General features: G+C 33.5%; 37 protein-coding genes and 3 tRNA genes (1 of these 40 running past the window's edge). 23 read left to right on the top strand and 17 right to left on the bottom strand.

Translation table 11 applies throughout. The features are described 5' to 3' along the window. From AC4FRF_RS15225 to AC4FRF_RS15245, 5 genes are all read right to left on the bottom strand, one after another. On the bottom strand, positions 1-162 hold the beginning of the coding sequence (locus AC4FRF_RS15225) for an acyl-CoA dehydrogenase FadE (RefSeq protein WP_491160728.1). 1644 nt of this gene lie to the left of the window's left edge; 162 of the gene's 1806 nt are visible here — the first part of the coding sequence; its start codon is at positions 160-162; its stop codon lies off the left edge, out of view. Positions 163-300: 138 nt separating this feature from the next. Continuing rightward, positions 301-1482 (bottom strand): acetyl-CoA C-acyltransferase, encoded by a 1182-nt coding sequence (locus AC4FRF_RS15230; protein ID WP_491160730.1) that lies wholly within the window; start codon positions 1480-1482, stop codon positions 301-303. A gap of 92 nt (positions 1483-1574) precedes the next feature. Next, positions 1575-3965: a 3-hydroxyacyl-CoA dehydrogenase/enoyl-CoA hydratase family protein gene (locus AC4FRF_RS15235; protein WP_491160732.1), complete on the bottom strand. Its 2391-nt coding sequence runs from the start codon at positions 3963-3965 to the stop codon at positions 1575-1577. A 41-nt stretch (positions 3966-4006) separates the two neighbouring features. Then, positions 4007-4459 (bottom strand): MarR family winged helix-turn-helix transcriptional regulator, encoded by a 453-nt coding sequence (locus tag AC4FRF_RS15240; protein ID WP_491160734.1) that lies wholly within the window; start codon positions 4457-4459, stop codon positions 4007-4009. Positions 4460-4702: 243 nt separating this feature from the next. Continuing rightward, positions 4703-6481: an AMP-dependent synthetase/ligase gene (locus AC4FRF_RS15245; RefSeq protein WP_491160736.1), complete on the bottom strand. Its 1779-nt coding sequence runs from the start codon at positions 6479-6481 to the stop codon at positions 4703-4705. A gap of 414 nt (positions 6482-6895) precedes the next feature. Between AC4FRF_RS15245 and katG the strand changes: the two genes are divergently transcribed. Beyond that, positions 6896-9112: a catalase/peroxidase HPI gene (gene katG, locus AC4FRF_RS15250; RefSeq protein WP_491160738.1), complete on the top strand. Its 2217-nt coding sequence runs from the start codon at positions 6896-6898 to the stop codon at positions 9110-9112. A 184-nt stretch (positions 9113-9296) separates the two neighbouring features. Further along, entirely contained in the window at positions 9297-9638 is a 342-nt protein-coding gene (locus AC4FRF_RS15255; RefSeq protein WP_491160740.1) for a hypothetical protein, read from the top strand. Between the two features lie 75 nt (positions 9639-9713). Here the strand turns inward: AC4FRF_RS15255 and AC4FRF_RS15260 are convergent, their stop codons facing one another. After that, positions 9714-10340, bottom strand: coding sequence for a carbonic anhydrase (locus AC4FRF_RS15260; RefSeq protein WP_491160742.1), 627 nt, complete (start codon positions 10338-10340; stop codon positions 9714-9716). 230 nt (positions 10341-10570) lie between these two features. On the opposite strand from AC4FRF_RS15260, the gene AC4FRF_RS15265 reads away from it, so the two are divergent. After that, positions 10571-10798, top strand: a complete 228-nt coding sequence (locus AC4FRF_RS15265) for a CDGSH iron-sulfur domain-containing protein (RefSeq protein ID WP_491160744.1) — start codon at positions 10571-10573, stop codon at positions 10796-10798. Positions 10799-10862: 64 nt separating this feature from the next. Here the strand turns inward: AC4FRF_RS15265 and AC4FRF_RS15270 are convergent, their stop codons facing one another. Together AC4FRF_RS15270 and AC4FRF_RS15275 are read right to left on the bottom strand one after the other, a co-directional pair. Next, positions 10863-12725: an ABC-F family ATP-binding cassette domain-containing protein gene (locus AC4FRF_RS15270; protein WP_491160747.1), complete on the bottom strand. Its 1863-nt coding sequence runs from the start codon at positions 12723-12725 to the stop codon at positions 10863-10865. A gap of 58 nt (positions 12726-12783) precedes the next feature. Then, on the bottom strand, positions 12784-13806 hold the full coding sequence (locus tag AC4FRF_RS15275; RefSeq protein WP_491160749.1) for a T9SS C-terminal target domain-containing protein: 1023 nt from the start codon (positions 13804-13806) through the stop codon (positions 12784-12786). Between the two features lie 361 nt (positions 13807-14167). Between AC4FRF_RS15275 and AC4FRF_RS15280 the strand changes: the two genes are divergently transcribed. The 10 genes from AC4FRF_RS15280 to AC4FRF_RS15325 all read left to right on the top strand — a co-directional run bounded on the left by AC4FRF_RS15280 (position 14168) and on the right by AC4FRF_RS15325 (position 21199). Next, a complete protein-coding gene (locus AC4FRF_RS15280) occupies positions 14168-15460 on the top strand; it encodes a dihydrolipoamide acetyltransferase family protein (RefSeq protein WP_491160752.1) in 1293 nt (430 codons plus the stop codon). 116 nt (positions 15461-15576) lie between these two features. Further along, complete coding sequence (locus AC4FRF_RS15285) at positions 15577-16347, top strand: exonuclease domain-containing protein (RefSeq protein WP_491160754.1); 771 nt, start codon at positions 15577-15579, stop codon at positions 16345-16347. Positions 16348-16437: 90 nt separating this feature from the next. Beyond that, entirely contained in the window at positions 16438-17049 is a 612-nt protein-coding gene (locus AC4FRF_RS15290; protein ID WP_491160756.1) for a fumarylacetoacetate hydrolase family protein, read from the top strand. Further along, positions 17049-17393: an Hpt domain-containing protein gene (locus AC4FRF_RS15295; protein WP_491160758.1), complete on the top strand. Its 345-nt coding sequence runs from the start codon at positions 17049-17051 to the stop codon at positions 17391-17393. Before AC4FRF_RS15290 ends, AC4FRF_RS15295 begins: the two co-directional genes overlap by 1 nt. A gap of 97 nt (positions 17394-17490) precedes the next feature. Continuing rightward, positions 17491-18744, top strand: coding sequence for a CinA family nicotinamide mononucleotide deamidase-related protein (locus AC4FRF_RS15300; RefSeq protein ID WP_491160760.1), 1254 nt, complete (start codon positions 17491-17493; stop codon positions 18742-18744). A 72-nt stretch (positions 18745-18816) separates the two neighbouring features. Then, positions 18817-19053: a 50S ribosomal protein L28 gene (gene rpmB / locus AC4FRF_RS15305; RefSeq protein WP_035660225.1), complete on the top strand. Its 237-nt coding sequence runs from the start codon at positions 18817-18819 to the stop codon at positions 19051-19053. Positions 19054-19083: 30 nt separating this feature from the next. Further along, entirely contained in the window at positions 19084-19266 is a 183-nt protein-coding gene (gene rpmG, locus AC4FRF_RS15310; protein ID WP_011963553.1) for a 50S ribosomal protein L33, read from the top strand. A 71-nt stretch (positions 19267-19337) separates the two neighbouring features. Next, entirely contained in the window at positions 19338-19490 is a 153-nt protein-coding gene (locus AC4FRF_RS15315) for a DUF4295 domain-containing protein (protein WP_081810544.1), read from the top strand. Between the two features lie 127 nt (positions 19491-19617). Next, positions 19618-20571 (top strand): signal recognition particle-docking protein FtsY, encoded by a 954-nt coding sequence (gene ftsY, locus AC4FRF_RS15320; RefSeq protein ID WP_491160767.1) that lies wholly within the window; start codon positions 19618-19620, stop codon positions 20569-20571. A 211-nt stretch (positions 20572-20782) separates the two neighbouring features. Then, on the top strand, positions 20783-21199 hold the full coding sequence (locus AC4FRF_RS15325) for a hypothetical protein (protein WP_491160769.1): 417 nt from the start codon (positions 20783-20785) through the stop codon (positions 21197-21199). A gap of 1 nt (position 21200) precedes the next feature. On the opposite strand, the gene AC4FRF_RS15330 is transcribed toward AC4FRF_RS15325, so the two are convergent. Next, complete coding sequence (locus AC4FRF_RS15330; RefSeq protein ID WP_491160771.1) at positions 21201-22271, bottom strand: serine hydrolase domain-containing protein; 1071 nt, start codon at positions 22269-22271, stop codon at positions 21201-21203. Positions 22272-22499: 228 nt separating this feature from the next. On the opposite strand from AC4FRF_RS15330, the gene AC4FRF_RS15335 reads away from it, so the two are divergent. Both AC4FRF_RS15335 and AC4FRF_RS15340 read left to right on the top strand, forming a co-directional pair. Continuing rightward, positions 22500-22943 (top strand): hypothetical protein, encoded by a 444-nt coding sequence (locus AC4FRF_RS15335; protein ID WP_491160773.1) that lies wholly within the window; start codon positions 22500-22502, stop codon positions 22941-22943. Then, complete coding sequence (locus AC4FRF_RS15340) at positions 22924-23220, top strand: DciA family protein (protein ID WP_491160775.1); 297 nt, start codon at positions 22924-22926, stop codon at positions 23218-23220. The genes AC4FRF_RS15335 and AC4FRF_RS15340 overlap by 20 nt, the downstream gene beginning before the upstream one ends. A 146-nt stretch (positions 23221-23366) precedes the next feature. Here the strand turns inward: AC4FRF_RS15340 and AC4FRF_RS15345 are convergent, their stop codons facing one another. Both AC4FRF_RS15345 and bshC read right to left on the bottom strand, forming a co-directional pair. After that, positions 23367-23786: a nucleoside-diphosphate kinase gene (locus tag AC4FRF_RS15345; protein WP_491160777.1), complete on the bottom strand. Its 420-nt coding sequence runs from the start codon at positions 23784-23786 to the stop codon at positions 23367-23369. 98 nt (positions 23787-23884) lie between these two features. Then, entirely contained in the window at positions 23885-25474 is a 1590-nt protein-coding gene (gene bshC / locus AC4FRF_RS15350) for a bacillithiol biosynthesis cysteine-adding enzyme BshC (RefSeq protein ID WP_491160779.1), read from the bottom strand. Between the two features lie 105 nt (positions 25475-25579). Between bshC and AC4FRF_RS15355 the strand changes: the two genes are divergently transcribed. Beyond that, positions 25580-26860: an MFS transporter gene (locus tag AC4FRF_RS15355; protein WP_491160781.1), complete on the top strand. Its 1281-nt coding sequence runs from the start codon at positions 25580-25582 to the stop codon at positions 26858-26860. Positions 26861-26936: 76 nt separating this feature from the next. Here AC4FRF_RS15355 and AC4FRF_RS15360 read toward each other — a convergent pair whose 3' ends face one another. After that, positions 26937-31004, bottom strand: a complete 4068-nt coding sequence (locus AC4FRF_RS15360) for a DUF7948 domain-containing protein (protein WP_491160783.1) — start codon at positions 31002-31004, stop codon at positions 26937-26939. A gap of 148 nt (positions 31005-31152) precedes the next feature. On the opposite strand from AC4FRF_RS15360, the gene AC4FRF_RS15365 reads away from it, so the two are divergent. Together AC4FRF_RS15365 and AC4FRF_RS15370 are read left to right on the top strand one after the other, a co-directional pair. Continuing rightward, the gene (locus AC4FRF_RS15365) at positions 31153-33351 is read left to right on the top strand and encodes a B12-binding domain-containing radical SAM protein (RefSeq protein ID WP_491160785.1); all 2199 of its coding nucleotides are present in this window, start codon (positions 31153-31155) and stop codon (positions 33349-33351) included. 542 nt (positions 33352-33893) lie between these two features. Beyond that, complete coding sequence (locus tag AC4FRF_RS15370; protein WP_491160787.1) at positions 33894-34907, top strand: outer membrane beta-barrel protein; 1014 nt, start codon at positions 33894-33896, stop codon at positions 34905-34907. A gap of 175 nt (positions 34908-35082) precedes the next feature. Here AC4FRF_RS15370 and AC4FRF_RS15375 read toward each other — a convergent pair whose 3' ends face one another. The 5 genes from AC4FRF_RS15375 to AC4FRF_RS15395 all read right to left on the bottom strand — a co-directional run bounded on the left by AC4FRF_RS15375 (position 35083) and on the right by AC4FRF_RS15395 (position 40555). Further along, positions 35083-35985 carry an N-acetylmuramoyl-L-alanine amidase gene (locus AC4FRF_RS15375; protein WP_491160789.1) on the bottom strand — a complete coding sequence of 301 codons (903 nt, stop codon included), beginning with the start codon at positions 35983-35985 and terminating at the stop codon, positions 35083-35085. Positions 35986-36011: 26 nt separating this feature from the next. Further along, positions 36012-36488, bottom strand: coding sequence for a hypothetical protein (locus tag AC4FRF_RS15380; protein WP_491160791.1), 477 nt, complete (start codon positions 36486-36488; stop codon positions 36012-36014). Between the two features lie 35 nt (positions 36489-36523). After that, the gene (rimO, locus tag AC4FRF_RS15385; protein WP_491160793.1) at positions 36524-37837 is read right to left on the bottom strand and encodes a 30S ribosomal protein S12 methylthiotransferase RimO; all 1314 of its coding nucleotides are present in this window, start codon (positions 37835-37837) and stop codon (positions 36524-36526) included. A gap of 235 nt (positions 37838-38072) precedes the next feature. Continuing rightward, positions 38073-39584: an OmpP1/FadL family transporter gene (locus AC4FRF_RS15390; protein ID WP_491160795.1), complete on the bottom strand. Its 1512-nt coding sequence runs from the start codon at positions 39582-39584 to the stop codon at positions 38073-38075. Between the two features lie 29 nt (positions 39585-39613). Continuing rightward, a complete protein-coding gene (locus AC4FRF_RS15395; RefSeq protein ID WP_491160797.1) occupies positions 39614-40555 on the bottom strand; it encodes a hypothetical protein in 942 nt (313 codons plus the stop codon). Between the two features lie 101 nt (positions 40556-40656). On the opposite strand from AC4FRF_RS15395, the gene proS reads away from it, so the two are divergent. The 5 genes from proS to rpsT all read left to right on the top strand — a co-directional run bounded on the left by proS (position 40657) and on the right by rpsT (position 42828). Beyond that, the gene (gene proS / locus AC4FRF_RS15400) at positions 40657-42135 is read left to right on the top strand and encodes a proline--tRNA ligase (protein ID WP_491160799.1); all 1479 of its coding nucleotides are present in this window, start codon (positions 40657-40659) and stop codon (positions 42133-42135) included. A gap of 97 nt (positions 42136-42232) precedes the next feature. Continuing rightward, a tRNA-Glu gene (locus AC4FRF_RS15405) sits at positions 42233-42304 on the top strand. Between the two features lie 44 nt (positions 42305-42348). Continuing rightward, a tRNA-Glu gene (locus tag AC4FRF_RS15410) sits at positions 42349-42420 on the top strand. A gap of 48 nt (positions 42421-42468) precedes the next feature. Then, positions 42469-42540: transfer RNA gene (locus AC4FRF_RS15415), tRNA-Glu, on the top strand. A gap of 36 nt (positions 42541-42576) precedes the next feature. Then, positions 42577-42828, top strand: coding sequence for a 30S ribosomal protein S20 (gene rpsT / locus AC4FRF_RS15420; RefSeq protein WP_491160800.1), 252 nt, complete (start codon positions 42577-42579; stop codon positions 42826-42828). The last annotated feature ends 454 nt before the right edge of the window (positions 42829-43282 follow it).

The raw sequence follows: 43282 nt of genomic DNA on the forward strand, positions 1-43282 counted from the left end.
TTTGTTTGGCCAGAGTTCTTTGTCAACAAACTCTCTGACCATGTCACGCATCATTTTTTGTTCTTCCGAAAAATCTTCTGGAATAAAAATGTCATCGCATTTTGTTTCTTTGACTAAAAACTGACCACCACGAGTCACATTTTTTTCTATTGTATCTGCCATGGCTAATATTTTTTATGTTTTTTAATTTCTGATTAATTTCAATATTATTCTTCCGACTACGGATTCATATCAAGTATTTTTTTTAATCTTTATGGGATTTCTCCTTCGTCGGAATGACAAAAAGAAGAATCTAAATCTTTACATCAACTCATAAATCCCAGCAGCACCTTGGCCAGTTCCTACACACATAGTCACCATTCCATATTTGCTGCCACGTAATTTCATTTCGTCAAATAGCTGAACAGAAAGTTTTGCTCCTGTACAACCTAAAGGATGACCTAAGGCGATGGCACCACCGTTTACGTTTACTATATCAGGATTCAGTCCTAATTCCCTGATAACAGCAAGGGATTGTGAAGCAAAGGCTTCGTTTAATTCGATAAGATCAATGTCTTTCAATTGTAATCCGGCTTGTTTTAAAGCTTTTGGGATGGCTTTTACAGGACCAATCCCCATAATTCTAGGTTCCACACCAGCAGAGGCGTAGTTTACTAATCGGGCAATAGGTTCTAGATTTAATTCTTTTACCAATTTCTCACTCATAATTAAAACAAAAGCTGCTCCGTCACTCATTTGTGAAGATGTCCCAGCGGTTACGCTTCCATCTGCAGCAAAAACAGGTCTTAATCTGGCTAAGGCTTCTAAGGAAGTATCGGCTCTTGGACCTTCGTCTTTGTTCACGGTATAAGATTTCGTTTCTTTTTTACCATTAGCATTAACAAAAGTTTGTTCAATAGTAATTGGGACAATTTGTTTATCAAATTTACCTTCGGCTTGAGCTTTCAAAGCTTTTTGGTGTGAATGAAAAGCAAATGCATCCTGATCTTCTCTGGATATGTTAAATTGTTTAGCAACGGCTTCAGCTGTTAATCCCATTCCCCAGTAATAATCTTCGTGACCTGCTTTTGCTACAGCATAATCAGGAGTGGGTCTGTAGCCACCCATTGGGATAAAACTCATGCTTTCGGCACCACCAGCAATAATACAGTCGGCCATTCCCGATTGGATTCTAGCCGTTGCCATTCCGATGGTTTCCAAACCAGAGGCACAATATCTATTTACGGTCACTCCAGGGACATCATTGATTTCTAAGCCCATTAAGGAAATGAGACGTCCAAAATTCAAACCTTGTTCTGCTTCTGGCATGGCATTTCCTACCATCACATCATCGATTCGTTTTTTATCAAAATCTGGTAATTCATTCATCATGTGCTGAATGGTTTCTGCTGCTAACTCATCAGGTCTTTTAAATCGGAACAATCCTTTAGGAGCTTTTCCCACTGCTGTTCGGTATGCTTTTACTATATAGGCTGTTTTCATTTTTTATTTAGATAATAGAAGAAAGAACAAAGAGAAAATATTTTTGTAAACAGTAAATCTTATTTCTTGTATCTTGCTTCTTGGTTCTTAGACTAATTTCTCAAAGGTTTCCCCGCTTTTAACATATATTGAATGCGTTCCATTGTTTTTCTTTCGGTACAAAGTGATAAAAAGGCTTCTCTTTCTAAATCCAATAAATATTGTTCGGAAACTAATGTTGGTTCGGATAAATCGCCACCAGCCATAACGTAAGCTAGTTTATTGGCAATTTTTTTATCGTGTTCTGATATGTAGTTTCCAGCTACCATTTGATCAGTTCCTACTAAGAACATACCTAAGGCTTGTTTTCCTAATACTTTGATGTCATTTCTTCGAATAGGCTTAGTATAACCTGCTTCAGCCATTAGTAAAGCGTGTTTTTTAGCTTCTGCAATTTGGCGGTCTTTATTCACTACAATGATGTCTTTTCCATGTTGTAAAAGTCCTGTGTCAAAGGCTTCATAAGCAGAAGTCGATACTTTTGCCATAGCAATGGTCAGGAAATATTCCTGTAAAGTGTTTAATTCTACATCGTTTTTACGGAATAAATCAGAAGCTCTTAAAGTCAATTCTTTAGAACCACCTCCACCAGGAATGACTCCAACACCAAATTCCACTAATCCCATATAGGTTTCAGCTGCGGCAATCACTTTGTCGGCATGCAAACTCATTTCGCATCCGCCACCGAAAGTCATTCCGTGAGGAGCTACAACGACAGGAATGGAAGAATAACGCACACGCATCATTGTGTCTTGAAACATCTTGATTGCCATGTTTAATTCATCATATTCTTGTTCTACAGTCATCATGAAAATCATTCCAATATTAGCACCCACCGAAAAATTTGCAGCTTGATTTCCAATAACTAATCCTTCGTATTCTTTTTCGGCTAAATCAATTCCTTTGTTAATGGCTTGTAATACATCGCCACCAATGGTATTCATTTTTGACTTGAATTCAATATTCAAAATCCCGTCTCCTAAATCTTCGATGATAGCACCACTGTTACTCCACACTTTTTTGCTTTCGCGAATATTATTCAGAATAATAAAAGCATCTTGTCCTGGGACTTTTACCTGTGTTTTTTTCGAAATATCATAGAAATAAGAAGCGCCATCTTTTACAGTATAAAAACTGCTGTTTCCAGAAGCTAACATTTCATTTACCCATGGAGCAGGAGTATGACCTTCGGTTTTAATAATTTCGATTGCTTTTTCAACTCCTATAGCATCCCAGATTTCAAACGGTCCATTTTCCCATCCGAAACCCGCTTTCATAGCATCGTCTATTTTGTATAATTCATCTGAAATTTCAGGAACTCTATTGGAAACATAAGCAAATAACGCAGCGAAGCTTTTTCTATAAAATTCTCCTGCCTTATCCGTTCCTTTAATTAAAACTTTGAAACGATCAATAGGTTTATCGATAGTTTTTGTTAATTCTAAAGTTGCAAACGAAGCCTTCTTAGCTGCTCGATATTCTAAGGTGTTTAAGTCTAGAGAAAGGATGTCTTTGTCTACTTTTTTGTAGAAACCTTGTCCTGTTTTACTTCCAAACCATTTGTTTTCGACCATTTTGGTGATGAATTCCGGAAGTTTGAATAATTCATGTGCTTCATCTTCAGGACAGTTTTCATAAATTCCATTGGCAACATGAACTAAAGTATCCAAACCAACTACATCTACTGTTCTAAATGTAGCCGATTTTGGTCGCCCAATTACAGGTCCGGTTAATTTGTCAACTTCTTCAATGGTAAGATTCATTTCTTTGACCAAATGAAACAAACTTTGTATGCCAAAAACTCCGATTCTATTTCCAATAAAAGCGGGAGTGTCCTTAGCAACTACCGAAGTTTTTCCTAAGAATTTTTCACCATAATTGTTTAAGAAATCCAACACATCTGTTGCAGTTTTTGGCCCCGGAATAATTTCAAAAAGTTTTAAGTAACGCGCAGGATTAAAAAAGTGTGTTCCGCAAAAATGCTTCTGAAAATCTTCCGAGCGACCTTCGCTCATAAAATGAATAGGGATTCCCGAAGTATTTGAAGTCACAAGGGTGCCAGCTTTTCTAAATTGGTCAATTTGTTCGAAAACTAATTTTTTGATGTCCAAACGTTCGACAACCACTTCAATAATCCAATCCGTATCAGCTATTTTAGCGATATCATCTGTAGTATTTCCAGTGGTGATTCTGTTAGCAAACTTAGTACTGTAAATAGGAGAGGGTTTTGACTTTAATGAATTAGCCAAATGGTCATTTGCAATTCGGTTTCTAACCACTTTACTTTCCAACGTGAGTCCTTTTTTGCTTTCGGCTTCCGTGAGTTCTTTTGGGATAATATCCAAAAGTAGCACTTCGACACCAATGTTGGCAAAATGACAGGCAATTCCTGAACCCATGATTCCTGAACCAATTACGGCAACTTTTTTAATGGTACGTTTCATAACTTGTTACTCTTTTATTTTTTATCTGAATAATGTATCGTTTATTCGGTAGTTTCAGATGAGTTAAATATTTTTTTATCCTGAATTAATTGATTGATGGTTTCGGCAACTTCTATAAAATGTTCCCATTTTTCATTTGGGATATTTTCTCGAATAGTTTCATTGAACTGAATGACGGTGCTTTTAGATAAGGCTCTTTTTTCCTGACCATATTCTGTTAGATAAATTAAAACTCCTCGTCCGTCATTAGGATTTTTCTTTTTAACGATTAATCCTTTTTCCTCCATAGATTTTAAAGTACGCGTTAAGCTTGTAGGCTCCATTCCCATTTTTGGACCTAAAGCAGTCGATGGTGTTCCTTTTTCTTTGTCGATACTCAATAATACAAATCCTGTTGCCATGGTAGCGCCATATTTAGCCGCTTCCTCATTATACATTCTGGAAACCGCCTGCCAAGTTGCTCTTAAGATGTAATCGATAGTCTTGTTTTTCATACAGCATACGGATTAAGTTTCTCTCAAAAATGGAAGTGTATTTTTATCAAAATCATTTTATTTCAATATAATAATTGGTGATAATAATACTGTTCTTTCAAATATAAGAAAAAATTATATGCATGCATAATAAAAAACAGTTGTTTTTTTGTTAAAATAAAGTTTGTTGTATAAAAAAAGAGATGGTTTCATAATTAGAAAACCATCTCTTTTTTTAGCTTGAACTTGACCTAATCGAGTTGATTAAGTATGGTATATTTTTTGGAATAAATCTTTGTACTTTTCCAGTATGTTTTTACGTTTTAATTTTAAAGTTGGAGTCAGTTCGCCGCCATCAATAGACCAGGTTTCGGGAGTAAGTTCAAATTTTTTAATTTGTTCCCAATGTCCAAATTTTGGATTAATGGAATCAATTTCCTGTTGGATTCGGGCAATCACTTTTTCGTTCGTGCTGATTTCTTTTGGAGTTGTTCCCACATTGATTTTATTTTTCTTAGCCCATTCTTTTATAAAATCAAAATTAGGCTGGATAAAAGCCGCTGGCATTTTTTGTCCTTCACCAATAACCATAATTTGTTCTATAAAACGGGATTGTTTCATAGTGTTTTCAATAAGTTGAGGCGCAATGTATTTTCCGCCGGATGTTTTAAACATTTCTTTTTTGCGGTCAGTAATTTTTAGGAAACCGTCTTGATCCATGTTTCCAATGTCTCCCGTGTGGAAATAACCATCAGTGATAACTTCATTAGTCAAGGTTTCGTTTTTGTAATAACCCATCATTACATTTGGACCTTTGCAAAGTATTTCGCCGTCTTCGGCAATTTTTACTTCTACATTGTCGATTACTTTTCCAACGGTTCCAATTCTGAAACCATAATTTCTCATGTCATTCACCGCAATTACAGGAGAAGTTTCGGTTAAGCCATAACCTTCCATAACAGGAATTCCAGCGGCTGCAAAAATTCGAGACAATCTCGTTTGCAAGGCGGCACTTCCAGAAACCATAACTTCTAGTTTGCCTCCCAATCCTTCTTGCCATTTGCTAAAAATGAGTTTTCGGGCAATTTTAAGTTGGAATTCATACCAAAAACCATTGGCTCCGTAAGGTTCGTACCGCAATCCTAAATCGATAGCCCAAAAGAATAATTTCTTTTTGATACCGGTTAAATCCGCTCCTTTAGCATAAATTTTATCATATACTTTTTCAATTAACCTTGGAACAGCAGTGATTACAGTAGGTTGTACTTCTTTAATATTTTCGCCAATTTTTTCTATGCTTTCGCCAAAGTAAATCGATACACCGTAAAATTGGTACAAATACAAAACCATTCGTTCAAAAATGTGGCAAATAGGTAAAAAACTCAATGCACGACTTTGTCCAGCTTTAAATGGAATTCTAGGAGCACTACCTAAAACATTCGAAACAATATTTTGATGCGAAAGCATTACGCCTTTAGGGCTTCCTGTTGTTCCAGAAGTATAGATAATAGTAGCTAAATCATCTGTTTTAATGCTGTTTTTGCGCGCTTCTACTTCTTCTTGATTACTCTCATCTTCGCCAAGAAGTATTAATTCATTCCAGTTTTTACAATTTGAAATTGAATTGAAACTATAAATTTCTTTTAGATGCGGAACTTTATCTTGAATTGCTTTTATTTTATTGAATAATTCTTCATCAGATACAAAACAATAATTGGCTTCGCAATGATTTAAGATGTATTCGTAATCTTGTTCAGAAATGGTAGGGTAAATAGGGACTGATTGAGCGCCAGTTTGCAAAATACCTATGTCAACAATATGCCATTCCGTTCTATTGTTTGATGAAATAACAGCAATTTTATCGTCTTTTTTTATTCCCAATCTCAAGAGAGCTCTAGAGATACAATTAGCTTTTGCAATGTATTCTTGTGTAGATGTTTTGACCCAAACACCATTTTGCTTTGATACTAAAGCATCTGGAATTGAAATAAACTCATCTTGTTGATGGTATGGGAAATCAAAAATACGGGTTATTGATGTCATGCTTACAGTTTTTGAATGCTATGCAAAATATAAAAAAAATACCGAATTACATTTTTTTAAGGTATAAAAAAAACTGATTTTACTATTTTTTTAAGTTCTTCTAATTAGTAGTAAACTAAGTCTAACCTTGTAAATTATTTCAACCGCTTAGTTAATTGTTTTTTACTGTATTCTAAAGCCTAATAATGTACTAATCTGAGAATTTTAATGAGAAAACTATGTTTGTTTAAATTAATATAACTATTTGGTATTGAATAATTCGTTTATTATTTGGATTTTTTTTGCTAACTTAATCTCCTTTTTCAAGACTTGTTCGTTTTTTATTAAGATATAGTTTTTATCTATTAAAAACAATATTTTGATAAATGGATAGTTAGTACTTTAGCAATGCAACTTAAAAAAAAATAAATAATTATGGAAAATTCAAACAGTTCAAACGGTGGGGGTAAATGTCCATTTTCTAGTGGTATAATAAAACAAACGGCAGGTTCTGGTACAACCAATACTGATTGGTGGCCGAATCAGTTAAAATTAAATATTTTGCGTCAGCATGCTAATTTTTCTAATCCTATGGGAGAGGATTTTAATTATGCAGAAGCATTTAAATCACTTGATTTAGCAGCTGTAAAAAAAGATATTTATGATTTGATGACTTCCTCTCAAGATTGGTGGCCTGCAGATTATGGGCATTATGGACCGTTTTTTATTCGAATGGCATGGCATAGTGCGGGAACTTATCGTATAGCAGATGGTAGAGGAGGCGCAGGTTCTGGTTCGCAACGTTTTGCTCCATTAAACAGTTGGCCTGATAATGTGAATCTAGATAAAGCAAGATTGCTTTTATGGCCAGTAAAAAAGAAGTACGGAAGAAAAATTTCATGGGCTGATTTGATGATTTTAGCCGGAAATTGTGCCTTAGAATCTATGGGTTTAAAAACTTTTGGCTTTGCAGGTGGTCGTGAAGACATTTGGGAAACAGAACAAGATATTTATTGGGGAGCTGAAGGAAAATGGCTGGACGATCAACGTTATACAGGAGATCGTGAATTAGAAAATCCTTTGGCAGCGGTTCAAATGGGATTGATTTATGTAAACCCAGAAGGACCTAATGGAAATCCTGATCCAGTAGCTTCTGCAAAAGATATTAGAGAAACTTTTGGTAGAATGGCTATGAATGATGAAGAAACAGTGGCTCTAGTTGCTGGTGGACATACTTTTGGGAAAACACACGGAGCTGCCGATCCTAGTAAATATGTAGGTGCTGAACCAGCAGGAGCTGGTATTGAAGAGCAAGGTTTAGGTTGGAAAAACAGCTTTGGTACAGGAAGTGGAGAAGATACTATTTCTAGTGGCTTAGAAGGCGCTTGGACTACAACACCAACACAGTGGAGTAATAATTATTTTGAAAATTTATTTGGTTTCGAATGGGAGTTAAGTAAAAGCCCGGCAGGAGCACATCAATGGAAACCTAAAAATGGCGCAGGTGCAGGTACTGTTCCTGATGCGCACAATCCAGCTAAATCCCATGCACCAACGATGCTTACTGCCGATTTGGCTTTAAGATTTGATCCTATTTATGAAAAAATAGCAAGAAATTTTTATGAAAACCCAGGTCTGTTTGCGGATGCTTTTGCTCGTGCATGGTATAAGCTTACACACCGTGATATGGGACCTATAGCGCGTTATCTTGGACCAGAGGTTCCTAAAGAAGAACTGATTTGGCAAGACCCAATTCCAGCAGTAACTCATAAATTAATTGATAATGGTGATGTAGCTGCTCTGAAAACTAAAATTCTTGATTCAGGCTTGTCAATAGCAGAATTGGTTTCTACCGCTTGGGCTTCTGCATCTACTTTTAGGGGGTCTGACAAACGAGGAGGTGCTAATGGGGCTCGTATTCGATTAGCTCCACAAAAGGACTGGGAAGTGAATAATCCAAATCAATTGGCTAAAGTGATTTCTAAATTAGAATCTATTCAAGCCGATTTTAATAAAAGGCAAACTGATGGGAAGAAAGTTTCTCTAGCTGATTTGATTGTTTTAGGTGGTTGCGCAGCAATTCAAAAAGCAGCTTCTAATGCAGGATATAGAATAGAAGTTCCTTTTACTGCCGGTAGAAATGATGCTTCTCAAGAACAAACGGATGTAGAATCATTTGCAGTTTTAGAACCTATTGCAGATGCATTTCGTAATTATATGAAAACAGCATACACAATTTCAGCCGAAGAATTATTGATTGACAAAGCACAGTTAATGACACTTTCTGTTCCAGAATTGACAGTGCTAATGGGAGGGATGCGAGTTTTGAATACCAATTTTGATCAATCTAAATATGGTCAATTTACGGCCAATTTGGAAGCATTAAGCAATGACTTTTTTGTGAACTTATTGGATTTTGATACTACTTGGAAAGCAACTTCACCATCGCAGGATGTTTTTGAAGGTCACGACCGTAAATCTGGGGAATTGAAATGGACTGCTACCCGTGTGGATTTGATTTTTGGGTCCAATTCTGAATTAAGAGCTATTGCTGAGGTTTATGGATGCGCTGATTCAGGAGAAAAGTTTGTGAAAGATTTTGTGACTGCTTGGGATAAAGTGATGAATTTAGATCGTTTTGATTTGGTTTAAAAGGTAAACTAAAATTACCAAATAAAGAAAGCTCTCAAAAAAGTAAAACAATTTTGAGGGCTTTTTTGTCTTTAAGCTTGTATGAAGATGTTAATCGTGTAAATCTCTATTGAAATTGTATAATATATTTTAGCGAGTTTGGAGTTAATTTTGTAAAAGACAAGAACCCCAAAAAATATTCGAAATGGAAAATAAAGATAAAAAAGCCAGAAAATATAATTTAGAAGAGGCTACCAAAGAAAATGATTTGTCGAATCCCCACGATATTCTAATTCAAAATATTATCATTGCTAACAAAGGGGGCGCTACTTTAACGAATGAAGAAATTGCAGCTCAAGGTTTTTCGGTTAGAGGAGGACATAATCCAAACAAATCCAATCCCTATACAAAATCGGCTCAGGAAATATCCGATATAGAAGGATTTAATGATTTTGAAGCAGATGATTATAATCTAAAGAATCCATCAGAATCGTATAAAAATTTCAATGAAACAGAAGATGCTTTAGAAGCAATTGATGATGAGTAAAGTTGAAAATAAAATTCCCGTCTAGTTTTGCCGAACAAGACGGGAATTTTTATTGTAACAAAACTCAGGATTGAGTTAAACTATTTTATAAATTTTGGTAATATCTTTTAAGATTTCTTCAAAATCTATTTTTAGGTCTATTAATTCACCAGAGTGAATGTCAAAAATCCATCCGTAAACTTTTAGATTTCTTTCGTTGTTTGCCTTTTGTACTTCGGCAGTTTTAATTACGTTAATACATTGTTCTTGAACATTTAATTCAACCAGTCTTTTGTATTTTTCATTTTCATCCTTAATAGCATCAAGCTCTTTTCTATGGATTCGATACACATCTCTAATGTTTCTTAACCAAGGATTTAGAATTCCTAAATCAGATTGTTGCATAGCTGCAAGAACACCACCACAACCATAATGACCGCAAACTACAATGTGATTTACTTTTAAGCTAGTAACCGCATAATTGATAACAGACATTGAATTTAAGTCGGTGTTAGGAACCATATTAGCAATGTTTCTGTGGACAAAAACTTCCCCTGGTTGTAAGCCCATCACTTCTTCGGCAGTTACACGACTATCAGAACAACCAATATATAGGATTTCAGGAGATTGTCCCGCCCCTAATTTGTCAAAATAAGTTTCATCTGTTTGCAACTGTTTAGCAATCCACTTTTTGTTGTTTTCAAAAATTTGTTTGATATCCATGTTTTTTAATTTTAGTTCAAATATACTGTGTAATTTTAATGAAAAAAAGAACTGTATTGAAATCTCACAAAAAAGACCTCACATTTTAAGATTGTCAAAATTTTTAAGTGCTTTTATAAGCAACTAAAATATATTGAATATAAATTAGGTTCCTAGATTTTAAAATTGGAAGTATAATTTGAGCATTTGGGATATATTTTGCAATCTTTGAACTCAAAAATAAAACAGCTATGAGTAAGACAAAACTAATAATTAATAATAACGGTTCTATAAAAATTGAAGGTGATTTCGAAATTATAGATTGTGATGGAAAAGTGTATGGATTGGAAGGAAGAACAGCTTTAGGACTTTGTCGTTGTGGACTTTCTTCAAACAAGCCTTTTTGTGATGGTTCGCATCGCAATAATTTTTTGCATGAACCAAAGGCATTTGATTTGCCTCCAATGAAAACTAAATAAATTGTCATATTTATACAAAAAAAGCTGCATCAATTGCAGCTTTTTTTCTTGTATAATAAAAGAATTATCCTTCCATTTTAGCTGAAAGCTCAAACCAGCGTTCTTCTTTAGCTTCAATTTTGGCAATGATGTTTTCTAATTCTTTAGCTTTTTTCTCGATGTCGGCGTCGGCAACTTTACCATCTGAAAAAAGTTGTTCGATTTTAGCTTTATCGATCTCTAAATCTTTAATTTCTTTCTCAATTTTTTGAAATTCTTTTTGCTCGTTGAATGTTAGATTTCCAGTTGGATTTTTTTGTTTCCATTCTTTCTTTTCGGCTTTGTTTTCTTCTTTTTGTGCTACATCAGCACTGTCTTCATAAGCTCTGAAATCCGAATAGTTTCCAGGGAAATTTTCAACGACACCCTGACCTCTAAAAATGAATAAGTGGTCTACAATTTTATCCATAAAATAACGGTCGTGCGAAACTACTAATAAGCATCCGGGATAATCTAAAAGGAAACTTTCCAGTACATTTAGGGTTACAATATCCAAATCGTTTGTAGGTTCATCCAGAATCAAGAAGTTAGGATTTTGAATCAAAACCGTACATAAATACAAACGTTTTAATTCGCCACCACTTAATTTATCTACAAAATCGTATTGTTTTTTAGCATCAAAAAGGAAACGCTCTAATAACTGAGAAGCCGAAATAATTCTTCCTTTTGCCAAAGGAATAAATTCGCCATATTCTTTTATAATATCAATAACGCGTTGTCCTGGTTTTGGGTTGATTCCACTTTGTGTGTAGTATCCAATTTTTATAGTTTCTCCTTTAACCACTCTTCCAGAATCTAAAGGCAGTGTTCCGGTAAGTAAGTTCAAGAAGGTTGATTTTCCAGTTCCGTTTTTTCCAATAATTCCAATGCGTTCGCCACGTTGAAAATCAAAACTAAAATCATCCAGAATAATACGGTCTTTGAATTTCTTAGAAATCTTATGAAGCTCGATAATCTTACTTCCCATACGTTCCATATTGATTTCCAGTTCCACTTTATTCTCTTTACGGCGACTTTGTGCTTTTTCTTTGATGATATAAAAATCATCCTGACGGGATTTAGATTTGGTTGTTCGCGCTTTTGGCTGGCGACGCATCCATTCTAATTCTTTAACGAATAAATTTTGAGCTTTATCAATACTGGCATTTTCTGAGGCAATACGCTCTTCTTTTTTTTCTAAATAATAAGAGTAATTTCCTTTGTATTGGTATAGTTTTCCGTTATCTAATTCTAAAATTTCATTACACACACGCTCTAAGAAAAAACGGTCGTGCGTAACCATAAACAAAGTGATGTTTTCTTTAGCAAAATAAGATTCTAACCATTCAATCATTTCTAAATCCAGATGATTGGTAGGTTCGTCAAGAATCAATAAGTCGGGACGGTTAATCAGAATAATCGCCAGAGAAAGACGTTTTTTTTGTCCACCGGAAAGATTTTTTACTTTTAGTTTAAAATCTTCCAGTTTTAATTTGAACAAAATTTGTTTGTATTGGGTTTCAAAATCCCAGGCATTGTGCTGATCCATAGCATCAAAAGCTTTTTGGTAGGCTTCTTCATCTTCTGGATTTTCTAATGCTTTTTCGTATTGTTCAATTACTTTCAGGGTTTCATTGTCTGATGCAAAAATACTTTCTTCAATGGTTAATTCGTCTTGCAAATTATTGTCTTGCGAAAGAAACGCCATGCGGATGCCTTTTCTTAAAACTACTTGCCCTGTATCAGGTTCGTCTAAACCATTGATAATACTCATAATAGTGGTTTTTCCAGAACCGTTCTTGGCAATAAAGGCAATTTTTTGGTCTTTGTTAATTCCGAAAGAAATGTTATCAAACAGTGTTCTTTCACCAAAAGATTTGGATATATTTTCGACAGATAAATAATTCACAGTTGTAATTTTTTTGGCAAAAGTAAACTATTAAACGACTAATTACGAATTGTTTGTTTTAATCCTTTTTGAATTTATTCAAATAATGCGATAAATAGCTACTCAAATCCAGCTGATGTAATTTTTGAGGGACATTGATAAATGGTTTTCTTTTAAAACTTTCATTGGTAAGGTAATATTGTAATCCGTCTTGAGAGCTGATACCTTCTATTTGGTGAAAGCGAAGTTTTAATTTAATTTTTCTTTTATTTCCGGATAAAAAATTATGGTTTTTAAAGTCGTATAAAAGATAAATAAAGCTTTTTCCCGTTTTAGTATAACCACAAAGTGCTATTAGTTTTTTATCTTCTAGATAGACCGCATCAGTTACGAGGCCTTTGACATCAAGAGTTTGTTTGTATTGAGCAATATGTTTTCCAGGTTTTTTAGGCAGTACATAAATGTTTGATTTTTTATCACTCCACTGTTTACTGAATAGATAAATACTGTCTTTAGAAACTATAAAAGCTTCACAATCAAAGTTGGTTGTGTTAGGAATGGTTTGAGAGAAATCAGTTTGATCAGCATAAGAAAAAGAGATGGTGTCAATTACAGGAGTATTTAGCAAGAAAGATTTTTTCTCAATTCTTAAAACATGTAAATCGATGCGATTTCCCCTGTAATTATTTCCAAAATCGCCTATATATAGGTAGCTGCTGTCTTGCGAAATCGCCTCCCAGTCTGTATTGATAACTTTTTCGAGTTTGATTTGCTTTTTAATTTCGCCTAAAGTATCTAATCCGTAAATGTTGGTATCGGTATCATCGTTATGAGTCCATAATAAAGTGTCAAAGACGATTAAACCTGATGTTTCTACAATAGTATCACTGAGTTTTTTTGAAAAAAGAGGCTTTATTTTTTTATTCTTATATTGACAACTTCCGTCATTAAGGGTTGCCTGTGGATTGTAATTTTTGGATAAAGGGTCTGTACAACCAGAAATTTGAGATTGGATTTGGCTAATGAAAAATAGAAAAAGTAATAAGAATATTTTTTTCAACGGATACAATAATTTAAAAACGAATGCTTTATTATACTTCAAAAGTAAGCGATTTTTATGAATTGATTATTTAATTATCATTAAGAGAAGTTTTCCTTTTTTTTGAAAAAATGACTACTTTTAGAAGTGAGAAAGAAAATAAAACGTGGCTTTTTCCACGGTCAATGGGGTTTTTAAGGTTGGTTTATTGTAAAAAATAGCCGTTTACTTTACTGTGATTTTTATCGAATTAGTAAAAAACGTAGTATTTACCAATTGATTTTTATTAATATGTATATTATTGGTTTGAAAATGAGTTGCTTGTTATAATTAATACAGGAAAGCTACATTTAATATAATTTATGTTTTAAGAATTTAGTAATTTCGCAAACAGAAAATAAAAACTACCTTTTAGGTTAACAATATGGCAAGATTCGAATTAAAGCTTCCAAGAATGGGAGAAAGTGTCGCAGAAGCAACCATTACAAACTGGTTAAAGCAAGTAGGCGATAAAATTGAAGCCGATGAAGCAGTGCTAGAAGTTGCTACCGACAAAGTGGATAGTGAAGTTCCTAGTGAGGTTTCGGGTGTTTTAGTAGAACAATTGTTTTCAAAAGATGATTTGGTTGAAGTAGGGCAAACTATTGCAATTATTGAAATTGAAGGGGAAGATGATGTGGTTGAGGTTCAGGAAACAGTAGCTCCGGAAATAATTGAAGAAGTAGCAAAATCGGTTGAAATAGCAAAAGAAAGTGTTGCAGTTCCAGTAATTTCAAATAGTGGTTCAGAAAAATTCTTTTCGCCTTTAGTGAAAAATATTGCTGTTGCCGAAGGAATTGGTCAAGCAGAGTTGGAACAAATTCCTGGTACAGGTAACGAAGGAAGAGTGACTAAGAATGATATTTTAGAATATCTTAAAAATAGAACTAGTGTAACTCCGGTAGAAATAGTAAAAGAAGAAGTTGTTGCAGTCCCTTTAAAAACAACTGCTCCTGTTTCAGTAAATGGTGGAGATGAAATTGTGGAAATGGACAGAATGCGCAAGCTTATTGCGGGATATATGATTTCTTCTCAACAAACATCAGCTCATGTATATTCTTTTATAGAAGTAGATGTTACCAATATTGTAAAATGGCGTGACAAGCATAAAAATGAATTTGAAAAAAGAGAAGGAGAAAAGTTGACTTTTACGCCTATTTTTATGGAAGCTGTTGCTAAGGCTTTGAAAGATTATCCAGGGATGAATATTTCGGTTGATGGTGATTATATTATCAAAAAGAAGAATATCAATTTAGGTATGGCGGCAGCTTTGCCTAATGGAAATTTGATTGTTCCAGTAATCAAAAATGCCGATCAGCTGAATTTAGTTGGAATGGCAAAAGCGGTGAATGATTTAGGAAATCGTGCTAAACAAGGCAAGTTAAAACCCGATGATACAAAAGGAGGAACATACACAGTAACTAATGTAGGTTCTTTTGGTAGTGTATTTGGTACTCCTATTTTGAATCAGCCGGAAGTAGGTAGTCTGGCACTGGGGACTATTCGAAAAGTTCCTGCAGTTATTGAAACTCCGGAAGGAGATTTTATAGGAATTAGACAAAAAATGTTTTTAAGTCATGGTTATGATCATCGCGTTATTGATGGTGCTTTAGGTGGTATGTTTGTCAAAAGAGTAGCCGAATATTTAGAGGCTTTCGATGTTACAAGGACAATATAATATTAAAAGTATAAATGAAATGCCCGAGAGTTTTTAAAGAACTCTCGGGTTTTCTTTTTTAAACTCTTGTTTAAATTAATTTCAAACCTTTATATTTGTCATCATATATTATAAAAATGGAATTAAAACTCAATAGACCTATCTGCTTTTTTGATCTTGAAACTACTGGGATTGATATAGGAAAAGACCGAATTGTAGAAATATCAATATTTAAAGTTTTTCCAAACGGAAATAAAGAAAGTAAAACTTGGTTAGTGAATCCTACGATTCCTATTCCGCCACAAACAACGGCTGTTCATGGAATTACCGATGAAAAAGTGGCTAATGAACCTACTTTTAAGGAATTAGCACCTCAGGTGTATCAAATGATTAAAGACAGTGATTTGGCAGGATTTAATTCAGATCGTTTTGATATTCCGCTTCTTGCAGAAGAATTGCTTCGTGCAGGAGTCGATTTTGATATGAAAAACAGAGTTTCAGTTGATGTTCAGACTATTTTTCATAAAAAAGAAGAGCGTACTTTGAGTGCTGCTTTAAAATTTTATTGTGGTCAAAGTTTAGAAAACGCCCATTCAGCTGAAGCAGATACGATGGCAACTTACGAAATTTTGAAAGCACAGTTAGAGCGTTATCCTGATTTAGAAAACGACATGAAATCATTGTCCGAATTTACAACAAGAAAGAAAATTGCTGATTTTGCAGGAATGATTGCTTTTGATAAGGATGGTGATGAGATCTTTGCTTTTGGAAAACACAAGGGAGTAAAAGTAGATGCTATTTTAGAAAAAGAACCAGGTTATTTTAGTTGGGTTCAAAATGCTGATTTTCCTTTGTATACTAAAAAAGTCTTGACAGCTATTAAATTAAGAAAGTTAAATACGAAATAAGGTTCTGAGATTCTAAGTTTCTAAGTCGCTGAGGTTTTCTCAAAGTTGCTTAGTCTCTTAGTGACTTAGCAACTTAGTAACTCAAGAAAAATGAAAATAATTTGTATCGGCCGGAATTATGCAAATCATATTGAAGAATTGCAAAATGAACGACCAACAGAACCAGTGATTTTTATCAAGCCAGATTCGGCTATATTGCTGAAACAACATCCTTTTGTAATACCTGAATTTTCAGAAGATGTACAGCATGAAGTTGAGGTAATTGTTAAAATTAATAAGGTAGGAAAGTATATTGATGCAAAGTTTGCTCATAAATATTATGATGAGATAAGCGTTGGAATCGATTTTACGGCAAGAGACTTACAAAATGAATTAAAATCCAAAGGCTTGCCGTGGGAAAAAGCCAAAGCTTTTGATGGTTCGGCAGTAATAGGTGATTTTTTACCAAAAGAACAGTTTGGTTCATTAGAAAATCTTACTTTTGAATTAAAGAATAATAATCAAACCGTTCAGGAGGGTAATGTGAATAGGATGTTGTGGAAAATTGATGAGCTTATTGCTTATGTTTCGCAATATTTTACCTTAAAAATAGGTGATATTATTTTTACAGGAACTCCAAAAGGAGTAGCTACCGTACAACCAAATGATGTTTTGGAAGGATATTTAGAAGGACAAAAACTATTTAGAATACAAATAAAATAATGGCTTTAAATTATAACCTAGCAAAAGTGTATGCAATCTCTGATAATGATCAGGAGTTTGTAAACGAAATTCTAACCTTGTTCGTAAATGATGTTCCAGAAGATTTGGCGCAAATAAAAGAAGGTATAAAGAAGAAAGATCATAAGCATGCCTATGCTTATGCACATAAAATCAAACCAACATTAGATTTGTTGGGGATGACTGTAGCGTTTGAGGAAATTCTAGAAGTAGAAGCTTGGACTAAAGCAGAAGGAAAGCGTAAAGATATTGAACATACGTTTGATAGTATAAAATCGCAAGTGAAAGAAGCAATTAAAGAAATTAAAAAAGACTTTGATTTGTAAGTAACTCTTTTTTAAATAAACAACAATAAGAATCAACATTCAAATTTTTTGGATGTTGATTTTATTTTATAAGGAACTTAAATTTTCAGCATACTAAATGAAAGCAACCATTGTTACTATAGGAGATGAGATTTTAATTGGTCAAATTATTGATACCAATTCTGGATTTATTGCAAAATCACTGGATAAAATAGGGGTAGAAATCAATGAGATGATTTCTATAAGTGACGACAAACAACATATTCTGGATACTTTTGCAAAACTACAAAATAAGGTTGATCTTGTAATTATAACAGGTGGGCTTGGGCCAACAAAAGATGATGTTACTAAAAAAACTTTTTGCGATTATTTTGAAGATGAATTAATAGTGAATCAAGCAGTATTGAAACATGTTACGCAATTAATAGAAGGTTTTTATAAACGTACAATTACCCAAATCAATAAAGATCAAGCATTAGTTCCTTCCCGTTGTACGGTTCTTCATAACCAAGTAGGAACAGCTCCAGGTATGTGGATGAAAAAAGAAAATACGGTCTTTGTTTCTTTGCCAGGAGTTCCGTTTGAAATGAAATATTTGGTAGAAAATGAGATTATCCCAAAAGTGGTTAAAGAGTACAATCGACCATATATTTTACATAAAACCATTTTAACTTATGGTCAAGGGGAGAGTATGGTGGCGGAACGAATTGAAGATTGGGAAAACAATTTACCTGAATTTATTAAGTTAGCTTATTTACCTGCTCCGGGAAGAGTGCGTTTACGACTTACAGCTAGAGGAAAAGATAAGGAATTATTAGAGCAAGCCATTGCATCATGTGTAGTTTCTTTAGATGCGATAATCAATGATATTATTGTGGGATTTGAAGAAGATGAAACCTTAGAGGTTTTAGTGGGTAAAATGTTAACTAAGCAAGAAAAAACAGTTGCAACGGCTGAGAGTTGTACGGGAGGTCAAGTAGCAGCAAGTTTAGCATCGGTGGCTGGTGCTTCAAAATATTTTAAAGGAAGTGTGGTTTCTTATGCTACTGAAACTAAGGTAAATGTACTAGGTGTTTCTGAAAAACTAATTGAAGAACACTCAGTTGTAAGTGCCGAAGTGGCTACAGCAATGGCTTTGAATGTTAAGAAATTGATGAATACGGATTATGCAATTGCAACAACTGGAAATGCTGGTCCGACAAAAGGAGCTGAAAAAGCTCAATTGGGAAGTGTTTTTATTGCGTTAGCTACTCCAAATGAGGTAATTGTAGAAGAGTTTAATTTTGGTCAACCCCGTGAAAAAGTGATAGATAGAGCATTGATTAAGAGTTTAGAAATACTAAAGAAAGAAATTTTTAAAAATGTCTTGTAATTTTTTTGTTTGAACCGTTTATTTTTCTTTTCTTTGCACCCTGATTTTGAATAACGATAAAAGTAAAGTATAATGTCAAGAGTTTGTGACCTTACAGGTAAAAGAGCGATGGTAGGAAATAACGTTTCTCACGCTATGAATAAAACTAAGAGAAAGTTTTCTGTAAACTTAGTTAAAAAGCGTTTTTATCTTCCAGAAGAAGATAGATGGATTACTCTTAGAGTAGCAGCATCTACGATAAAAACAATTAATAAAAATGGAATTGACGCTGTTTTGAAAAAAGCACAGTCACAAGGATTTATTAAATAATTCTTTATTCCTAAATAAATATATAGCAAGATGGCAAAGAAAGGTAATAGAATCCAAGTAATTTTAGAATGTACTGAACACAAAGCTTCAGGTGTTGCTGGTACTTCAAGATACATAACAACTAAGAACAAAAAAAATACTCCAGACAGATTAGAAATTAAAAAATTCAATCCTGTTTTGAAGAGAGTAACTGTTCACAAAGAAATTAAGTAATAATTAGATATTTTAGTTCAATTTCTAATATTGTGTTAGGAATTAATTAAAATTCAAATAACATTTGAATCATGGCAAAGAAAACCGTAGCATCGTTACAAACATCTTCTAAGAGATTATCAAAAGCCATCAAAATGGTTAAGTCTCCAAAAACTGGCGCATATACTTTCGTTGAAACTATTATTGCTCCTGAATTAGTTGATGAATTCTTGAAAAAGAAATAATTCATAAAAGAATATATAGAAAAGCTACTTTCTTCAGGAAGTAGCTTTTTTATTTTCTATATTTACTCTTTGAAAGTTGTATTAGTTAGATTTTACTAATTCGCTTATTATTAATACTGTATACGCAATGAGTTTTTTTAAAAGAATATTTTCTACAGAAAAAAAAGAGACATTAGATAAAGGTCTTGAAAAAACAAAAACTACTTTCTTCTCAAAGCTAAGTAAGGCAGTTGTAGGAAAGTCTAAGGTTGATGATGATGTTTTGGATAATTTAGAAGAAATTCTGGTTTCTTCTGATGTAGGTGTTGATACTACTTTAAAAATTATTACTCGTATAGAAAAGCGTGTTTCTGAAGATAAATATTTAGGTACTTCTGAATTAAACCAAATTCTACAGGAAGAAATTGCCTCTTTATTATCTGAAACGAATACTGGTGAAGCTACCGAATTTGTTATTCCAGTTAATATTAAACCTTATGTTTTAATGGTAGTGGGGGTTAATGGAGTTGGAAAAACAACTACTATTGGTAAACTAGCTTATCAATTTAAAAAACAAGGATACAAAGTGGTTCTTGGTGCTGCCGATACTTTTAGAGCAGCCGCTATTGATCAATTACAAATTTGGGCTGATAGAGTAGATGTTCCTATTGTAAGACAAAATATGGGTTCTGACCCTGCATCTGTTGCGTTTGATACATTACAATCTGCAGTGGCTCAGGATGCTGATATTGTAATTATTGATACAGCTGGACGTTTGCATAACAAAGTTAATTTGATGAATGAGTTGTCTAAAGTAAAACGTGTAATGCAAAAGGTGGTTGCCGATGCTCCGCATGATGTATTGCTTGTTTTGGATGGTTCAACCGGTCAAAATGCTTTTGAGCAGGCCAAACAATTTACTGCAGCAACCGAAGTAACTTCATTAGCAGTTACCAAATTAGACGGAACGGCTAAAGGTGGAGTTGTGATTGGAATTTCAGACCAATTTCAAATTCCTGTCAAATACATTGGAGTCGGTGAAGGAATTGAAGACTTACAAGTCTTTAATAAATTTGAATTTGTCGATAGCTTCTTTAAATAAAAAATTTATTCGATGAAAAATATTAGTCCTATTTATCTTTATATGATGAGTGTGGTATGTTTTGTTGTTGCTAATATTATTAGAGAGCAATTCTTGATTTTATACTATATTTTATTAGTTTTGGGTATTGTTCTTTTCGTGTTAGGTTTTAAAAAAAGGATTAATAACAAATAAGAATACTATAAAAGTCTTTGTTAGTAAATGATATTCTATGAAAAAGACTGCTTTTAAATATGTTTTGAATATGAAAGCTCCAAAGATAATATTGTGGTGTTATCTTATTTGGTATTTTTCTATGATGTCCATTTACTTCGAAGCATCTTTAAAACTTTGGACTAGTGCACTAGGAATTTCTTTTATTATAGGTTTTGCTCTTATTTTATCTACTTCTCAGCAAGGAATTCATCAGGATGTCTGGATAAAAATCAGACTTTTTTTATTTCCATTTTGTGTTTCCAGTTATTCTGCTACAATTAAAGGACATGATTTTATTCTTCTTTTTCCAAATAATAGCACACATTTATTAATTGGAATTCTCAATTGTACAATCTTTGTAGTTCTAATATGGATTATCAAGCGATTGTATAAATTCTCTAAGAAAGAAGCTTTAAATCAATTGGCTAATTAGTTTAATTATTAGTCAAAGCATTTATTTTCTCCCATAAAACATTATCAAAATCTGATAAAGCCAAATTAACATTATCGGCTGCTTCCCCCATTCTAATGACTACCATTTTTTTACTAGGAATTACATAAATTTTTTGATCATTTTTCCCAAGTGCCATAAACATATCATTAGGTCCATTAGGAATTATACTTCCTGGGAATTGCAGTTGAGTTTGTGGTAAATGGTAACTGCTTTTTCCGTTTAACCACCAAAGATAACCGTATCCTAAATTAATGTTTTGTGATGTTGAAGTTGCTGTGTTGAAAAAGGCTTCATTTAAGATGGTATTGTTTTCCCATTTTCCTTTGTTTAATATTAACAATCCAAAGCGAGCCATACTTCGAGTGGTACTAAAATACACCATGTTATTGTCTAATGGTAGCCAGACTCCATTCATCCCAATTTTGTCTCGAAGTCTTGAATTGAAATAATTATTCCAAGTTTGTCCTGTAGCTTGGGAAATTACATCTTGCAGTTTTACATACACATTATGATATGCCCAACGTGTTCCAGCATCGGCTTTGTAGGTTAGGCTAGAAGGTGAAACATTATCGCCATTAGCAATGTCTTCAATTCCGGAAGTCATGGTGAGGAGGTGCTTACAAGTGATCAGGTTTTCTTTTTCTAAGGTTTCAGAAGTCCATGCTGTTCCTATATAATCAGATACTTTATTATTGGTATTGATAAAGCCTTCCTGCTCAGCAATTCCGGTAAGGGTAGATGTCAAGGTTTTTCCAGCACTTGCCCAATACCAATTGGTTGTTGCCGAATGTCCATTGAAATAATTTTCCATGACAATGCGTCCGTTCACTAAAATTATAAAAGATTTAGAATGTTTTAATTCTAAATAATCTAATAATGGTTGGACTGCTTCTTGTTTCCAGCCTAAATTACTAATGGATTTTGTTTCCCAATTATTTCCGTTAATGGGAGGAAAATACATGTTTTCTGAAGTTGCTATATCTGGTTTTGAATCAGGACTACAGTTGACAAACAGAAAAAAACTCAGTAGGTAAAAAAGTGTTTTGTACATGGTTTGGCAGTTTAAAGTGTAACTCCTTTAAGACCAAAATTATATAAAATAGTTTAAGTTGGTCTTTATTTTTTAGCTAAGTTAAGTTTAATACGCTTAACTTTGTTTGAGAAACAAAATGTATTTTTGTTTCGAATTATTAGCCCTGATGGTAGTGGCATCCTTTTATGCCGGGGTTCGGCATGAAAGATATAGCGAACAGCAGGTACATGCTTTTAAAAAAAAATAATGATGAAAAATAGTTTGAAAATTCTTTTTGTATGCTTGTTTTTAGTGTCTTGCCAACAAAAAATTACTCCTGAAGATATCCATAAGTTAAATGGGTATTGGGAAATTGAGAAGGTAACTTTTAAGGAAGGTGAGGACAAGGAGTATAAAATGAATGAGAATTTTGATTATTTTGAAATTGCAAATAACAAAGGAATTCGCCGAAAAGTAAGACCTCAATTTAATGGGACATTTTTATTTAATGAAGATTTTGAAAATGTAAAGGTGAGGTTTGAAAATGAGCAAGTTTTTTTAGATTATTCTACTCCTTATGCTAAATGGACAGAAGAGTTAATTAAACTAACAGATGATGAAATGTGTATTAAAAACGATCAAAACAAAGAATACGAATATAAAAAAGCAGGACCAATTAATTTATTGAAAGATGGCGAAGAGACTAAATAATGAAAGTACTGTAGGTGATGTTTTAAAGCAAATTATTCAGGTTAATAAGTTGCAATCAGGTATGGATGGCATCAATGTTAAGGAAGCTTGGCAGAATTTAATGGGGAATGGCGTGAATAGTTATACAAGAAATGTGGTTTTGAAAGGAAGTACTTTGTATGTGGAGTTAACCTCTTCGGTTTTAAGAGAGGAATTAAGTCACGGAAAGTCGAAAATTATTAAAATGATTAATGAAGAATTACGTCGTGATGTTGTGAAAGACGTGGTTTTGAGATGATTACAGATTTTCTAAATTAGAAGGCAGATTTCAGTTTGCAGAAAGCAGTAAAAAATCCCATATCGTTTTGAAAAACGATATGGGATTTTTTATTTTTAAGCAATAATTTTTTTAAGCTAATAAGTCTGAATTCTAATTTCTGGAAACTAGAATTGCTCTCTTCCAGCAAAATGAAAATTACCTTCAATAGCTGCGTTTTCATCGCTATCAGAACCGTGAACTGCATTTTGACTCATAGAAGTGGCGTATAGTTTTCTAATAGTTCCTTCGGCAGCATCGGCTGGATTGGTAGCTCCAATTAAAGTTCTAAAATCAGCAACAGCATTTTCTTTTTCTAAAATAGCTGCCACAATAGGTCCGCTTGACATAAATTCTACTAATTCTCCGTAGAAAGGTCTAGCTGCGTGAACAGCATAAAATGCTTGTGCATCGGCAACGGTAAGTTGGGTAAGTTTTAAAGATACAATTTTAAAGCCTGCATTTGTAATCATTGCAAGTATGTTTCCAATGTGTCCATTAGCGACAGCATCGGGTTTAATCATAGTAAAAGTTCTGTTGGTTGTCATTTTGTAATTTCTTTTTTTATAAAAGTAACTTTTTTTAAATGGTTACGGCTTTGAAATAACTATAAATTAAGTTCTAAAAGGTATTTATTTGTTAAATTTTATAATGAGATAATATCAAAACGTTGTTCAAGCGGTTTGAGTTGGTCTATTAGTTTAGGAATAAGCTTACTTCCGCTTTCAATATAAAATTCAGAAAAATTAGCTTGGCGTTCTTGTAAACCTTGGTTGGGAAACAATTCATTTTGTAAATCGGCTATTCGGGCTAAAGTGTCTTTTAATTTTATTTTTTCAGCCTTAAGCAATCGTTTTTCTAGATTTTCAAGTCCTTTTAGCTGTTTTACTTCTTGCGCTTTTACTGCTCCGGCAAATGAAGGATCCGTCTTTGTGGTGATTTCGTTCAGGATGCTAAACTGCGTTTGTAATTGCGTTTTAAGCAAAGTTAAATCAATATCAAATTCGGATAGGATTTTAGCTTTAGCATTTAATAAATCCTCTTGTTTTGAGAATAAATCACTCCAACTTAAATATAACTTTTCGGCTTTTTTAGTTTGTTTTTCGGTTATTAACAGTACTGAATTACGAACTAATAGGATTGGGAAACTAACTTGTACTGCATCAAAAAATGATTTTAGTTCCAACCAATAGGCAATTTCACCTCCTCCTCCAATGTAGCACAAATTAGGCAAAATAACTTCTTGGTATAACGGACGCATAATTACATTCGGACTGAATTTTTCGGGATTACTTTCCAATAATGCTAAAATTTCCTTTTCAGAAAATTCAAGTTTAGTATTGTTTACTTTGAATTTATTGTTTTCAAAGACAATACGCTCACGCAAATTATCTTCAATATAAAACAAATTGATTTCACGAGGATTTACTTGGATGTTATATTCCGTAAGTTTTTCGGTAGTTGCAATTACATTTTTATAAGCCGTTTGTTGCAATAATTCTTCCTTAATATATGGAATGAAATTTTGTTTTAAATCAGCTTCATCGGCATCAATAATTACTAATCCTTCTGAGCCAAATAAACTATTGGCTAAAAAACGGGTTGCATCGGCAAGATTGTTATGGTTCAAATAAGCTTCTTGAAATAATTTTTTTAGAGTTTCAGCATTGCTACTTGAACCTAGTTCCTGCGCAAATATTTCCAGAAAATCATCTAAACCTTCAGTCGATAATCGTCCTACTGGTCCTGTACTTGTTCTGTTCCAACGGAATTTTTTACCTTTAAAATTAAAATAATTGATTTCTTCAAAATCATGATCTTCGGTAGCCATCCAATAGATAGGTACAAAATTATAAGCAGGATATTTTACTTTTAATTCATTTGTCAAATTAATAGTCGAAATAATTTTATACAGAAAATACAAAGGTCCTGAAAATAAATTGAGTTGATGTCCGGTAGTTACTGTAAAGGTGTTTTCTACTTTTAAGGCCTCAATATTTTGTTGGGTTAAATGCGAAATTTCTATTTCAGCATATTGTTTTTGCAAAACAGTAACCAGATTTTCTCTTTGATTATGTTTAAAGTTGGCTTGCTTTTCGGCTATTTGAGCCTCAAAGTTTTCAATGCTTGGAAATCGATTATATAAGGATTGTATTTTTAGATTTTGGTCTAGATAATCATTCATCAAAGGAGAAAAATATCCTGATTTTTGATAGCTGATACAGTCGTTGGGCATGTGTGATTTTGTTTTGAGTAAAATTACCAAAAAATATTGGAACTAAATATTTGTAGCTTTCAAAAATAAGGATGACTTTTGCAGGATTTTAAACCTAATTTCTTGATGATGAAAGAACAGACTGCTAAAATAAATTCTTTAAAACACGTTCTTTTTGGGAGTTTAATAGGAACAACCATAGAGTTTTTTGATTTTTATATCTACGCCAATGCTGCAGTATTGGTTTTTCCACAATTGTTTTTTCCAGGAGCTAGCAGTACCAATTCTACTTTAGAATCCTTAGCTACTTTTTCTATTGCCTTTTTGGCTAGACCTTTAGGGTCGGCGGTTTTTGGACATTATGGTGATAAAATTGGCCGTAAGGTAACCTTAGTTGTAGCCTTATTGACCATGGGTATATCTACAATAAGTATCGGTTTTTTGCCAAGTTATGCTAGTATAGGTATAATGGCTCCTATTTTATTGATGCTTTGTCGTTTTGGTCAAGGTGTTGGTTTAGGTGGCGAATGGGGTGGAGCTGTTTTGTTAGCTATCGAAAATGCACCGCCACACAAGCGCGCTTGGTACGGAATGTTCCCTCAATTAGGTGCGCCAATAGGATTGATACTTTCTGGCGGAACCTTTTTAATATTGACAAATTCCATGAGTGCCGAAGCTTTTATGGACTATGGCTGGAGAATTCCATTTATTGCCAGTTCGCTTTTAGTGATTGTAGGTTTCTATATTCGTTTAAAAATTACGGAAACTCCTGCTTTTGAAAATTCGAAAGAAGAGCAAAAAGAAGTGAAAGTGCCTTTTATTACCGTTTTTAAATCCTATAAAAACCAATTGATTTTTGGAACATTAGCAGCAGTCACTACATTTTTAGTGTTTTATTTGATGACGGTTTTTATTTTAAATTGGAATACTAAGAGTTTAGGTTTTACAAATAAAGAAGCACTTTTAATTCAGTTATTTTCAGTACTATTCTTTGCCATTTTTATTCCTATTTCAGCCTTGGCTGCTGATAAAATTGGAAGACGTAAAATGTTAATTTACACAACAATTGCTATTGCTATTTTTGGATTTTTCTTTTCATTCTTTTTGACAAGCAAAAATATAGTTTTAGTGACCTTTTTTGTTTGTTTAGGAATGTCACTTATGGGATTTATTTATGGTCCGTTAGGTACTTTTTTATCTGAATTATTTCCAACAACCGTTCGTTATACAGGTGCTTCATTGACGTTTAACTTGGCAGGGATTTTAGGTGCTGCATTTGCACCAATGGCCGCGATTAAATTGTCTGACAGTTATGGTATTGCTTCAGTAGGGATATATCTAACAGTTGCAGCTTGTATATCGTTAATTTCTTTATTGGTAATTAGTAAGCAAGAACATAAGTTTTAAGATTATTTGAACACAAAGTTTACGAATATTTACAAAAAGAGCGCAATTTGAATACAATTTGCGCTCTTTTTTTGCTTTATCTCTTCAAGCTAAAATGTCCTTTGTATTCCTGTCCATTGGCTCTTGTCGCAATAAACCAGTAATCTGTTGATGGCAATTCCTGATTGTTAAACAGGCCATTCCAACTTGAATTAGGGAATAATTCTTTTAATAATTTACCATAACGATCAAAGATTCGAATTCCGGTATTGGGTTTTAAATAGGCAAAATCAATAGTCCAAGTGTCATTATATCCGTCATTATTTGGTGTAAAGAATTTTGGGTATGGAAGCTCATCTACAAAATTGATACAATCTCCAGTAGTGGCTTCGAGAATAATTATGGATACAGGAATTCGTTCGCTCTGGCAATTGTTTATGGTTTCTGAAGCATAGTAGGTAACTCCATTTTCAAGTAAAGTGAAATCCGATAGAGGTATGGAAGAGGAAGCACTCTCAAACCAATTGATGTTTTGTCCCGAAATGGTAATGTCGCTAATTTTTGCATTTTTCTGAATACAGAATGTTTGAGGTGAAGTAACAGTAGGGGGTTGCGTATCCTGAATTGTTACAGTAATGGCTAGTCTTTCGCTTTCACAATTGTTAAGAGTTTGTGTAGCATAATAGATTTTTCCATTTTCTAATAAAGTTGTTTCATCTAGAATATTTCCATTAGAAAGCTCATCGTACCAAGTAATATTGGAACCCGAAATACTAAGATTGGCAATAGTCGTATTTTCATCAATACAAAATTGTTGATTTTTATTGCCTATTGGTAATGGAGTATCATAAACTTGAACTAAAACCGGAGTTCTGTCACTTTCACAACCGATGGTTTGTGAGGCGTAATAGGTTTTGTTGTTTTCTAATAATGTAGTACTAGACAGGCTGGCTGCAGAAAAATTGGTATCGTACCATTTTATGTTTTGCCCTTGTATTTGAATATCGTTTAGCGTTGCATTTTCATTTTTACAAAAAGATGTTGTTGCATTTGCTGTTGGAGCCGAAGGGGTATTAACAATTGAAACTTGAATTCCTAATCTTTCACTTTCGCAATTATTCATCGTTTGCGAAGCATAGTAAGTTTTGCCATCAACAAGAGAAGTCGTTTCGCTTAATAAAGAACCATTGTTTAAGGTGTCATACCATTTGATTTGATTTCCTGTTGCTTGGATAGCTCCAATTGTAGGATTTGAATCACTGCAAAACGACTGATTGGCATCTGCTGTTGGAAGCGGAGTGTTTTGAATATTAATTAAAACAGCAATTCTTTCGCTTTCGCAGCCGTTAATAGTTTGTGAAGCATAATAAGTGGTACCATTTTGTAATGAAGTATTGTTGGAAAGTACATTTCCATTAGTCTGAGCATCATACCATTTTATGTTTTGTCCTGTAATGGCAATGTCACTACTTGTTGCGTTTTGCTGGATGCAGAAGGTTTGAGGGGAAGTGACAGTTGGAAGCGGTTGGTTAGTAATAGTTACGGTTTGATTTTGATTAACAGCATTTCCATTCCCGTCATCATAGTTCCAAATAATAGTATAAGTTCCAGGTAAATTGTAGGTTAGCGGACTTGTCGTTGTAGCTGTAATTGCACCAGCACATGCATCAGTAGCCGTTGGGACTGTGGTTATAGTTGTATTACAATCTCCTGTTATTGTTGGGAGAGTGGCAAGATCAGGAACTGGAGCTTCTACGTCTCCAATAATTACATCGACAGTTTTAGTATGATCACAGCCTCCTGTTCCAGTTATTAAACAACTATATTGTCCACTATTTTGAGCAGTTGCATTTATTATTATTGGGTTTTGTTCGGTGGATGTAAAGCTGTTTGGACCTGTCCATAAATAATCGGTACCTCCAGAAGCTTTTAGTTCTAAGGTATTGCCAATGCAGATTGGGGAATTTGATGAAACTTCAGGTGATGAAAGACAATCTTGAAATTTGGCTAAATATACATCTTGTAATCCACCAGATGGACTTAAAGAGTAATTTTCTTGATGTGCCTCTGGAGTTGAAATGCCAGATGTACTTTGTGTATTACCAACTAAATAAATATTATCTAAGTTATCTATAGATATTTTATTGTTAACATCTGAAGCTCCATTTAGTCCTTCGCTACCATTACCTCCATAGTAGGTTCCCCATTCTCTTTTTCCATCTTCATCAAGTTTTATCATATATGCATCACCATATTGTGGCGATGTAGAATAGGCATTTGCTGTTGCAATTCCATTAGTCATACTTGTAACTCCTTCAAAAATCAATTTGTTTTTTGAGTTAATTGCTATATCTTGGATTATTTCTCCAAAATAAGTTCCCCAAACTTGGTTTTTCAGATTAATATCAAATTTAACTATATAACTACTGAACCCAAAATTCATTGGGAGATCCATAAAATTCTCATTAAATGTATTGGTGCTATTCAAATTATTATGACTATTTGTTATTCCTGAGATATATAAATAATCACCTTTTAATGTAGATTTGTTTATCGTGCAACTTGTTGTACCATTAAAATACGATCCCCAAATTCTTTGACCGTCTAAGTTAAATTTTGCAATCATTCCTGCATTGTAGCCTGTTTTAGTATTATTTGTAGATATTGCCTCATCACTACTTGTGGTTCCTGTAATATACAAATAGTCATCATCAGATATGTTTGAAGATAAAATTTGTTCATCTCTTTTTCCTCCAAAATAAGTTCCCCAAATTCTTTGTCCTTGAGGAGTAAATTTTGCAATAAAACCATCATTTCCATAGTAATCATCAGCATGAATAGGTTGATGTGAACCAGCTGTTGCAATGTTGTTTGAACTCATAGCAAAACCAACTAGATAAATGTTATTTTGCTTATCAAAGCATATATCATTCCCAATATCCATAAGGTCTCCACCATAAAAAGTTCCCCATTCTCTAGTTCCAAGTGGATTTAATTTAACTAAGTATGCATTTTTATAATTTCCAGCAGATAGTGGCTGATGTGAGTTATTAGTAGCAACTAGTGAGTTATTAATATTTGGACCTACATCTACTCCTCCAGTGAAATATAAATTTCCGTTTGTATCTACTTTTATAGTTTCAGGTATGGCAGCATAGTAAATCCCCCAAAGTCTGATTCCGTCAGTATTAAATTTTGTAATGAAACCATCACCATAAAATGGAGCATAATAATAATCGATAAAGTTACCAGTTGTTGCAATATTTGATGTACTCCAAGTATATCCAGAAATATATACATTATTATAACTATCATTGCATATATCAGTTGAATAATCACCTTTTTCTCCACCATAATATGTCCCCCAAAGCCTAACAGGAACAGGATCAATAATTACGGTTTTTCCATCTACAGAATTTGATGTGTTAAAACCATAAACATTGTTTTTGATTTTTTTATAGCCCACTCGAATAGATTTTTTAGTCATTCCTTCTTCTGTCCAGCTGGCAGGCAGAATTTCTTCTATTGCTCCAAAACGAACATTCATTTTGATTTTATTATCAACTAATTCTGTTTTGGCGCCATTAAATTTCAATTGAATATCTGATATTTTTCCACTTGGATGCACCACAAAGTTATATTCAACTGCTTTTAAGCTGTCTTTTGGTATGGAGAAAACGACATCTATATTAGGGTAGATATTTTTGTAAGTGATTTGCTGGTATTGATGTACATTGACAATGCCTTCGGGTTTATTAGGAACATTGTAATAATTATCATAGTCTTTTGACTCTCCATTAGAAATCAATTCTACATTGGGATTTGAATTTACAAAGTCAATGTCTATTCGATGAAAAGTATATTCCAAATTATAATCAGGTACTTTTTTATCATTTTTTGCTATTGATGAAATGGAGTTATTTTCTTCGATACGATGTTTTACAGGGATTTTTTTAGTTTCATAAATGTCATAAGAAAAACCATTTTGCTTTAATTGTACATTTAAACCATTCGTATTTAAAAGAAATTTTACGGCATTATTGGGTTTTCCATTTTGATCTGTAATTTGACCTTTGTTTTCTTTAAATCCAATGGAGTTGTTCTTGTTTTGAGCCATTGAATTTATTCCAATGAATAATAAAAGTATAAAGTATTTGAACCTCATTTTAATGCTTTTTTCTAGTTTTCAAATGTAATTAAATACGCTCAAATGACAGTATTCTTTTTAATTGAAAAATATGCTTTAAAAACTTTCATTTCACTTTAGAATAGAAACTAAAATTATCCCCTATTTTTGCACAAAACAATTCCCTTTGAAAACCAAACTATTCCTCATAACGCCTCCTTTTACCCAGCTGAATACGCCGTATCCGGCAACTGCTTATATCAAAGGTTTTTTAAATACTAAAAATATTGAGTCGGTTCAGGCTGATTTGGGCATTGAAGTGATTTTGAAATTGTTTTCGAAAAAAGGTTTGGAAGAAATGTTTGATCAAGCAACCAACAACCATCAACCAATAACCGACAACTGTAAAAGAATCTTTGCACTCCAAGACGAATACATTAAAACCATCGATTCAGTAATTTCTTTTTTGCAAGGGAAGAATCCAACCTTGGCATTGCAAATTTGTCAGGAAGATTATTTACCTGAAGCGTCCCGTTTTGTACAGTTGGAAGAATTAGATTGGGCTTTCGGCACCATGGGAACTCAGGATAAGGCGAAACATTTGGCAACCTTATATCTCGAAGATATCTCTGATTTTATTGTTGAATGTATCGATGCTAATTTTGGATTTAGCCGTTATGCGGAGCGTTTGGGACGTAGTGCCAATTCGTTTGATGAATTATACGAAGCATTACAACAAGAAGCTACCTATATAGATAACATACTGCTTTCTATTTTGAAGGAACGAATTGAAACTATTCAACCGACATTATTTTTAATATCTGTTCCTTTTCCGGGAAATTTATATTCAGCTTTTCGATGTGCGCAATGGGTTAAAAAACATTATCCTGAAATTAAAGTTTCAATGGGAGGTGGTTTTCCTAATACCGAATTGCGTTCCCTTTCGGATGCCCGTGTTTTTGAATTTTTCGATTACATCACCTTAGATGATGGCGAAGTTCCCATTGAATTGATAGTTCAATCCATTTGCCAGACTGATCCTGTCGAAGTCAGTTATAAGCGAACTTTTCTTTTAGAAGATGGTAAAGTAGTTTATAAAAACAATTCAACTAAACCAGATTACAAGCAATCTCAAGTAGGAACACCTGATTATTCGGATTTGTTATTGGACAAATACATTTCAGTAATCGAAATTGTGAATCCTATGCATCGTATGTGGAGTGACGGACGCTGGAATAAACTTACCATGGCACATGGTTGTTATTGGGGAAAATGCACCTTTTGCGATATTTCATTAGACTATATAAAGGTATATGAACCTGTAGCGGCTAGTTTATTGTGTGATAGAATGGAGGAAATGATAGCGCAAACGGGAGAAAATGGATTCCATTTTGTGGACGAAGCCGCTCCACCGGCTTTAATGCGTGCTTTGGCATTGGAAATTTTGAAAAGAAAATTATCGGTTACTTGGTGGACGAACATTCGATTTGAGAAAAGTTTTACTCGAGATTTGTGTTTGTTGCTCAAAGCTTCAGGTTGCATAGCCGTTTCTGGAGGCCTTGAAGTAGCATCTGACCGATTACTTAAATTAATAGATAAAGGAGTAACGGTAGAACAAGTGGCTAGAGTGACTCGTAATTTTACTGAAGCGGGTGTTATGGTTCATGCCTATTTAATGTATGGTTATCCAACACAAACGATACAAGAAACAATTGATAGTCTCGAAATGGTGCGCCAATTGTTTGAAGCAGGTGTTTTGCAATCGGGTTTTTGGCATCAATTTGCTATGACGGCGCATAGTCCTGTAGGTTTGTATCCAGAGAAATTTGGCGTAGTTAAAGAAACCGAAACTATTGGGACTTTTGCTAATAATGATATTAATTATGTAGATGCAACAGGAATTGATCATGACATGTTTAGTTTTGGACTCAAAAAATCACTCTTTAATTATATGCATGGAATTTGTTTTGATTTCGAATTGCAAGAATGGTTTGATTTTAAAATTCCAAAAACAAAAATCCCAGAAGATTTTATTTTTAAAGCACTTGACGAATCTAATGATTTTAATACCAAACCCAATGCAAAAGTGGTTTGGCTGGGAGGAAAGCCGTTTGTAGAGTCTTTTATTAAATCAAAGAAAGGAACTAGTTGGGAAATGATGCGATTGACTTTTCATGATAAGAAAGAAAGTTTTTCTATACAAACTAGTAAACAAGAAGGTGAGTGGTTGGTTGCAATACTTCAAAAACTCTCAGTTAGCAATTCTAAAACCTATACTTTTCAAGAGTTAAAAACAGATTATGAACATCAGTTGGAAGATTTTGAGCTTTTCTGGTATTCCAAACCAATGAATACCTTGGCTGAATACGGACTTTTAGTGTTATAAACGAATATTATTATGTTTTATAAATACATTATTGCAGTTGTTTTTCTTTTATGGTATAAATAGTAGATTAATTAAAATAGTATTTAATGCAATCAAAACCTCCAATTTGGGGGTTTTGTTGTTTTTGGGTGTTTATATTTTAAGTTTAATTATTTTTAGATGTTGTTTTGTTTTTATTGAACCCTATTTTTTAAGGGGGTGTTGTTGTTTTGTAATAGTTAAATATTGCTTTTTTGTCATTTTTTTATCTAGATTTTGATTTTTAGCATGGTTTTTAATAGGGGTGTGTCTTTTTTGATGTGAGAATAATCATTTTTTTGGTATTGAAAAATAAAGAAAATGTATTTTTTTTTAATCGAATCCTGTTTTTTGATAATTCGACGTCAAAATCAGTAAAAAGTTATATTTTTTTATTTCTGTAAAACTAAAAGTTGATAAATTTGCTTCAAGAAAGGAGTTAAAAATGTATTAAAAACTGAGAATAATATGTTAATATCCTCTTTTGAGTAAAAATAATTTAAATAACCAAAACAAAATTCAACATGAAAAAAGTAATTTTTATTTTAGCTTTAGCGCTGACAGGAAGCATGACATTTGCACAAGACACACCGTTAGAAATTTCAGGATCTGCTGATGTTTACTACAAATATGATTTTGCAAAAGTTTCAAATTCTAACGGTGAAGGAGGAGGACCTGTTACAAGTTTTGGAACAGATCAGAATTCAGTTTCTTTAGGTATGCTGGATATTGCTTTGAAAAAAACAACAGGTAAAACGTCTTTCGTGGGTGAAGTTTCTTTTGGGCCAAGAGGAGAAAAACAATCAATTCCAGATGTAGATGGACAATCATTCCATATTCAAAATTTGTATGCTACTTATGCAGCAACAGATAAATTGAGTTTTACAGCAGGATACATGGGGACTTTTGTTGGATATGAGGTAATTTCACCAGTGGCTAACTTTCATTATTCAACTTCTTATTTGTTTACTAATGGACCATTCCAAAACGCAGGGGTAAAAGCTAATTATGCAATTTCTGACAAAGTAGGTATTATGGTGGGGGCATTTAATGATTCTTGGAATTCTTATTCTGCAGATGAATTTAAAGGTTTAAATGCTATTGGAGCTCAATTGTCTTTTGCGCCAACTGAAGGGGTAAGTGCTTATTTGAACTTTATGGATGGTTCAGTAAGTGGAACAATTGTAGATTTGACGGCATCTTTCCAATTGTCTGATAAATTTAGCTTAGGATTAAACTCTGCTGATTTTTCTAACGATGGTAAGGTAGGTTATACAGGTGTAGCTCTATATCCTTCATTATCTGTAACGGATAACTTTGGTTTAGGTTTGCGTGGTGAGTACTTTAAATTTAAAGAAGGTTCAGGAGATACTTCAGTTACAGCTTTAACATTAACAGGAAATATTAAAGCAGGTGGATTAACAGTTATTCCTGAATTTAGAATGGATTCTGGTAAAGATAAATTATTTGTTGATTCTGATATGGCTCCTACTAAATCTTTCTCTCAGTTTTTAGTAGCATTGGTTTACGGGTTCTAAGAATTTAGAATATTTGGTAAAAATATAAAAACATAATTTTTTTTTGCTGCCAAGGTATATGTTAAATGTATCTTGGCAGTTTTTTTATGTCTAATTTCATGTAGTAATAAACGGAAATTAAAAAGGTTCTTTGAAACAAATCAAAGAACCTTTTTTAAAAATTATTGTATGTAATTTATTGTTTTAGATAGATAGAATAAATTGTGTTTATAGTATCTTGATCTAAAATAGCATTTACTGTTTCTGGCATATAATGCAATTTAAAAGCAGTAATTGCAGCATTTAAGTTTTTAGTATTGTAACCAATAATACGTAATGCTAATTCAGGGTTAAAATCAAATGGAGCTAATGGAAGAATGTCGTCTTTCCATATTCCAAATCCATTTTCTGCTAATGTTTTCCATGGAAATAAGGCGCTTGGGTCTTTTTTTCTAGTGGGTGCAATATCAGAATGGCCAATGATGTTTTGAGTTGGAATGTTGTAATCTTTTTTTAATTTACTTAATAAAGCCATTAAGCTAGTTATTTGAGCTTCGGAAAAGGGTTCGGCACCATTATTGTCTAGCTCAATTCCTATAGAAGTTGAGTTGATATCTGTGTTTTTGCCCCAAGAACCTACACCAGCGTGCCAGGCACGTAAATAGTCGTTTAGCATTTGTACAACATGACCATCATCGGCAATTACATAATGAGCGCTAACTTGAGTACTTGTTTTTGTAAAAGTATTTATGGTTTGCTGTATTGAATCTTGCGCTGTATGGTGAATAATGACAAAATTGGGTTTTCTAAGGTTAAAATTGACCGTGCTAATCCATTCCGTTTTTGCACCATTGTCTAATTCAGTAGAGCCAACTTTAAAAATGCTATCTTTAAAAGTATATAATTGTTTAGAATAGGCACTGTCTATACTGATTGTTATTTTGTTTACAATCGGTAAAGGCTCTGGTTCTTTTACAGAAATCTGTGTTTTGAAAGATTTTAGTTTATTATCATATTCTTTCTCACTCTTTTTGTATGGATTAGTTGAGCAAGCCGTTATGATGGTAATAGGTAATAAATAACAAAATGGTTTGATCATTTTTTGATACTTTTAGTAAAGAATGTTTATTCTTTTTTTCTTGATTTTTTCTTTTTTTCTTTTTTATTATTACCGCGTTCTTCCTTTAAGGCTTTGTATTTTTGTTTTTGCTCTTCGTTTAGATATTCATTTACTTTTCGTTCATTAACTTCAAAAAGAGCTTTTATTTCATCTGATTTTTCTTGTTGGCTTAGTTTTTCATCTTTCATAATTGCAGTTTGCGATTTGATTATGTCTGTATAAACATTACCAATAGCAATAGTTTGCAGTTCGTCAAGATTCAATTCTGGTTTTAGTTTTTCCATTATTTTACCAACAGTAACTTCAACTGGAATTTCTTTTGGTTTCATGGAGTTTTGTTCAACCTGACTCATGCCCATGCCGTTGCCATAGCCATTTCCGTAACCCCTACCATAACCGTTACCGTAACCATATTGTGCAAGAGCAGTATTAAAAGATAGTATTATAAACGCTAATACAAAGAAAAATTGTGTCTTGTTCATGTTAATTTAATTTTAAAATAGCTGGAATTACTTTTTTAAGCAGGTTCTCCGTAAAGGTCAAATTCAGTTGCATCGATAATTTTAATCATTGCAAAATCACCAGTTTTTAGATAAAACTTAGTAGCATCTATCAGTACTTCGTTATCTACATCTGGACTGTCAAATTCAGTACGACCTATAAAATGACCTCCTTCTTTTCTGTCAATAATACATTTAAAAACTTGTCCTACTTTTTCCTGATTCAAATCCCATGAAATTTGAGATTGTAATTCCATGATTTCATTAGCACGGGCTTGTTTAACATCGTCTGGAACATCGTCTTCCAATAAATATGCATGTGTGTTTTCTTCATGAGAATAAGCAAAGCATCCCATTCGATCAAATTTCATTTCTTGAACAAAATCTTTCAAGATTTCAAAATCTTCCTGAGTCTCTCCAGGATATCCAACAATTAAAGTAGTACGGATAGCCATTCCAGGAACAGCTGCTCTAAAGTCTTTTAATAATTGTGTGGTTTTCGCCTGAGTTGTTCCTCTACGCATAGATTTCAAAATAGAATCTGAAATGTGCTGTAATGGAATATCAATGTAATTGCAAATCTTTGGTTCGCGTTTCATCAAGTCTAAGACATCCATTGGAAAACCAGTAGGGAAGGCATAATGCAAACGAATCCATTCAATTCCTTCTACTTTTGCTAAAGCTTCCAGTAATTCAGCAAGGTTTCTTTTTTTATAGATATCGAGTCCGTAATAAGTTAGGTCTTGAGCAATCAAAATTAATTCCTTAACTCCGTCACGTGCTAAACCTTCGGCTTCTTTTACTAATTTTTCTATTGGTTGTGAAACGTGTTTTCCACGCATAATAGGAATAGCACAAAAACTGCAAGGTCTATCACAACCTTCAGCGATTTTTAAATAAGCATAATTTTTTGGAGTTGTTGTTAAACGTTCTCCTAATAATTCATGTTTATAATCGGCACCAAGTGCTTTTAATAATTGAGGTAATTCAGTAGTTCCAAAAAACTGATCCACATTTGGAATTTCTTTTTCTAAATCCGGACGATAACGTTCCGATAAACATCCTGTTACAAAAACTTTGTCTACTAAGCCTTTTTCTTTTTTGTCAGCATATTCTAAAATCATATTTACCGATTCTGCTTTAGCATTATCGATAAATCCGCAAGTATTGATTACAATAATATTTCCTTCCTTGTCAGCAGGTGCTTCGTGTTCCACCTCTTTGCCATTGGCGCGAAGCTGCCCCATTAATACCTCACTGTCGTATATGTTTTTTGAACACCCAAGGGTGATTACATTTATTTTATTCTTTTTTAAAGACTTGGTTCTCATAGATTTGTAAATTGGAGTGCAAAATTACGGTTTTTTATTCAAAGAATATTGTTTTGTCTCTGATTTAGTGCGGTTTTAAAAAGCTAATCCTGCTGTTCGTTATATCTTTGCTGTTTCCCGATCTCGAAGTTTCGGGACAGAAATGACAGCAAAGGAGGTTGCTTCAATCAGAGCTAAAAGAAAAACCGTCTTGTTTATATGAAGACAAGACGGTTTTTTTAGAATATTTTTTAAATTATAATTCAAATAATAGTGTTAACGATACAGTATTGTTGTTGGAATTAACTTTAGCACCATCTGTAAGTCCTTGGCTGAAGAAGCCTTGTTGCGAATTCCTTTTTGCGTGAGCATAAGATAAATCTAGTTTTGTTCCTCCAAAATTATATCCTAAACCAGCAGAATAACTATTTAAATCACCAACTGTTACTTTGTCGTTATAAGGACTTTCTTCAAATCGGTAACCTGCTCTAAGGCTTAGTCTTTCAATTTTGTATTCTCCTCCAATGCGAATTTCACTTGTGTTTGTAAGTGTTTTGCTCATTTCATTATTCAGAACTTGATAGTAGCTGTCGTATTCTGGTTTGAATTTTATGTTACTATAGTTTTTCAGGCTGTAATCAATGCTTAGGAGTCCAGTTTTTCCAAAAACATAAGCGAAACTTGTAGTGAATTTCCCAGGGGTTTGTAGTTTATATGGGGAATAAACATTGGTGATATTCGGATTAATCACATCTGGATCGAGAGTTCCTGATGTATTAGCACTTACGGCTACTACAGATTGACTTAATTCATCGTACAATTTGTACCAAGTAGGAGATTCGTATGCAAGACCTATTCGTGCTTCGCTCGTTATTTTTCCTATAACTCCAAGTTGAAATGAAAAACCAGAACCATAAGTGTATAAATCATTATTGAATTGAACTTTGTTTACTCTGTAGCTATCAGGGTCTGTTGGTAATGGGTTATTGTTGTCTTCGTAAAATACGGATGATCGGGTATAATCAACAAAATGAGAGTTTAAGTTGATACCTATATAGAATTTATCATTATAGGAAGTGGCTGCGTTAAAAGATAATTTACCGTTGTATCCATTGCTGGTAACAGTGTTTTCCTGATAATAATTTCCTCCTTCGGCTATGTTGGAAATGTATTCATTTGGATTAGGGTCGTTGTTTGCGGGGTCTATAATATAGGCTTTGTATCCTAAATAAGCTTGTTGAGCATCGTTGCTAAGATCTCCGTAATGAGCATCTGCAAAACTATTTAAAGGAATTCCATTAGCAAATTCAACAAAATAATTTCCAATTGAAGTAGTAGGATTAACTCCAAATGTACCCATCGTATTGTTGAAATTATTTGTATTGTCATAATTTATAGCCAAGGAAAATTTATTCCATCCTATATTGTTCCTGTTTTTGTTAAAAACAAATACTAATCCAGCCTGATTAACATCAAAAGAATTGTTTTTTTCTGTGTTTATTGAGCCAAAATAGTTTGCATTATTTTTGGTATTAGTATTGGTCAGGGTTACTCCTATTTGGTTGTTTACAAATATAGCAGAACCAGCAGGGTTGACATTTATAGACGAAAGATCTCCTCCTAAAGCTCCAAAAGCACCACTCATAGCTCTAAAACGAGCGGTTCCATTTATGTTTTCCTGACTAAATCGTACTGCATCACTAATCTCTTGAGATTGTACAGAATTAAATACAAGACCTGATAGAAATAATAAAATATATTTTTTCATTGTAGTATGTTTTAGTTTTAAGTAGCTATTTACCTTCTGCTTCCTCCTGATGATCTATAGCTTCCGCCGCTGCTGCTACCACTGCTGTTTCCTCCGTATGATCTTCCAGTGCTGTAAGAAGATGAAGATGAAGATGGGGTGCTGTAAGATCTAGAAGGGGTATAGTTTTCGCTTCTTGAATAAGTTCTACTTTGTTGAGTAGTATTGTTTTGATATTGTGAACTGCTTCTTCTGTTGGTAGTTGATTGTGAATTATTGGAATTACTGTATGTTCTTGTATTTGTAAATACAGGAGTTCTGTTGCTGGTAGAATATCTTCTTGTAGGTGTGTAGTTTCTTGTAGAGGAAGAACTGTTGTAGGTAGAATTAGTAGATGAAGATCCTCTTCGACTTGGATTGTACGAGTAATTTCTTCGATTTGCATAATTGTTGTTTCCGTAGTAATAATAATAATTATAACCATAATAAGGATAATTCCAGTTATAATATCCATAGTTGTATGATGGGTACCCCCAGTTGTTCCAACCATATCCCCAGTTATTCCAGCCATATCCATAATAAGGAGAACCCCAGCCATAAGAATAAGGATATCCCCAACCAGAATAGCCAAATCCGTAGTTCATTCCCCAATAGTTAGGGTAATAGTTTATAGCTACTTTGGTAGTATTATTGCCCCAATCAGCATAATATGAATTGTTGTTGTCTACTGAATCATAATCGCTGTAGTTGTCTACATCTGTAAAAATTTCAGTTGGTGTATTGTCGTTTTGTAGCGAATTAAAGTAATCTTTGTAGTAATCACTTGAAGCTGTGTTTCTTTCTACTACTCTGTTGCTAGAAGTGGTATAAATTCCATCGCTTTCGTAATAAGAACTATTTTGAAAAGAACCACAAGAAACCATAAAAAGGCTTAGTAATCCAATATAAAGATAATTTTGCGCTTTTCGGAATGAAAAAATATTAGTTTTCATATCTATTGGGTTTTTTATTGTTGCACATTACAAAAATAGTTAGTTTTGCCAAACTATTTAGTTAAATAAAACAAAACAAAATTTGTGCCAAACTATTCAATATGAGTAAGAACCTTACTACACGATCAGAAGATTATTCAAAATGGTATAATGAGCTGGTTGTAAAAGCTGATTTAGCCGAAAATTCAGGAGTTAGAGGCTGTATGGTTATTAAACCTTATGGTTATGCTATTTGGGAAAAAATGCAAGCAGAGTTAGATAGAATGTTTAAAGAAACAGGACATCAAAATGCTTACTTCCCGCTATTTGTTCCTAAAAGTATGTTTGAAGCCGAGGAAAAAAATGCCGAAGGTTTTGCAAAAGAATGTGCTGTAGTGACACATTATAGACTAAAAAACGATCCGGATAAGCCTGGAAAGTTAATTGTAGATCCAAATGCTAAACTAGAGGAGGAGTTAATTGTTCGTCCAACCAGTGAAGCTATCATTTGGTCTACTTATAAAGGATGGGTGCAATCTTATAGAGATTTACCGTTGTTAATTAATCAGTGGGCAAACGTTGTGCGATGGGAAATGCGTACTCGCTTGTTCTTAAGAACTGCTGAGTTTTTGTGGCAAGAAGGGCATACAGCTCACGCGACTAGGCAAGAAGCTATTGAAGAGTCAGAAAAAATGATGAACGTCTATGCTGATTTTGTTCAAAATTTTATGGCTATTCCAGTTGTAAAAGGTTTGAAAACAGAAACGGAGCGTTTTGCTGGTGCTGAAGAAACCTATTGTATTGAAGCTTTGATGCAAGATGGGAAAGCGCTACAGGCAGGAACTTCTCATTTCTTAGGTCAGAATTTTGCTGAGGCATTTGATGTGAAGTTTGCTAATGCAGAAGGGAAGCAAGAATATGTGTGGGGAACTTCTTGGGGGGTTTCTACAAGATTGATGGGAGCGTTGGTAATGACGCACTCTGATGATCAAGGCTTGGTGTTGCCTCCAAATTTAGCGCCAATTCAGGTGGTTATTGTACCTATATATAAGTCAGATGAACAATTAGAACAAATTTCTCAAGAGGTAAATAATTTAATAGTTGATTTGCGTAAGTTGGGTATCTCTGTGAAATTTGATAATAGGACTACTCAAAAACCAGGTTTTAAATTCGCTGAATGGGAATTAAAAGGTGTTCCAGTGCGAATTGCTGTAGGGCCTAAAGACCTTGAAAATGGAACTTATGAGGTGGCAAGACGAGATACTTTGACAAAAGAAGTGAAATCTAAAGAAGGAATTGCTGAATTTATTAGTGGTTTATTAGCGCAAATTCAGTTTGATTTGTTCAATAAGGCGTTAAATTATAGAGAAGCACATATTACTGAAGTAAACAGCTTTGAGGAGTTTAAAGAGGTTTTAGAAAACAAAGGTGGTTTTGTATCAGCACATTGGGATGGGACTGCAGAGACTGAAGAGAAAATTAAGGAGTTGACCAAAGCTACAATTAGATGTATTCCTTTGAATGCAGTTGAAGAGGCGGGAACCTGTGTATTTACTGGGAATTCTTCTAGTAAAAGAGTGTATTTTGCTAAAGCGTATTAAAAAAAATAATTTTTTTTGTGTTAGCTATTGCGCAATTAAAAAACAGTTGTATCTTTGCAACCGCAATACAGAAATGCACTGCACAATGTAACGCAATGGTCCGTTCGTCTATCGGTTAGGACGCCAGGTTTTCATCCTGGTAAGGGGGGTTCGATTCCCCCACGGACTACAAATAAAATATAATACGATTCCTGGCTTAAGAAAAGGAATTATGGTCCGTTCGTCTATCGGTTAGGACGCCAGGTTTTCATCCTGGTAAGGGGGGTTCGATTCCCCCACGGACTACAAGTTAATCTTATTGAATAGATTTTGTAACTTACTTAGAGGGATATTGGTCCGTTCGTCTAGGGGTTAGGACGCCAAGATTTCGTCTTGGTAACAGGGGTTCGATTCCCTTACGGACTACGGAAAAATAGTAAAAAAGATAAAAGATAAAATAAAATGGCAAATCATAAGTCAGCTCTAAAAAGAATTAGAAGTAACGAAAAGAAAAGAGTGTTAAATAGATATCAACACAAAACTACTCGTAATGCTATTAAAGCGTTGAGAATAGCTACTGATAAAGCTGATGCTACTTCTAAATTGTCAAATGTAATTTCTATGATTGATAAGTTAGCTAAAAAGAATATTATCCATGATAATAAAGCGTCTAACTTAAAATCTAAATTGACTAAATTTGTAAATAAATTGTAATTCAATTTTTGTATAATTTTAAGCCCCACTTTTAGTGGGGCTTTTTTTTTTTTTTAAATGACGGTTCTGATCTGTAGGGTTTAGAATAAAAACGGCTTTCGGGTTTTTTACTAAATAATTAGAAAGACAGTTTAATTTATAAAGCTTGTACTATAATATAGTGCGAGCTTTTTTTATGGAGCATTCTCCTGCTGTCCGCTTCAGTCTTACTCGCCGAACCCCGGCAAGTAAGGATTTCCGCTGCTATCAGGGCTAGGGAGTAGTGTTTGCAAGAAAAATATCCTTTATTATTTAGGGTAAAGAATGGTATTTGGATCCAAAACTCTCTGCGTATTGATGGTGAATCTTCTTGAAATGCGATAATACAATTGTCTAAATTCTTACAAATGATAAAAAAGTTAAAATCCAAGTTGTATATTTTCAGTGAGTTAAAAAAAAGATTAAAAATAGTTGG

The sequence above is a fragment of the Flavobacterium sp. ST-158 genome (assembly GCF_058309975.1).

Bases quoted from the DNA above. Each gene is read 5' to 3' on its own strand.
- proS (WP_491160799.1), top strand. From the start codon at position 40,657: ATGAGTAAGAACCTTACTACACGATCAGAAGATTATTCAAAATGGTAT.
- AC4FRF_RS15315 (WP_081810544.1), top strand. From the start codon at position 19,338: ATGGCAAAGAAAACCGTAGCATCGTTACAAACATCTTCTAAGAGATTA.
- AC4FRF_RS15260 (WP_491160742.1), bottom strand. From the start codon at position 10,340: ATGGATATCAAACAAATTTTTGAAAACAACAAAAAGTGGATTGCTAAA.
- AC4FRF_RS15245 (WP_491160736.1), bottom strand. From the start codon at position 6,481: ATGACATCAATAACCCGTATTTTTGATTTCCCATACCATCAACAAGAT.
- AC4FRF_RS15345 (WP_491160777.1), bottom strand. From the start codon at position 23,786: ATGACAACCAACAGAACTTTTACTATGATTAAACCCGATGCTGTCGCT.
- rpmG (WP_011963553.1), top strand. From the start codon at position 19,084: ATGGCAAAGAAAGGTAATAGAATCCAAGTAATTTTAGAATGTACTGAA.
- AC4FRF_RS15355 (WP_491160781.1), top strand. From the start codon at position 25,580: ATGATGAAAGAACAGACTGCTAAAATAAATTCTTTAAAACACGTTCTT.
- AC4FRF_RS15255 (WP_491160740.1), top strand. From the start codon at position 9,297: ATGGAAAATAAAGATAAAAAAGCCAGAAAATATAATTTAGAAGAGGCT.
- bshC (WP_491160779.1), bottom strand. From the start codon at position 25,474: ATGCCCAACGACTGTATCAGCTATCAAAAATCAGGATATTTTTCTCCT.
- AC4FRF_RS15375 (WP_491160789.1), bottom strand. From the start codon at position 35,985: ATGATCAAACCATTTTGTTATTTATTACCTATTACCATCATAACGGCT.
- rimO (WP_491160793.1), bottom strand. From the start codon at position 37,837: ATGAGAACCAAGTCTTTAAAAAAGAATAAAATAAATGTAATCACCCTT.
- AC4FRF_RS15285 (WP_491160754.1), top strand. From the start codon at position 15,577: ATGGAATTAAAACTCAATAGACCTATCTGCTTTTTTGATCTTGAAACT.
- rpsT (WP_491160800.1), top strand. From the start codon at position 42,577: ATGGCAAATCATAAGTCAGCTCTAAAAAGAATTAGAAGTAACGAAAAG.
- ftsY (WP_491160767.1), top strand. From the start codon at position 19,618: ATGAGTTTTTTTAAAAGAATATTTTCTACAGAAAAAAAAGAGACATTA.
- AC4FRF_RS15380 (WP_491160791.1), bottom strand. From the start codon at position 36,488: ATGAACAAGACACAATTTTTCTTTGTATTAGCGTTTATAATACTATCT.
- AC4FRF_RS15280 (WP_491160752.1), top strand. From the start codon at position 14,168: ATGGCAAGATTCGAATTAAAGCTTCCAAGAATGGGAGAAAGTGTCGCA.
- AC4FRF_RS15325 (WP_491160769.1), top strand. From the start codon at position 20,783: ATGAAAAAGACTGCTTTTAAATATGTTTTGAATATGAAAGCTCCAAAG.
- AC4FRF_RS15390 (WP_491160795.1), bottom strand. From the start codon at position 39,584: ATGAAAAAATATATTTTATTATTTCTATCAGGTCTTGTATTTAATTCT.
- AC4FRF_RS15240 (WP_491160734.1), bottom strand. From the start codon at position 4,459: ATGAAAAACAAGACTATCGATTACATCTTAAGAGCAACTTGGCAGGCG.
- rpmB (WP_035660225.1), top strand. From the start codon at position 18,817: ATGTCAAGAGTTTGTGACCTTACAGGTAAAAGAGCGATGGTAGGAAAT.
- AC4FRF_RS15230 (WP_491160730.1), bottom strand. From the start codon at position 1,482: ATGAAAACAGCCTATATAGTAAAAGCATACCGAACAGCAGTGGGAAAA.
- AC4FRF_RS15295 (WP_491160758.1), top strand. From the start codon at position 17,049: ATGGCTTTAAATTATAACCTAGCAAAAGTGTATGCAATCTCTGATAAT.
- AC4FRF_RS15370 (WP_491160787.1), top strand. From the start codon at position 33,894: ATGAAAAAAGTAATTTTTATTTTAGCTTTAGCGCTGACAGGAAGCATG.
- AC4FRF_RS15340 (WP_491160775.1), top strand. From the start codon at position 22,924: ATGGCGAAGAGACTAAATAATGAAAGTACTGTAGGTGATGTTTTAAAG.
- AC4FRF_RS15300 (WP_491160760.1), top strand. From the start codon at position 17,491: ATGAAAGCAACCATTGTTACTATAGGAGATGAGATTTTAATTGGTCAA.
- AC4FRF_RS15330 (WP_491160771.1), bottom strand. From the start codon at position 22,271: ATGTACAAAACACTTTTTTACCTACTGAGTTTTTTTCTGTTTGTCAAC.
- AC4FRF_RS15335 (WP_491160773.1), top strand. From the start codon at position 22,500: ATGATGAAAAATAGTTTGAAAATTCTTTTTGTATGCTTGTTTTTAGTG.
- AC4FRF_RS15235 (WP_491160732.1), bottom strand. From the start codon at position 3,965: ATGAAACGTACCATTAAAAAAGTTGCCGTAATTGGTTCAGGAATCATG.
- AC4FRF_RS15360 (WP_491160783.1), bottom strand. From the start codon at position 31,004: ATGAGGTTCAAATACTTTATACTTTTATTATTCATTGGAATAAATTCA.
- AC4FRF_RS15265 (WP_491160744.1), top strand. From the start codon at position 10,571: ATGAGTAAGACAAAACTAATAATTAATAATAACGGTTCTATAAAAATT.
- AC4FRF_RS15290 (WP_491160756.1), top strand. From the start codon at position 16,438: ATGAAAATAATTTGTATCGGCCGGAATTATGCAAATCATATTGAAGAA.
- katG (WP_491160738.1), top strand. From the start codon at position 6,896: ATGGAAAATTCAAACAGTTCAAACGGTGGGGGTAAATGTCCATTTTCT.
- AC4FRF_RS15395 (WP_491160797.1), bottom strand. From the start codon at position 40,555: ATGAAAACTAATATTTTTTCATTCCGAAAAGCGCAAAATTATCTTTAT.